The organism is Polaromonas aquatica, from assembly GCF_050626995.1.
In the GTDB taxonomy this organism is placed as follows: Bacteria; Pseudomonadota; Gammaproteobacteria; order Burkholderiales; family Burkholderiaceae_C; genus Polaromonas; species Polaromonas aquatica_A.
In genome coordinates this window covers 4,471,723-4,526,514 of sequence record NZ_CP192467.1, presented here as the reverse complement: position 1 = coordinate 4,526,514, position 54,792 = coordinate 4,471,723, and the positions used below count along the sequence as shown (strand labels likewise).

At 61.7% G+C, this 54,792-nt stretch carries 53 protein-coding genes (2 of these 53 cut by a window edge); 24 read left to right on the top strand and 29 right to left on the bottom strand.

Going from position 1 to position 54,792, the window contains the following annotated elements; translation table 11 throughout:
- On the top strand, nt 1-464 hold the 3' portion of the coding sequence (locus tag ACQ4MS_RS21590; RefSeq protein ID WP_431096824.1) for a hypothetical protein. The gene continues 25 nt to the left of window position 1, outside the view; 464 of the gene's 489 nt are visible here — the last part of the coding sequence; its start codon lies off the left edge, out of view; the stop codon is at nt 462-464.
- Between the two features lie 12 nt (nt 465-476).
- Here the strand turns inward: ACQ4MS_RS21590 and ACQ4MS_RS21585 are convergent, their stop codons facing one another.
- Nucleotides 477-1,016, bottom strand: coding sequence for a GNAT family N-acetyltransferase (locus tag ACQ4MS_RS21585; protein WP_431096823.1), 540 nt, complete (start codon nt 1,014-1,016; stop codon nt 477-479).
- Nucleotides 1,017-1,018: 2 nt separating this feature from the next.
- Nucleotides 1,019-1,375, bottom strand: coding sequence for a VOC family protein (locus ACQ4MS_RS21580; RefSeq protein WP_431096822.1), 357 nt, complete (start codon nt 1,373-1,375; stop codon nt 1,019-1,021).
- Between the two features lie 155 nt (nt 1,376-1,530).
- Between ACQ4MS_RS21580 and ACQ4MS_RS21575 the strand changes: the two genes are divergently transcribed.
- From ACQ4MS_RS21575 to ACQ4MS_RS21560, 4 genes are all read left to right on the top strand, one after another.
- A complete protein-coding gene (locus ACQ4MS_RS21575) occupies nt 1,531-2,784 on the top strand; it encodes an MFS transporter (protein ID WP_431096821.1) in 1,254 nt (417 codons plus the stop codon).
- A 99-nt stretch (nt 2,785-2,883) separates the two neighbouring features.
- Nucleotides 2,884-3,807 carry an AAA family ATPase gene (locus tag ACQ4MS_RS21570; RefSeq protein ID WP_431096820.1) on the top strand — a complete coding sequence of 308 codons (924 nt, stop codon included), beginning with the start codon at nt 2,884-2,886 and terminating at the stop codon, nt 3,805-3,807.
- Nucleotides 3,794-6,169: a S8 family serine peptidase gene (locus ACQ4MS_RS21565; protein WP_431096819.1), complete on the top strand. Its 2,376-nt coding sequence runs from the start codon at nt 3,794-3,796 to the stop codon at nt 6,167-6,169. The genes ACQ4MS_RS21570 and ACQ4MS_RS21565 overlap by 14 nt, the downstream gene beginning before the upstream one ends.
- A 408-nt stretch (nt 6,170-6,577) precedes the next feature.
- Complete coding sequence (locus ACQ4MS_RS21560; protein ID WP_431096818.1) at nt 6,578-7,456, top strand: alpha/beta fold hydrolase; 879 nt, start codon at nt 6,578-6,580, stop codon at nt 7,454-7,456.
- A gap of 104 nt (nt 7,457-7,560) precedes the next feature.
- On the opposite strand, the gene ACQ4MS_RS21555 is transcribed toward ACQ4MS_RS21560, so the two are convergent.
- A complete protein-coding gene (locus ACQ4MS_RS21555; protein WP_431096817.1) occupies nt 7,561-8,325 on the bottom strand; it encodes an SDR family NAD(P)-dependent oxidoreductase in 765 nt (254 codons plus the stop codon).
- 156 nt (nt 8,326-8,481) lie between these two features.
- Here ACQ4MS_RS21555 and ACQ4MS_RS21550 point away from each other — a divergent pair, with 156 nt between their 5' ends.
- The gene (locus tag ACQ4MS_RS21550) at nt 8,482-9,375 is read left to right on the top strand and encodes an AraC family transcriptional regulator N-terminal domain-containing protein (RefSeq protein ID WP_431096815.1); all 894 of its coding nucleotides are present in this window, start codon (nt 8,482-8,484) and stop codon (nt 9,373-9,375) included.
- A gap of 58 nt (nt 9,376-9,433) precedes the next feature.
- On the opposite strand, the gene ACQ4MS_RS21545 is transcribed toward ACQ4MS_RS21550, so the two are convergent.
- The 5 genes from ACQ4MS_RS21545 to ACQ4MS_RS21525 form a co-directional block, all read right to left on the bottom strand.
- Nucleotides 9,434-10,534, bottom strand: coding sequence for a virginiamycin B lyase family protein (locus ACQ4MS_RS21545; protein ID WP_431096814.1), 1,101 nt, complete (start codon nt 10,532-10,534; stop codon nt 9,434-9,436).
- Nucleotides 10,535-10,719: 185 nt separating this feature from the next.
- Complete coding sequence (locus tag ACQ4MS_RS21540) at nt 10,720-10,971, bottom strand: DUF3606 domain-containing protein (RefSeq protein ID WP_431096813.1); 252 nt, start codon at nt 10,969-10,971, stop codon at nt 10,720-10,722.
- 115 nt (nt 10,972-11,086) lie between these two features.
- Entirely contained in the window at nt 11,087-11,809 is a 723-nt protein-coding gene (gene msrA / locus ACQ4MS_RS21535; protein WP_431096812.1) for a peptide-methionine (S)-S-oxide reductase MsrA, read from the bottom strand.
- A 2-nt stretch (nt 11,810-11,811) separates the two neighbouring features.
- Entirely contained in the window at nt 11,812-12,318 is a 507-nt protein-coding gene (gene msrB / locus ACQ4MS_RS21530) for a peptide-methionine (R)-S-oxide reductase MsrB (RefSeq protein ID WP_431096811.1), read from the bottom strand.
- A 182-nt stretch (nt 12,319-12,500) separates the two neighbouring features.
- The gene (locus tag ACQ4MS_RS21525) at nt 12,501-12,836 is read right to left on the bottom strand and encodes a hypothetical protein (protein WP_431096809.1); all 336 of its coding nucleotides are present in this window, start codon (nt 12,834-12,836) and stop codon (nt 12,501-12,503) included.
- A gap of 160 nt (nt 12,837-12,996) precedes the next feature.
- Here ACQ4MS_RS21525 and ACQ4MS_RS21520 point away from each other — a divergent pair, with 160 nt between their 5' ends.
- Nucleotides 12,997-15,450, top strand: coding sequence for a penicillin-binding protein 1A (locus tag ACQ4MS_RS21520; protein ID WP_431096807.1), 2,454 nt, complete (start codon nt 12,997-12,999; stop codon nt 15,448-15,450).
- A 110-nt stretch (nt 15,451-15,560) separates the two neighbouring features.
- Here the strand turns inward: ACQ4MS_RS21520 and ACQ4MS_RS21515 are convergent, their stop codons facing one another.
- On the bottom strand, nt 15,561-16,667 hold the full coding sequence (locus ACQ4MS_RS21515) for an ROK family protein (RefSeq protein WP_431096806.1): 1,107 nt from the start codon (nt 16,665-16,667) through the stop codon (nt 15,561-15,563).
- A 312-nt stretch (nt 16,668-16,979) separates the two neighbouring features.
- Nucleotides 16,980-17,210: a CsbD family protein gene (locus tag ACQ4MS_RS21510; RefSeq protein ID WP_431096804.1), complete on the bottom strand. Its 231-nt coding sequence runs from the start codon at nt 17,208-17,210 to the stop codon at nt 16,980-16,982.
- A gap of 238 nt (nt 17,211-17,448) precedes the next feature.
- Here ACQ4MS_RS21510 and ACQ4MS_RS21505 point away from each other — a divergent pair, with 238 nt between their 5' ends.
- Both ACQ4MS_RS21505 and ACQ4MS_RS21500 read left to right on the top strand, forming a co-directional pair.
- A complete protein-coding gene (locus ACQ4MS_RS21505; protein WP_431096803.1) occupies nt 17,449-17,904 on the top strand; it encodes a surface-adhesin E family protein in 456 nt (151 codons plus the stop codon).
- A 153-nt stretch (nt 17,905-18,057) separates the two neighbouring features.
- Entirely contained in the window at nt 18,058-18,708 is a 651-nt protein-coding gene (locus ACQ4MS_RS21500) for an FHA domain-containing protein (protein ID WP_431096802.1), read from the top strand.
- 35 nt (nt 18,709-18,743) lie between these two features.
- On the opposite strand, the gene ACQ4MS_RS21495 is transcribed toward ACQ4MS_RS21500, so the two are convergent.
- Nucleotides 18,744-19,514, bottom strand: coding sequence for a hypothetical protein (locus ACQ4MS_RS21495; protein ID WP_431096801.1), 771 nt, complete (start codon nt 19,512-19,514; stop codon nt 18,744-18,746).
- Between the two features lie 238 nt (nt 19,515-19,752).
- Here ACQ4MS_RS21495 and ACQ4MS_RS21490 point away from each other — a divergent pair, with 238 nt between their 5' ends.
- Nucleotides 19,753-20,112, top strand: a complete 360-nt coding sequence (locus ACQ4MS_RS21490; protein WP_431096800.1) for a translation initiation factor Sui1 — start codon at nt 19,753-19,755, stop codon at nt 20,110-20,112.
- 2 nt (nt 20,113-20,114) lie between these two features.
- A complete protein-coding gene (locus tag ACQ4MS_RS21485; protein ID WP_431096799.1) occupies nt 20,115-20,324 on the top strand; it encodes a DUF3820 family protein in 210 nt (69 codons plus the stop codon).
- Between the two features lie 59 nt (nt 20,325-20,383).
- On the opposite strand, the gene ACQ4MS_RS21480 is transcribed toward ACQ4MS_RS21485, so the two are convergent.
- The gene (locus ACQ4MS_RS21480) at nt 20,384-20,782 is read right to left on the bottom strand and encodes a RidA family protein (protein WP_431096798.1); all 399 of its coding nucleotides are present in this window, start codon (nt 20,780-20,782) and stop codon (nt 20,384-20,386) included.
- Nucleotides 20,783-20,940: 158 nt separating this feature from the next.
- On the opposite strand from ACQ4MS_RS21480, the gene ACQ4MS_RS21475 reads away from it, so the two are divergent.
- The 3 genes from ACQ4MS_RS21475 to ACQ4MS_RS21465 are packed head-to-tail and all read left to right on the top strand — an operon-like array spanning nt 20,941 to nt 23,006.
- Nucleotides 20,941-21,873: a LysR substrate-binding domain-containing protein gene (locus ACQ4MS_RS21475; RefSeq protein WP_431096796.1), complete on the top strand. Its 933-nt coding sequence runs from the start codon at nt 20,941-20,943 to the stop codon at nt 21,871-21,873.
- 54 nt (nt 21,874-21,927) lie between these two features.
- Nucleotides 21,928-22,164 (top strand): hypothetical protein, encoded by a 237-nt coding sequence (locus ACQ4MS_RS21470; RefSeq protein WP_431096795.1) that lies wholly within the window; start codon nt 21,928-21,930, stop codon nt 22,162-22,164.
- Nucleotides 22,165-22,220: 56 nt separating this feature from the next.
- The gene (locus ACQ4MS_RS21465) at nt 22,221-23,006 is read left to right on the top strand and encodes an AAA family ATPase (protein WP_431099642.1); all 786 of its coding nucleotides are present in this window, start codon (nt 22,221-22,223) and stop codon (nt 23,004-23,006) included.
- A gap of 59 nt (nt 23,007-23,065) precedes the next feature.
- On the opposite strand, the gene ACQ4MS_RS21460 is transcribed toward ACQ4MS_RS21465, so the two are convergent.
- A complete protein-coding gene (locus tag ACQ4MS_RS21460; protein ID WP_431096793.1) occupies nt 23,066-23,728 on the bottom strand; it encodes a TetR/AcrR family transcriptional regulator in 663 nt (220 codons plus the stop codon).
- A gap of 167 nt (nt 23,729-23,895) precedes the next feature.
- On the opposite strand from ACQ4MS_RS21460, the gene ACQ4MS_RS21455 reads away from it, so the two are divergent.
- On the top strand, nt 23,896-24,927 hold the full coding sequence (locus tag ACQ4MS_RS21455; RefSeq protein ID WP_431096791.1) for a saccharopine dehydrogenase family protein: 1,032 nt from the start codon (nt 23,896-23,898) through the stop codon (nt 24,925-24,927).
- Between the two features lie 65 nt (nt 24,928-24,992).
- On the opposite strand, the gene ACQ4MS_RS21450 is transcribed toward ACQ4MS_RS21455, so the two are convergent.
- Nucleotides 24,993-27,128 carry an FAD-dependent oxidoreductase gene (locus ACQ4MS_RS21450; protein WP_431096789.1) on the bottom strand — a complete coding sequence of 712 codons (2,136 nt, stop codon included), beginning with the start codon at nt 27,126-27,128 and terminating at the stop codon, nt 24,993-24,995.
- Between the two features lie 319 nt (nt 27,129-27,447).
- On the opposite strand from ACQ4MS_RS21450, the gene ACQ4MS_RS21445 reads away from it, so the two are divergent.
- Nucleotides 27,448-27,702, top strand: coding sequence for a hypothetical protein (locus ACQ4MS_RS21445; RefSeq protein WP_431096788.1), 255 nt, complete (start codon nt 27,448-27,450; stop codon nt 27,700-27,702).
- Between the two features lie 32 nt (nt 27,703-27,734).
- Nucleotides 27,735-28,598, top strand: a complete 864-nt coding sequence (gene xth / locus ACQ4MS_RS21440) for an exodeoxyribonuclease III (RefSeq protein ID WP_431096787.1) — start codon at nt 27,735-27,737, stop codon at nt 28,596-28,598.
- A 67-nt stretch (nt 28,599-28,665) separates the two neighbouring features.
- On the opposite strand, the gene ACQ4MS_RS21435 is transcribed toward xth, so the two are convergent.
- Nucleotides 28,666-29,718, bottom strand: a complete 1,053-nt coding sequence (locus ACQ4MS_RS21435; RefSeq protein WP_431096785.1) for a quinone-dependent dihydroorotate dehydrogenase — start codon at nt 29,716-29,718, stop codon at nt 28,666-28,668.
- 142 nt (nt 29,719-29,860) lie between these two features.
- On the opposite strand from ACQ4MS_RS21435, the gene rpiA reads away from it, so the two are divergent.
- Entirely contained in the window at nt 29,861-30,532 is a 672-nt protein-coding gene (rpiA, locus tag ACQ4MS_RS21430) for a ribose-5-phosphate isomerase RpiA (RefSeq protein ID WP_431099641.1), read from the top strand.
- 92 nt (nt 30,533-30,624) lie between these two features.
- On the opposite strand, the gene ACQ4MS_RS21425 is transcribed toward rpiA, so the two are convergent.
- From ACQ4MS_RS21425 to ACQ4MS_RS21415, 3 genes are all read right to left on the bottom strand, one after another.
- On the bottom strand, nt 30,625-31,293 hold the full coding sequence (locus ACQ4MS_RS21425) for a glutaredoxin family protein (RefSeq protein ID WP_431096784.1): 669 nt from the start codon (nt 31,291-31,293) through the stop codon (nt 30,625-30,627).
- A gap of 45 nt (nt 31,294-31,338) precedes the next feature.
- Complete coding sequence (locus ACQ4MS_RS21420; RefSeq protein ID WP_431096783.1) at nt 31,339-33,411, bottom strand: M3 family metallopeptidase; 2,073 nt, start codon at nt 33,409-33,411, stop codon at nt 31,339-31,341.
- A 120-nt stretch (nt 33,412-33,531) separates the two neighbouring features.
- The gene (locus tag ACQ4MS_RS21415; protein WP_431096782.1) at nt 33,532-34,008 is read right to left on the bottom strand and encodes a YhbY family RNA-binding protein; all 477 of its coding nucleotides are present in this window, start codon (nt 34,006-34,008) and stop codon (nt 33,532-33,534) included.
- A 43-nt stretch (nt 34,009-34,051) separates the two neighbouring features.
- Here ACQ4MS_RS21415 and ACQ4MS_RS21410 point away from each other — a divergent pair, with 43 nt between their 5' ends.
- The 4 genes from ACQ4MS_RS21410 to glmM all read left to right on the top strand — a co-directional run bounded on the left by ACQ4MS_RS21410 (nt 34,052) and on the right by glmM (nt 39,280).
- Nucleotides 34,052-34,810 carry an RlmE family RNA methyltransferase gene (locus ACQ4MS_RS21410; protein ID WP_431096781.1) on the top strand — a complete coding sequence of 253 codons (759 nt, stop codon included), beginning with the start codon at nt 34,052-34,054 and terminating at the stop codon, nt 34,808-34,810.
- Between the two features lie 130 nt (nt 34,811-34,940).
- Entirely contained in the window at nt 34,941-36,863 is a 1,923-nt protein-coding gene (ftsH, locus tag ACQ4MS_RS21405; protein ID WP_431096779.1) for an ATP-dependent zinc metalloprotease FtsH, read from the top strand.
- Nucleotides 36,864-36,965: 102 nt separating this feature from the next.
- Nucleotides 36,966-37,835, top strand: coding sequence for a dihydropteroate synthase (gene folP / locus ACQ4MS_RS21400; RefSeq protein WP_431096778.1), 870 nt, complete (start codon nt 36,966-36,968; stop codon nt 37,833-37,835).
- 113 nt (nt 37,836-37,948) lie between these two features.
- Entirely contained in the window at nt 37,949-39,280 is a 1,332-nt protein-coding gene (gene glmM / locus ACQ4MS_RS21395) for a phosphoglucosamine mutase (protein ID WP_431096776.1), read from the top strand.
- Between the two features lie 117 nt (nt 39,281-39,397).
- On the opposite strand, the gene ACQ4MS_RS21390 is transcribed toward glmM, so the two are convergent.
- From ACQ4MS_RS21390 to ACQ4MS_RS21350, 9 genes are all read right to left on the bottom strand, one after another.
- Nucleotides 39,398-40,003: a DUF6151 family protein gene (locus tag ACQ4MS_RS21390; protein ID WP_431096775.1), complete on the bottom strand. Its 606-nt coding sequence runs from the start codon at nt 40,001-40,003 to the stop codon at nt 39,398-39,400.
- The gene (locus ACQ4MS_RS21385) at nt 40,000-40,437 is read right to left on the bottom strand and encodes a hypothetical protein (protein WP_431096774.1); all 438 of its coding nucleotides are present in this window, start codon (nt 40,435-40,437) and stop codon (nt 40,000-40,002) included. Before ACQ4MS_RS21385 ends, ACQ4MS_RS21390 begins: the two co-directional genes overlap by 4 nt.
- 346 nt (nt 40,438-40,783) lie before the next feature.
- The gene (locus tag ACQ4MS_RS21380; protein WP_431096772.1) at nt 40,784-42,235 is read right to left on the bottom strand and encodes an aldehyde dehydrogenase family protein; all 1,452 of its coding nucleotides are present in this window, start codon (nt 42,233-42,235) and stop codon (nt 40,784-40,786) included.
- A gap of 19 nt (nt 42,236-42,254) precedes the next feature.
- Nucleotides 42,255-43,256 (bottom strand): amidohydrolase family protein, encoded by a 1,002-nt coding sequence (locus tag ACQ4MS_RS21375; protein WP_431096771.1) that lies wholly within the window; start codon nt 43,254-43,256, stop codon nt 42,255-42,257.
- Between the two features lie 42 nt (nt 43,257-43,298).
- A complete protein-coding gene (locus ACQ4MS_RS21370) occupies nt 43,299-44,243 on the bottom strand; it encodes a YncE family protein (RefSeq protein ID WP_431096770.1) in 945 nt (314 codons plus the stop codon).
- A gap of 69 nt (nt 44,244-44,312) precedes the next feature.
- Entirely contained in the window at nt 44,313-45,230 is a 918-nt protein-coding gene (locus tag ACQ4MS_RS21365; protein WP_431096768.1) for a dihydrodipicolinate synthase family protein, read from the bottom strand.
- Between the two features lie 5 nt (nt 45,231-45,235).
- Complete coding sequence (locus ACQ4MS_RS21360; RefSeq protein WP_431096767.1) at nt 45,236-46,408, bottom strand: L-rhamnonate dehydratase; 1,173 nt, start codon at nt 46,406-46,408, stop codon at nt 45,236-45,238.
- Nucleotides 46,409-46,463: 55 nt separating this feature from the next.
- Nucleotides 46,464-47,501: a 4-hydroxythreonine-4-phosphate dehydrogenase PdxA gene (locus tag ACQ4MS_RS21355; protein WP_431096766.1), complete on the bottom strand. Its 1,038-nt coding sequence runs from the start codon at nt 47,499-47,501 to the stop codon at nt 46,464-46,466.
- A 38-nt stretch (nt 47,502-47,539) separates the two neighbouring features.
- Complete coding sequence (locus ACQ4MS_RS21350) at nt 47,540-48,502, bottom strand: Bug family tripartite tricarboxylate transporter substrate binding protein (RefSeq protein ID WP_431096765.1); 963 nt, start codon at nt 48,500-48,502, stop codon at nt 47,540-47,542.
- 124 nt (nt 48,503-48,626) lie between these two features.
- On the opposite strand from ACQ4MS_RS21350, the gene ACQ4MS_RS21345 reads away from it, so the two are divergent.
- Both ACQ4MS_RS21345 and ACQ4MS_RS21340 read left to right on the top strand, forming a co-directional pair.
- Complete coding sequence (locus ACQ4MS_RS21345) at nt 48,627-49,550, top strand: LysR family transcriptional regulator (protein WP_431096764.1); 924 nt, start codon at nt 48,627-48,629, stop codon at nt 49,548-49,550.
- A 220-nt stretch (nt 49,551-49,770) separates the two neighbouring features.
- The gene (locus tag ACQ4MS_RS21340) at nt 49,771-50,268 is read left to right on the top strand and encodes a hemerythrin domain-containing protein (RefSeq protein ID WP_431096762.1); all 498 of its coding nucleotides are present in this window, start codon (nt 49,771-49,773) and stop codon (nt 50,266-50,268) included.
- Nucleotides 50,269-50,304: 36 nt separating this feature from the next.
- On the opposite strand, the gene ACQ4MS_RS21335 is transcribed toward ACQ4MS_RS21340, so the two are convergent.
- Nucleotides 50,305-51,759 carry an efflux transporter outer membrane subunit gene (locus tag ACQ4MS_RS21335; RefSeq protein WP_431096761.1) on the bottom strand — a complete coding sequence of 485 codons (1,455 nt, stop codon included), beginning with the start codon at nt 51,757-51,759 and terminating at the stop codon, nt 50,305-50,307.
- A gap of 11 nt (nt 51,760-51,770) precedes the next feature.
- Nucleotides 51,771-54,792: the 3' portion of an efflux RND transporter permease subunit gene (locus tag ACQ4MS_RS21330; protein WP_431096760.1), read on the bottom strand. Its footprint extends 278 nt past the window's final position; the window shows 3,022 of its 3,300 coding nt (coding positions 279-3,300); its start codon lies beyond the right edge, outside the window; its stop codon occupies nt 51,771-51,773.

Genomic DNA, 54,792 nt, shown 5'->3' with positions numbered 1-54,792 from the left:
TTACAAAACCTGTGCCACCTGGCGGCGGTATGAATGGCGACGCTTACCCCGCGCCACCCCAATTGCATTGGGCTCTGGTGCTGCTGTTTACGCTCCTCACGCTCGGCATTTTCATGATTGTCTGGATGTTCATTCAATCCACCTGGGTGCGCAAAATCAATCCGGCGTCCAATGTGACGACGCAATTCGCCGTTTATCTCGTGCTGGCCATTCTTGGTCAGTTCCTGGTGGAGGGCTCTGACAACCTCGAAGCCGTGGGCCTGGTGGTCATGCTTGCGTCCTACGTGGTGTTCTACTTCGGCGCCTACTCCATGCGCAGGTCCATGCTGGACCACTACAACAGCGTTGAGCCCATGCAGCTCAAGCTTTCAGCGGCTATGGTGTTTCTCTTCAGCATTTTTTATTTTCAATACCACATGACCCGTATTGCGCGGTGGAAAGCCGCCTCGAAGCTGGCGATATAGCAGCCCCCCCGGCTACCGCCAGCGCTCGCACACCATCAGCAACGCCGCCCCGTCCGGCGTCTGCACTTCGCCCACCGCGCGAAACCCGGCCTTTTCATAACAGCGAATCGCTCGCGCATTGCGCGGGTCGGGGTCGGTCTGGATGCGGGTGACCTTCGGGTCGGTAAACAGCTTCGCCACCCAGGCCTTCACCATCGCCGTGCCCAGGCCGCGGCCCAGTTGCGCCGCGTCTGCGATGGACTGGTCAATGCCGCGCACGCCGGGGTCGGTTTCCTCTTCCCACCAGCCGCCGCCTGAACCCATGGCTACATAAGACTGGATGTAGCCAAAAGGCTGGTCGTCGAGCAGTGCAATGTGCGGCTGTACCTGGGTGGTGTCATTGATCCAGGCGCCGTATTCGGCTTCTACCTCTGCCATGGTGGGCGCCGGCCCCCACCACTCCGTCCAGTGGGGCCGCGCCACCCATTCGTGCAGCATGGGCAAGTCGGCCATCTGCAAGGGCCGAAAGCTGAAACGCTGCACCAGGCTGGCTTCTGCATCCGCCTTATCCATGTTCAGTCCTTTGACCAAACAGCCAGTTCATACCCATCCGTGTCTATGAAGTGAAAGCGGCGCCCGCCGGGGAAAGCAAAGATATCCAGCTTGATGGCTCCTCCAGCGGCCACCACGCTTGCACGCGCCGCCTCCAGCTTGTCGGCATACAACACCACCAGCGGCCCGCCGGTGGGCGAGGGTGCCTGTTGCGTGGTGAAGCCGCCCTTCATCGCACCGTCTGAAAACTCGGTGTATTCCGGGCCATAGTCGGTAAAGGTCCAACCAAAGGCCTGGCCGTAGAAGGCCTTGGCCTTGTCCAGGTCGCGGACATTCAGCTCCACGTAGTTGATGCGGCAGTTCTCGGGTGTGTTCGCCATGACGCCTCCAGAAATCAATCTGCCATTTTGCACAGGCAGGCAATGGTTGTAAGGCATACCCGCAGGGCCCGCGCGTGTTTTGCCTGCGCTGCCTACAATCGAAAGAGCGCCGGCCTGTCGCCTGCGGCATCTTGCTTCGGGGCTTCTTTACCTTCATGACTTCTGCCGCCGCGCACAGCGCTTCCCACGCCACCAGCATTTCCCCCGCCGTCCGGCGCTCCATCCTTCTTCTGTCGTTTGGCACCTTTGCCAGCATGGCCGCGCAGCGCATTTGCGACGCCATGCTGCCCGAGCTGTCACGCGTATTTGCCGTCAGCATTGCCCAGGCCGCGCAGGTGGTGTCGGTGTTTGCCATGACGTATGGCGCATCGCAGCTTTTTTACGGACCACTGGGCGACAGGCTGGGCAAGTTTCGTGTCGTCACGTTTGCCACGCTGGGCTGCAGCATCGGCAGCCTGCTGGCCGTGTTTGCGCACAGCCTGGACGCGCTGGTGTTTGCCCGCCTGCTGATGGCGCTGGGCGCAGCGGCGCTGATTCCGCTGGCCATGGCCTGGGTGGGTGACAACGTGCCCGCCGACCAGCTGCAGGAAATGCTCACACGCACCGGCCTGGGCAGCACGCTGGGCATTGTGGGCGGTCAGCTGATTGGCGGACTGTTGACCGATGCCCTGGGCTGGCGCTGGGCCTTTGTTTTCATGACTGTGCTGTTTGCCGTTGTGGGCACGCTGCTGTATGTGGACCTGCGCCGCCAGAAGGCCGCACAGCGCGCACAGACCACAGACCCGGCCGCCGCATCCACCCAGCGTGTGCAGCACACCCACTTCGTCACGCAAGCGCTGGAGATCATCACCGGCCGCTGGTCACGCGTCGTGCTGATCCTGGCGGTGATTGAGGGCGCCGCCGGCTTTGGCGTGCTGGCCATCTGGGCTTCGCACCTGCACCGCTCGCTGGGTTTGTCACTCTCTCTCTCGGGCGCCATCGTGGCGCTGTTCGGCCTCGGCGGCATGGGCTACATGGCCATAGGCCCGCGTTTGATTCGCCGCTTCGGCCAGCCAGGCCTGGTCATCATGGGCGGTGCCGTGGTGGGCGTCAGCGCCCTGGTGTTGGCCTACACCCCGCACTGGGGCCCGGCCATACCCGCCAGTTTGCTTGCGGGCTTTGGCTTCTTCGCTTTTCACAACACCATGCAGGCCAACGCCACGCAGATGACGCCGCATGCGCGCGGCACGGCGGTGTCGCTGTTCTCGTCGTTTTTGTTTCTGGGCCAGTCACTGGGCGTGGTGCTGGCGGCCAGTTTGATTGACCGCATTGGGACCAGCGCGGTGGTGGCGCTGGGTGGGGCGGTGATGGCGGTGGAGGGGGTTTATTTTGCTTGGGTGTTGAGGCGGCGAGACGGTACAGGAGCCTAAGTCACTTTTTCCTACCGTAGGCCTTAAACTGACGAGAGGATTTCAATAACCAAGCTCTGACTGTTTGAGCATCCAATACGTAGTGGAAGAATCGACGCCATGACTACCACCCGAATTCTCGCCAACCTATTTCGCGCCGTTGCCGAGGCTGATGTTCCACTTGCTACTTCTATTGCAAACGATATCTGCAAAGAAGAAGAGAAAAAAGGCCATCATTCTGCTGCAAGACTTCTTAAAGGCGCGCTGCGTGGAAAGAAATACCAGTCAGTACAAAAGACGCCAGAGGTCTTTGATGGGCAGAGCTTTCTGCCCACGGCGTTGGTAAGACTTCATCAACAGATAACCATGGACTCTGTCGTATTGACTCAGCAGGTCAGAAATGAGTTAAACGACGTAATGGCGGAATGGCAATTCAGTGAGTCACTTAAAGACCGCGGTGTCGAGCCTCGTTCAAAATTGTTATTTCATGGCCCCCCAGGGTGTGGGAAGAGCTTGACTGCGCAAGCGCTTGGGAACGCACTTAATCTGCCCGTTTTTATGGTTAGATTTGATGCAGTAATTGGCGCCTTCTTGGGGCAGACTGCGATTCATTTGCGACAACTTTTTCACTTTGCGGAAACTACGCCATGCGTGCTGCTGTTAGATGAGCTTGACGCATTGGGAAAGCGACGAGGCAACCCCTTAGATGTAGGAGAGTTGGACCGCATTGTTATTTCTCTTCTTCAAGAGTTAGAGCACTCTCGTCCAATAGGTATCGTTATAGGCACTACCAACTTGGCGACTCACCTCGATGATGCGCTTTGGCGAAGATTCGATCTCGATATCGAATTTAAGCCTCCTACGAAAGCTGTATTGCAGAATTTTTCAAAAAAAATCGCCGCTGAAAAACATACAAAATTGGGTAGCGTGGTGGTTGAGAAGGCCATGGGAGCCCGTAATTTTGCCGCCGCTGAAAAGGTTGTTCTTGCAGAAGTTCGTCGTCAAGCCTTACTCCCACTAAGAAGAAAAAATGGCAACCAGTAGAGAGGCCGTACCTCGTACCTTCTTCTTGAATGAAGCGCATGAACTTGCGTCTGGTGACAAGTCTGGCGGCGGCCGTATCCCCGACTATGTCGGGATATCGTGGGCTCAGAAAGGGCAGCGTATCGGCGCCAGCATTAATCGAGTGGTTGAGCGCGTACAGGCCTCCCAGGATCCGCTAAAGAATAAGAAATTTTTTGTTATCGCTAACCCCGTGCCTCAGCTAGAGAAGAGGTCGGTTAACAAGAAGAAGGCACCAGAAGGAACTTTTATGGAGCCCACCTCGTATGGAGGGGTTCATGGCCGAGTTTTTGATCGTCTTGGGCTAGATTTATTGCAAGTTACCGCAGATGGAAAGGCGATCGTTCACGGTGATGCAGATCGTTTGAATCAATTACGTACTAGGACGGTGGGGCTAGGTAGTTTGGGTGCCCGAGAGCAGGCACGTTGGGCCACGATCGACATGTTTGACACCATACCTGCGCAGCTTAGAGTGGATGGTGACTGGCTCGCTAGCCTCAGAACAGTGGATTCTGCGGACGTGGTTTTTGAACTTCAGCCTATGCTTAATCGCCTCGAGGCGGATGAGGTTCTACGCGCAATTTCAGAAAAATTCACTAACCCAAATTTGGAACGTCTTACTGGTTCGGGAATCGATTTTTCCGGGCGATTTTGGTTCCGCGGTAAAGCAACCCTGGCATCGATTCGCGCAATCGCGAAAGATTTTTTCTCGGTTCAATCTATTCATTCCCCACTGTTCTCTTTTGCTACTGCTGCAACGCGTTCAATTTCCGCTACCAGTGGCAGACGAACGACGATTCCATCAGCTCCAATAGATCCAAAGCTTTTGCCCTGCGTCGCCTTGGTAGATCTAGGTGTGCCCCGCGATCATATTCAGTTGGCTGATGCTTGTCGCGGAAGGTTTGTTCCGCAAGGTGCGGCAGCACAAACCTTTAACGATCACGCTTCTTTCGTTGCTTCGCGAATTGTGTTTGGCTCGTACCCATCGTCTAGCGCTTTGGAAGATGCGATCCCGACCTGTAGTTTTTATGACGCGGTTGTTGGCGATGGCTACGAGAATCGGGTGAATGATAAAGTTGTTATGGATGCTGTTCGAGGCGTTCGCGGGGCAGCTCCTGACGTTAGGGTTTTTAATCTAAGCATCGGGGACGTCCGCCCCCTTCATGCTTTTCCCGACGTTGAGCAACGCGAAAAGCGATTGTTAATGCAAGATTTAGATAATTTTGCTTTTGCTAATGATGTCTTGGTGGTAGTCGCAGCGGGAAATTCTCAGAATGGTGTGCTACCCGATGCTGAGTATCCCAATCATTCAGAGGATGTTCGATGGGGATTGGGCCCTTGGGCGGCTGGATTCAACACTTTAGTGTGTGGCTCCTATGTAAAAGACATCTCTGCCGCTGGCCTTGTTAAAACTGTAGGGTGGCCAAGTGCGTTTTCAAGAATAGGGCCTGGCTTATGCGATGCTCCTGTTCCTTCATTTGCTGCGGACGGAGGTAACTCTAGCGATGGCTATCAATTTCAGGCCGGGATGGGGGTATGGGGTTTCTCCGGCGCCGGTTTGGCTGAAGATCGTCCTGGTACTTCACATGCCGCACCGATTCTGGCTCGTGAAGCCGCATTAGCGTTTGATACTCTGCAACGGTTTTGCGCCCCTGGATCTAGCCCTTATGCCGTAACTGTGCGTAGCTTTCTTGCTTTGACAGCTAGACAGACCACAACTGACGCCCAAGTGCAGGACCTTGTTAAACGCACTCTGGGATTCGGTGAAGCGAGCGCACAGCGCATTGCCACTCCGTCGAGCGGTTCTGCGGTATTGATATGGCAAGGAGTGATTGAAACTGCCAAGGACGTTGTGCGAGTTCAACTCCCTGTTCCCTCTGATTGGTTGTCGCAAGCGGGTCAACCGATACTTCGAATTTGTATTTGCTCGGACCCGCCAGTTAACGAATCAGCGCAAGCTTTGTGGGCGTGTAGAAAAATCTCCGCTGTGCTACATCCCGGTCCTGAAGCCACTGCGATTCGCGCTACTTCCCACTCACATCCGACTTATCCATTGATTTTTAGAGAATACAAGCTAGCTCGGTACGCTCCTGCAGGAGAACGACCGGCTGAATCCGATATGTGGGTTCTGGAGATTCAGTATGAGGAAATTTTTGACTACCCTGCGGGGATGGATTTTGATCCTAGGCAGAGAGTTTCTTTTTCTGCGGAGTTGATAGATCGTGACCCCTCACCTGTTGATCCCCAACGAGCCTTACAGGCTCTGCCGTTTGCTCTTTCCATGACGAGGCTTTCGGTTGTAGGGAGCGCTTCTCGAAGCCCCGTACTTGTACGCACTCGATAAGTAAAACCTATCGCGGTTCGGTTAGAACTCTGAGCGCAGCGCAGCGCGGCACTTGCCGTGATCTATCGGAAGGCGCCTTAATCAATCGGAAGCACGCGCGAGACTCAGCATGCTAGCAATGGCTCTTGCTTAACTGCAACGGCGCGCAGTCATCGCGCATCATTCCATCTTAACTACGCCACAAACTCCGATCCACCCTCAGGCAACCAGACCTATCCGGGCCGCGCCAATATCTGTTGCGCGCTCGCCGCAGCGCGCTGCATGGTGGTCACCTCAAAATCTCCGTCGCCGAGGCCAAAGCAGTAGCTACCTAAGCCCACGTCCGCCTTGTAAATTGGGAATTTCCCGACACTGGCAGCTATGACTCGATCCAAACAATGATTCCATCATCTCGATGGAGATCCATACATGGAAACGAAACGACTTCGTCTGTCCAGTGGCACCGAGCTGTCGTATTTCACGGCAGGTGAGGCATCCAGGCCCGCCTTGCTGTTGCTGCACGGAACCCCCAATTCATCGCGCATGTTCCGCGAGGTCGCGCCTGCGCTGGCGCGGTCCGTTTATGTCATTGCGCCCGATCTGCCTGGCCACGGCGAGTCTGACGTGCTGCCTGTGGTTTCATTTGCCGCCATCGGGCAGGCGATCTCTGAACTCCTGGACCGGCTTGAGATCGGGCCACGGTTTATTTACCTGCACGATTGGGGAACGCCGGTAGGGCTTCACGTTGCGATGCAGGCGCCCGAGAAAGTCCTCGGCCTCATCATCCAGAACGCCAACGCGCACCGAACGGGGTGGGGGCCGGGATGGGCTGCGCAGCTGGACTACTGGGCGCACCCGAACGCGAAGAATGAGGCTGAGGTCACTGCGCATCTGACCCTTGAGGGCACGCGGGACACGTATATCTCCGGCGTTCCACCGGAGGTGGCTGAACGGATCCCTGCTGAACACTGGGAAGAAGACTGGCGGGTGATGAATCTGCCGGGCCATATGGAGACGCAGCGGGCGCTGATCAAAGACTATAAAAATTACGCCGACCGCTTTGACGCCATCGCGAAGTACCTCGAACGCTGGCAGCCACCTGCGCTGATGGTCTGGGGGCGGCACGATATCTATTTTGATCTGGCCGAGGTGCTGTCATGGATGCGCGCGCTACCGAGGATCGAAGCCCATGTGCTCGACGCCGGCCACCTGCTGCTGGAAACGCATGCGGCCGCGGCGGTGCCGCTGATGCTCGACTTTATAAACCGTTGCCAAAGGAATGCAAAAAAGGAAGGGGATAAAGCGTGACTTCCAAGCTTCGTGCCCTTTCACGCACTCCGAGGCCCAGACGATGTTCTTGCTGTCGACGTGGAGCACATAGGCATGCGGGTCTGCGGTACCAACGAGCCCCCTCAAATCCCCTGACCCCCAGACACCTCAATCCGCTGCGCATTCACCCAGCGGTTGTTTTCGGTCAACAAGCTCGCGATCATGGGGCCTATGTCGTCGGGCAAGCCGGCGCGGCCCAGAGCAGTAATGCCGGCGAAGATTTTGTTGATCTCGGGGTTGTCGCGCACGGCGCCGCCGCCGAAGTCGGTTTCTATCGCGCCCGGCGCCACAGTGTTGACGGCGATGCCGCGTGCGCCAAGTTCCTTGGCCATGTAGCGGGTCAGCACTTCGACCGCGCCTTTGACCGCCGCGTAGGCGGCGTAGCCGGGGTAAGAGGTTCTTGTCAGGCCAGAGGACAGGTTGACGATGCGGCCGCCGTCGGCAATCAGGGGTAGCAGGGTTTGGGTCAGAAAGTAGACGCCCTTGAAGTGCACGTTGACGAGGCCGTCGAATTGCGCTTCGGTCGTGCCGCCTATCAGGGCGTAGTCACCGTGGCCGGCGTTGTTGACGAGGTGGTCGAAAGTGCCCCGCTGCCAGCTGCCCTGCAGCGCGGCACGCAGGCGGTCGGCGAAGGGTGCGAAGGTGGCGACCTTGCCGGTATCCAGCTGCAGGGCCACAGCCTTGCGGCCCAGGGCCTGGATTTCGGCGACAACGGCTTGTGCGTCTTCGGCCCGGCTCTGGTAAGTGATGACGACGTCGCCGCCGCGGCGGGCGATGCTGAGGGCGGTGTTGCGGCCCAGGCCGCGGCTGGCGCCGGTGATCAGGGTGATTTGGGTACTGTTGCTCATGGGCGGGTTCCTTGTCTGGAGGCTTGGTGGATGAGGATTCCAGTGTCCGGCGCGCGGGCCGGCGCGGGTTGCCGGAAGCTCGGTGCTTCTTGCCTGATCCTCCAAATCTGAGTGCCGGGCTGGCCGCAACTGGCCGCCAGCGGTTAGGCTTGCGGCATGAGCACGCTTCCTCTTCTTCTGGATGTTGTTGGCCGCTATGCCGAGGCCCATGCCGACAAGGCGGGCCTGGCACAGACGGCCGTCCCTGGCCTTAGCCTGGTGCGCGCGACTTCACCCAGCGGCCTGGTCCATGCGATATCGCAGCCGCTGGTCAGCCTCTTGTTGCAAGGCAGCAAGCAGGTGGCCATGGGCACACAATCCTTCGCGTTCAGCGCGGGTGAAACCCTGCTGATCACGGCGGACGTGCCGACGGTCAACCAGATCACGCGCGCCAGCCTCGCCCAGCCTTACCTCTCGCTGGTGCTGGAACTGGACCTGGCGGTGATTGCCGACCTGGTGCTGCAGATGAAGGACGGGCCGGCGGCCGACGCTGCGCCGGTGTGGGTGGGCGCCACCGAAACCGAGGTGGCCGATGCGGCGTTGCGGCTGATGCAACTGCTCGATCGCCCGGCGGCCTTGCCGGTGCTGCAGGCGCAACTGGTGCGCGAGATGCACTACTGGCTGCTGGCCGGGCGGCTGGGCGCGGCGATACGGCGGCTGGGCTGGCCGGACGGCCATGCGCAGCGTGTGGCGCGCGCGGTGTCGGTGCTCAGGGCCGACTTTGCGCGGCCCTTGCCGGTGGAACGCCTGGCGGCAGTGGCGGGCATGAGCCCGTCTTCATTTCACCAGCACTTTCGCAGCGTGACCTCGCTGTCGCCGCTGCAGTTCCAGAAGCAGTTGCGGCTGATCGAGGCGAGGCGTTTGATGCTGTCGGAAGGGCTGAGCGCGAGCAGTGCGGCGTTTACGGTGGGCTATGAAAGCGTGCCGCAGTTCACCCGCGAGTACGGGCGCATGTTCGGCTTGCCGCCGGTGCGGGAAACGGGCGCGACGCGCAGCAGGGCAGCGGCCTGAAGATCGCTGCTATGCACCGCGCGCCTGGGGCTTGCCATTGCCGGGTGTTACCGGATGGTCACGCCGTCTTCACCACCGTCACAAACTCCGTTCCACTCTCGGGCAGCCAGACCTCCCCAGGCCGGCCCAATATCTGCCGCACGCTCGCCGCAGGGCGCGGCATGGTGATCATTTCAAACTTCTCCGTGGCCGGGTCAAAGCGCAAGAGGGCGTTGCTGCTCCACTCGGATGCCCAGACGATGTCTTTGTGGTCAACGTACACGGCATAAATATGCGGCTCGGTGCCGGGTGCTTTCCAGGCGCGCCAGCTGCTGGGGCCTGTGCCCAGTGCGGGGTCATGCACCGAGAGGTTGCCGCTGTTCCACTCTGATACCCAGATGCGGCCTTTACTGTCTGACCAGACGCGGCGGGCGCCCTGGCGCGGTGTGGGTGGCTCGACGATGCGTGACTCGCCTGTCTTGCGGTCCAGCTGCGCGATGAAGGACCCGGCCAGCGAGCACCACCACACATCACCCTTGGGTGTGGCGCAGATGCCGTAGGGGCCGCGTCCGCGGGGTGACTCTTTCACGGTCACCGTGCCTGTGCGCACCTCTACCTTGCCGACGTAGCCGTTTTGCCCGGTGAACCAGAGGTTGCCGTCGCCGTCGAAGGCGCAGGTGTTTAGGTTGGCGCGTGGTGTGCCGGTGGGCAGGGGAAATACCTTGACTTCGCGTGAAGGCCAGCTTACGCGGGCTATCGCGTTTTGCCCGCCGTCGGTGAGCCAGGCTGCGCCGTCGGGGCCAGCAATGACGCCGTGGGGCGATGAACCGCTGCCTAAGGCCACGAGCTCTGATTTGCCGGTGCGTGGGTCAAACCAGCCGAGGTGGCCGCTGCGCTGGGCCGAGAACCACACGCCGCCGTCAGGGGCGGGGGCGATGTCGTGAATGCCGGTGAAGGTGGGCGCGTTGAGTGGCCACGACTGCAGGCGGACGGTGCCTGGCGTTTGCGCATGCGTGATGCCCGGCAGGCCCAGGCCAGCCAAACCTGCGAGTGTGGAGAGGGTGGGTGTTGCTGCCAAACCCGGCAAGGCCGCCAGTGCGGTGCGCCGGCTGATCTGTGTTGAACCCGATAACGGGGAGGGATGAAGCGGAGACGGGTGTGCGGGTTTCAGCAATGCCATGGCAAATACCTCCTGCGCATGTGGCTGCGTGCGCTGAACGCGGTGAAGGGTGGTGTCTCTGGCATTTTGGCGGCAATGCGCGCCGCCATCAAGCGCGCTTGAAGTGGCGTTCCACGTGGTGTTTCAAGTGGTGTTTCAAGTGGTGTTTCAAGTGGTGTTTTTAAGTGATGTTTTAAGTGATATTTCTAGGCGGCTCTGTCGTTGCCGCTGTCTTGGCTCACTTCACGCACGCGGTCTGAATTGGTGGTGCTGCGCGCGCCCTTGAGGTGCATCTCTACATTGGTGGCCTTGTCGCCTACGGCAGCGACGGCTTCGCGAAGCTGGTCGTTGGTGACGTCCAGTTTCTTCAGCCACTTTTCGGTGGCGATTTTGTCGTTCAGGTTGATGCGGTCTGGCTCTATGCCGGGCTGCGGATGGGGGTGATTGGTACTAGTCATGGTCGTCTATTCCTTGCTAGCTAAGGTAAAAGACCACATTAGCGCGGTTGACGCTGCTCGCATGTAGGCCATTGCCGACATAGCAGGTGGCGCATGTCCACCTGCTGGCACTCGCTTACTTGCCGGCCTGCGACACCAGCACCGGCTTTTCGCGGTAGACCTCGGGCATCACGGTTTTCAGGTTCGCGATCTTGGGGCGGTCAAACCTTGCGATGTAGGGCTGGTTGGGGTTCAGGGTGGCGTAGTCCTGGTGATAGGCCTCGGCGGGGTAGAAAGCGGCCAGCGGTGTCAGCTGCGTCACGATCTTGTTCGGGAAAACCTTGGCGGCGTCGAGCTGGGCGATGTAGCTTTCAGTCACCTTCTTCTGCTCAGCGTCTTTGTAGAACACAGCGGAGCGGTATTGCGTGCCGCTGTCGGGGCCCTGGCGGTTGAGTGTGGTGGGGTCGTGCGCCACAGAGAAGTAAATCTGCAGCAGCTTGCCGTAGCTGATCTTCTTCGGGTCGTAGGTGATCTGCACGGCTTCGGCGTGGCCGGTGCGGCCGGAGCCGATCTGCCGGTAGGTGGCGGTAGATGCGTCGCCACCGGAATAGCCTGAGACAGCGTTGAGCACGCCTTCGGTGTGCTGGAAGACGGCCTGCACGCCCCAGAAGCAGCCGCCGGCAAACACGGCAGTGGCCGTGCCTGCCTGTGCGGTGGTCGTGGGGACCTTGGCGTCAAGCATGGGTACGGGAAGCTTCACGGCTTTTTCTTCAGCGGCGCGGGCACTGGTGCCCATGCCGCCTGTGAATGCCCAGGCGGCCAGCGCAACTGCGCCCAGGGTGAAAAGGTATTTGGTCATTTTTATGCTGCCTTGAAGTTAAGGGCCACGCCGTTCATGCAGTAGCGCAAGCCGGTGGGTCTGGGGCCGTCGTTGAACACGTGGCCGAGGTGGCCGCCGCAGCGGCGGCACAGCACTTCGGTGCGTTTCATGAAAAGGGTGGTGTCGGTTTCTTCGACCACGGCGTTGTTCATGGCCTGCCAGAAACTGGGCCAGCCGGTGCCGCTGTCAAATTTGGTGGTGGATGAAAACAGCGGCAGCTCGCAACCGGCACAGCTGAAAACGCCGGCGCGCTTTTCCTTGTTGAGCGGGCTGGTGTGGGGCGTCTCGGTGCCGGCCTTGCGCAGCACGCGGTACTGGTCGGGCCGCAGCAGCTTTTGCCATTCGGCGTCGCTGCGGGTGACTTCGTAGCTGCGCGCTGCGGCGTGGGCAGGTGTGGGCGCCAGCAGCCCGCGCAGCCCGGCGGCGGCGCTGGCCATGCCGGCGGAGAGTGCGCCAAGTTTCAGCAGGGAATTTCTGCGGGTCGTCATGCGTGGCCTTTGGTTGTGGGTTGTGGGTTGTTTGGCTTGCCTTGAGGCGATGACGGTTGGTCGGCGTAGGGAGATGGTTCTTACGGCTGAATCCCTGGCGAGTGAAGAAAGTGCTGCGGCGTGGCGCACGGATGAAGGCTGAAGATGCCGCAGGCTGAGAGGTTGGATGGCGCCGTACCTGTTCAGTTCCAGCTAAAGATAAGGGAGAAAGATAAGGGAGAAAGAGAGAGGGCCTGGTGCGCCAAACCCCGGCGGGCTGAAACGGCAGTGGTCAGGAACGCCAGGGCGATGGCGCTATCAATATCATAGCTACTCACGCACATTCTGCTTGGGCTGGAGGCCGATTTGATGCTTGAAAACGGTGTTTTTGGGGCGAAAGTGACACCCGCAACCATCAAAGCGCTTGCCGGGCCAAAAGGCCGGGAGGAGAGTAAAAACTGGAGTAAAAACTGCGAAAAAAAGCGGCAAAACAGGCCCAAACCGCCGCAACTTTGCTCGCAAATCGCTATCAATAACATAGCTGCTCCCGCAGGATTTACCTGGGCTAGAGGCCGATTTGATGCCTGAAAAAGGCCTTTCGAAGGCTGTCAGGGCAAAATTGGCTCCGTAAAGGCGTTTTCCGCTGCGCCACAGTCCTACAGGGCCGTTTACACCCTCCATTTAGACTTGCAGGCAATGATGAAACAGCTCCTGACCCAACTTCGCGACTTTGCGGCCACCATTCCCGGCCGCGTGCGCCACCCCACCAAGCGCGGCGTGCTGCTGACACTGGCGGCCATTCCGGCGCTGGTGGTGCTGTATGTGCTGATCCTGATCCCGTTCACGCCCAGCACCGATGACCTGCTCAAGGCCAAAACGGCCAAGCCGTCGGTGGTGATGTCGTCCGACGGCCAGGTGCTGGCGGTGTTCAAGCGGGCCAACCGCGACTGGGTGAAGCTGGAAGACATGTCGCCCAGCGTGGTGGCCGCGCTGATCGCCACGGAAGACCACCGCTTTTACGACCACCACGGCATGGACTTCAAGCGCACGATATCGGCCGTGCTGCACACCGCCACCGGCAAGACGCAGGGCGGCTCCACCATCACGCAGCAGCTGGCGCGCAACCTCTACCCGGAAGAGATCGGGCGCTCGGTGTCGCTGACGCGCAAGCTGAAGGAAGCCATCACGGCCTTCAAGATAGAAGCGGTCTACTCCAAGGACGAAATCCTGGAGAGCTACCTGAACACCGTGCCTTTTCTGTACAACGCCTACGGCATTGAAATGGCGGCGCGCACCTACTTCGACAAATCCGCCGACGAACTGAACGTGCTGCAAAGCGCCACGCTGGTGGGCATGCTCAAAGGCACCAGCTACTACAACCCGGTGGTGAACCCCGAGCGCGCGCTGCAGCGGCGCAACACGGTGCTGGCACAAATGGTCAAGCACCAGAAGCTGCCTGAAGCCCAGCTGGCCGCGCTGAAGAAGATGCCGCTCAACATCGAGTTTGAGCGCCAGGACGAAGAACTGGGCTCGGCCCCGCACCTGGCGCAGCAACTGCGCCGCTGGCTGATTGAATGGGCCGACCGCAACGACTACAACATTTATGCCGACGGCCTGGTGCTGCGCACCACCATTGATTCGCGCCTGCAGGACATGGCCAACAAGGCGCTGGCCGCGCAGGTGGACCGCCTGCAAAAAACGGTGGCTGTCGACTGGCGCTTCAACTCTGGCTGGAAGGCCAAGAGCGGCCCGGCGCGTGAGCTGGCCCTGGCCTTCATGCGCGACACCGCTGAATACAAGGCTGCGCGCGCCAAGGGGCAGGGGGACGACCAGGTGATCAAGGCGCTGTTGACCGACGCGGAGTTCATGCAAAACCTGAAGGACGAGAAGACGCGCCTGCAAGCCGGCTTCATGGCGCTGGACCCGACCAATGGGCAAGTCAGGGCCTGGGTGGGCAGCCGCGACTTCGCCCGCGACCAGTTCGACCACGTGCAGCAGGCACGGCGCCAGCCGGGCTCGACCTTCAAGCCTTTTGTGTATGGCGCGGCGTTTGAAAACGGCGCCAAGCCGAATGACGCTTTCCTCGACGGCGTGGTGGAGATCCCGCTGGGCAATGGCAACTTCTGGCGGCCGACCGACGGCGGTGGCCCCAGCGGAGAGATGATGTCGCTGCGCCAGGGCTTGATGTTTTCCAAGAACACCATCACCGCGCAGGTGATGCACACAGTAGGCCCGGCCAATGTGGCCAAGCTGGCCAGGGCCATGGGTGTGCGGCAAAGCAAGCTGGAAGAGGTGCCTTCACTCGCGCTGGGCACCAGCCCTGTGACGCTGAAGGAAATGGTGGCGGCTTACGGCACGCTGGCCAATGACGGCCGCTATATCGAACCCATCGTCGTCACCCAGGTAGAAAACCGCGAAGGCAAGGTGGTGGAGGTGTTTGAGCCGAAGCTCGCCGAAACCGTGATGCCGGCCACCGTGGCGCAGACGCTGCTGGACGTGATGCGCGGCGTGATCGACCAGGGCACGGGCGCCGCGATTCGCAGCCGTTACGGCATCCAGGCCGACGTGGCCGGCAAGACCGGCACGACGCAGGGCAACACCGACGGCTGGTTCATCATGATGCACCCGCAGCTGGTGGCCGGCGCGTGGGTGGGCTTTAACGACAACCGCGTGACCATGGCTGACAGCTATGGGCAGGGCGCCCGCAGCGCGCTGCCGATGGTGGGTGAGTTCTTCCAGGGCGCCATCAAGGCGAAAGTGGTGGACGTCAACCTGCGTTTTGCCGCACCGCCAACGTCGGGCGTGACGGAGCAGGACCAGCTGCGCATCGAGGCACTGCTCAATGGCGCCGAGCCGCCGCAGGAGCACCAGCCGGGCCAGCCGGTCCAGTCGGGTGATTCCGGCATGGGAAGCATTTTGAACACTCCGAACACTCCCCCTTCAGAGGGCGGACCGCCCCGCGTGTGGCAGCCGGCGCCGGTGATCAAGTACATCACCGTGAACGGGCCGGGCCCAGAAGGCGCGCCTGGGCCCAACGCGCCCGGTGGTACGCCGGGTGTGGTGCTGCCGCCGCGCGGGCAGCCCGAGGGGACGGTGGAGAACATGCCCACTGTGCCGGGCGTGGTGGTGGGCGCACCCATTGCGCCGCGCTGAGCACGGGTCGGTGCTACTGAATCGATAGCTGCTTGCGCCCAATTTAACTGGGCTACAGGGCTTTTTTCCTTAAATTTTTGCCTGAAAGTTTGCAGGGCGTGCAATGCAGTTCAGGCTTTGCGACGGCCGGTTTTACGCGCCCCGGGGTGCGCGCCGGTGTTGACAAAGCTGGCGTTGCCCAGCCCGGTGCCCACTGTGAGCACGGCCCAGCGTTTAACCCCCTGCATGAAGGGCAGCTCTGACAAGCCCTGCACCACCGCGTCGTTGTGCAGCCGCACCTGTGTGGTGTGGCCGTCCTGGCGTGGCAGCAGTTCGCCCAGGTCGTGCGCCAGGTTAAATCGCGGGCTCTCCCAGTTGCCGGGAAGGTTTTGCGCGCCTGCGGTAATGGAGCCGTCGGCGCAGATCATGCCGGGACAGGCCACGCCGACAAAGGGCGCGAGGGTGATCTTTTTCTTGTGGGCCAGGCGCGTGAGTTTTTGCAGCATGTCCGCGATGCCGCGCACCAGGTGCTCGCGCCGGGTCACGTCGTCGTCGCCGCGGTGGCCCCATTTTTCCAGGCCCGTCACGCGCACGTCCGACAGGTCGGGTGCCTTGTTCAGGCGTGGCCGCACAATGCCGCAGCGCACGTTGGTGCCGCCGATGTCTACCGCCAGGAACCCGCCGTACTGCGTCAGCAGCTCGGGCGGCGCCAGGTGCACCCAGCCGATCAGGCCGCCTTCATCGGGGTTGTGGCGCAAAGTCATTAAATGCACGCGGGCGTTTTGCTGGTAAAGCAATTCAGCCGCGCGGTCGATGGCCAGCTCGCCCACCAGGCTTTGCTGGAAGCCGCCGCCCACCACGATGCGCTGCACGCCGTGCCATGAGGGATGCGCCAGGAAACGGCGCACCACACGCACCAGTTGCCAGGCGTAGTCTTCCGATGCGGCGGAAATCACCGCTGCGGCTTTGCCGTCACGCTTAAGAAGCAGGTCCAGCCGTTTTTTGCTGATGGCGCGCGTGGGTTTGGTGCCCAGTACATCTTCCCCGCTGATCTGGCGAAAGAGACGCCGCCATGTTTGAAGCATCTCGCTGTAGGCGACGCGGCTGACGCTGTCGCCCAAAAAGCGCTCACCGTCGTGCAGCTCCAGGCTGTAGCCGTTGATGGTGACGGCGGGTAGCTTCAGGTTCCCGTGGATCAGGTCATCAGGAAGGGAAACAGGGGAGGCTTTGCGGGGCATGTGGATATAGCGGTGATGGCTGTTGAGTCACCATGGTGCAGCCCTTGCGGCAGCTGGTCTATCAGCCATCGTGCTCCTGAATCCGTCAGCCAAAGGCTTGTCGAGCCTGGGGGCTGCTGGCGCACTTGGACATACTTAGGCATCTTTGGAAACGCGTGGACACTGCTATTACCTTGTTACGCGATGCACCTTGCCAAACACACCGCTCGCCGTCACCCGCACATAAAATCGGCCGGAAGAACCGGCCGATGGAGAGGGGAACAAATAAGAGGGAGGAATGCGGTGGTTTATGCGATGGCTCTTGCGATGGCGTTAAGGCCTGGTCACATTCCGGGGCAGGTCTTTGTTCAAGTCCTTGTCGAGATCTTTTCTCGCGTCTTCGGCATTTTCACGGACATCGCCAGCGGCTTTCTGGGCTTTGCCCTCAAATTCACGGGCGTGGCCTTTGGCTTGCTGCTCCGCGCTGCCAACCACCTTGCCGGTGTGTTCTTGCACTTCACCGGCAACTTCCTTGATCTTGCCTTTGACCTGGTCTTTGTTCATGGATGTACCTTTCAATGGGCATGGAAAATTCCATGCCTCAAGGTAGCCCGGCATTTGGGACCCCATCGAAGGTATGGGGCCCGTACCGGTGTCGGCATGTGCCTACAGCGGTCTTCGCCGCAAGCCTGCGGGCTTTCAGGAAATTTGTGACAAGACGAAACTGGTGTGCGTATTAAACTGAAAAAATTGACGCGAGGCGTGACAGGCGTGGCTGCGTGACGAGAGAAGATTTATATCAATGAAGAAGATCATCGTTTTGCTATTGCTGGTGTGCGCAGGCGCTTCATGGGGAGCACCTGCCACTGCGGCGACCCCGACCAACTGGTTTACCGTGATGGGCGACCCGCTTGACCCGGCGGTCAACACCATCGAGGTAGACCCAACCCCCGTCGCCGCCAACGGCGACATGCGCGCCATGCAGATCCGTGTGAGCCGCTCACTCAACCGCGTCAGCTGGGACGGTGTGCCTTACCGGTCGTATGTTTCCACTGTGCTGTTTGACTGCGCCAACAAGAGCGCCAAGTACGTCACGCTGACGTTTTACGTGCAGCCCCTGTGGAAAGGCGAGGCGTCTAAAACAGCGACTTATCCCAACGATGTGGTGCGCCCCATGGAGTTCCGCGACGTGACGCCCAACCCCACGCAACGCATCATCCGGGCCGCCTGCGAAACCGGAAAAATCACCACCAACTAGCCGCCGTTGTGCGCCGCTGTACGCCGCTTTCGCCGGCCAGTTGCCCGCTTTCATGGCGTGTGTCCGCTTGTGCCTTTGAGGCGCCCCGGCTACGATGGTTTGTCGCTTACGCATGGGGCGTGCGACTGGACTTATCTTGAAGAAGGGTCTCGCATGCCGCAACTCATTGCATCGGTCGAAGGCGTTGAAATCAAGCACGTGTACCTGAAGAGTGACCGCACCACGCTGGGCCGCAGGCCCTACAACGACATCATCTTTGACAACCTGGTGGTCAGCGGCGAGCACTGCGTGTTTGTAATGAAGGGCATCGCGGACGTGTACCTTGAGGACCTGGGCAGTACCAACGGCACTTACCTCAACGGCCACATGGTCAAGTCGCGTGAACTGCTTCACGACAACGACATCATCAACATCGGCAACTTCCGCATCCAGTACCTGGCCACCTCGCAGCAGGAAGAAGAGGCACCGCGCGAACATCAAACCACCGCCATGGCGCTGGACGCGCTGGGCCTGCCCGGCACGACAGGCACGATGCACGCAAGCCTGAAAGTGCTGTCGGGTTCGTCAGCGGGGCTGGAGGTGCCGGTGGTCAAGGCCGTCACCACTTTTGGCCAGCCCGGCGTGGCGGTGGTGTCGATATCGCACAGGCGCGACGGCTATTACGTGGCGCACATGGACGGTGAAAAGCCGTCGACCTGCAACGGCAAACCCATCGGCGTGAAAGCCATTCCGCTGGCCCATCACGACATACTGAACCTGGCCGGGACCGAGATGGAGTTTTTACTGAAGAATGGCGAGGCCTGAAGCAGGAGGCCGAAGAAGGAGGGAAGCAGGCTCGCTCAGATGGTGGAGCTGCTGATGCCGGTGGTGGGATAGCCCATGGCCCTGCGTGAACTCCGCGGCCTGTAGGAAGGCGGCTCGCCGGCCAGGCGCCAGGCAAAGGCCCGGGCCAAGGCCTTCAGCTTGAGGGTGGACTTCAAATGCAGGGGTGTCATGCCGGCCCTGGTCAGGTCTGAAGCATTGTTTGACACGCGTGACAGGCGGCGCTGCTCCAGCGCCGTGGCGGGAGTGCGAGGCATGGCCGCCCGCGGCGTCTTTTTCACCACTGCCTGGGCGGCACCGCCGCCGGTGAACTTTTCACGCAGCAGCGCCGCGTCAGGCCGTCGCTGGCTGTCAATGATCCAGTAAGGGATGCCCGCGCGGCTCAGCAACTCACGCTTGAAGGCATGCTTGCGGTCGGCCATTTCGCCGCGGTCCAACACGTCCACACAGCCCAGCACCGCGCCCCTGTGGTCCGATACCGCGCAGGCAAAGCTCACCGTGCTCAGCAGCACCTGCCAGTGCGCATCGCCGCCGCGGCTGTTGGGTTCAATGAAGCCGGTAAAGGGCACCTTGATCAATACGTGGTGCTCGGGAAAGACCTCCTGAAGCCAGCGCCACACCTGAAGCTCATTTCTGCTGGTGAGGGGCTTGCGGCGCAGGGAATGGTTGCGTGCTACCTTTTTGCGGGCCGACACCACATGCGACAGCCAGCGTTCATAGCCCAGCGCGCCCAGTGCCACGCTGCCCACAAAGATAAAGAAGCCGATCAGAAAAGAGGTGCCCGTCATGAGTGCTGTCCTGGTATTGCTGGTGCCGCTGCCTGGCCTGTTGCTGTGGCCGGAACCGGGTCCGGAGGGCCCGAAAAAGGCCCGGAAGACTGCGCGGCGCAAGCTGAAAAATCCCAGCCGTGTTTATAAGGTACATTTTCATTTTTTCGTGATTTAGTTCACAAAATTTGTGAACGTTCGTACTAAAAGCAATGTCTTGCTCCGGCCCGGGCTGTTTTCCGCCTCTGCCCTCAAACCGATGAAAAAACTCCTCCCCAGCGGCGGCCTTGTGTATTCCACCGACGCGGGACGCATGTGCCCGGGCTGCCGCCAGCCGGTGTCCGCGTGCACCTGCAAACAGCAGGCGGCTCCCAAGGGCGACGGGGTGGTTCGTGTCATGCGTGAAAGCAAGGGCCGCGGCGGCAAAACTGTCACCGTCATCAAAGGCCTGCCGCTGGACGCGCCGGCCCTGGCACAGCTGGGCAAACAGCTCAAGGCCGCCTGCGGTTCGGGCGGCACCGCCAAAGACGGCATCATTGAAGTGCAGGGCGACCATTGCGACACCGTGATGCAGGCCCTGCAAAAACAGGGCTACGCACCCAAGCGGGCGGGTGGCTAGGCATGAAGCCTGAAGACCTCCAGCTGCTGGTGACCCGCGAGATGCCTTTCGGCAAACACAAGGGCACGCTGATCGCCGACCTGCCCGGCAACTACCTCAACTGGTTTGCCCGCGAAGGTTTCCCCAAAGGCGAAATCGGCCGCCTGCTGCAGCTGATGCAGGAGATCGATCACAACGGGCTGAAGCCGCTGCTGGATCCGCTGCGGCGGTAGTCAGGAGCCGTCGGGTCAGCCAGTCGGCAGCTGGCTTTGCGGCCGTCGGAAAATCGGCTTCATTGGGGCTCCGGAAGCTTCGCAATCACTTTGATCTCAAACTGAAAGCCATAGAGCCATGTCACGCCGACACCCGTCAGCGTGGGGTGGGGCGCGTGGCCCCAGTATTCCGGCACCACTTTCCAGGCTGTCTCGAACACCGACTCCGGATCCACCATGAAGACGGTGACATCCACCACGTCGTCAAAGGTGCAGCCTGCGGCCTTGAGGATGGCGTTCAGGTTGTCGAACGCGAGCCGGACCTGCGCCTCGAGATCGGGCTCGGGGGAGCCGTCCTCGCGGCTGCCGACCTGGCCTGAAACGAACAAAAAGCCGTTTGACTTGATCGCTGGCGAATACCGGTTGCGTTCATAGAGGGCCTGGCGCCCTGGCGGAAAAACGACGTCACGCTGTGTCATGGAAGAGTCCTTCATTCATCAATGGGCCGAAGCTGGCCCGGGGTTAACGATGAGAGAACTTTAGAAGGCGGAGCCTTTCGGATAAACAGGCAAGGCTGGCCATCACTGTTCGTAAAATCCAAACAATCGTCAACAGTGTCAACGTATCTGGAGCAGAGATGGACCGTTTCGATGCAATGCAGGCATTCGCCCGCGTAGTGGAGGCAGGCAGCTTCACCAAGGCGGCCGAGACGCTCCATATGAGCAAGACCAGCGTGACGCAACTGGTGCAGCAGCTGGAGGCGCGTTTGCGGGTCAAGCTGCTCAACCGGACCACCCGCAAAGTCAACGTCACGGCCGATGGTGCTGCCTACTATGAGCGCGTGGTGCGCGTCCTGGCTGACGTGGATGATGCGGAGACCAGCCTGTCCGGTGCATCCGCGTCGCCCAGGGGCCGGCTGCGGGTCGATGTGCCCAGCCCGCTGGCCCGCATGATCCTTGTGCCGGCGCTGCCGGCATTTCACGCGCGATACCCGGAGATCCAGCTCGACATGGGCGTCAGCGACCGCATGGTGGACCTGATCGGCGACAACGTGGACTGCGTGGTGCGCGGCGGCGAGCTGACGGATCAGTCGTTGATGGCACGCCGGGTGGGCGACCTGCAGCTGGGGGTGTGCGCCGCGCCGGGCTACCTGGCGCGCGCCGGGACACCCTTGCATCCACGAGAGCTGGAGGACACGCATCACCGCATCGTGGGCTTCCTGTGGGCGCGCACCGGCAAAGCTTTTCCTTACGCCATGCACCGCAAGGGCGAGAGCCTCAAGGTGCAAGGCCGCCACATATTTGCGGTGGACGACGGCAACGCCTACCTCGCGGCCGGGCTGGCAGGCCTGGGCGTCCTCTGGTTGCCGGACTACATGTCAAAGGCGCACGTGGCGGCGGGCGAGCTGGTGCCCCTGTTCGAGGACTGGCGTCTTGACCCCATGCCTTTGTATGTGGCCTTCCCGCCGAACCGGCATGTGAGCGCCAAACTGCGCGTGTTCATCGACTGGATTGCTGAACTGATGGCGCAGCATGCACCTGTCGCTGGCCGATCCGGGGATAAAACATGAAGCCGTCCTGGAAATCCCGTCAGCGATATATTCATTGGATACAAGGAGCTTTTAATGGCCAATCTGCGTGAAGCCCTGGTTCATATGCGCTCGGGACGCTGGAACGAGGCACACACGATCGTGCAAAGTGATGAGTCGCCACTGGCTGCCTGGCTGCACGGGATCCTGCATGTGCAGGAAGGCGACCTGGGAAATGCCGAGTACTGGTACGGCCAGGCCAGGCGGGATTTCAGCCGCCGCGGAACGCTGGATGAAGAGATGGATCGTTTTGAGGCAGAGCTGCCGAAGTAAGCGGAGCGTGATCGGCGTTACACCGACCGTCACCTTAAACTCCGGCGATGTCATCGATCATCTCCAGCCAGTTTGCCAGCCGCGTCACACTGGTGCGCGACAAGGTGGAGTCTTTTTCCGCCTACCCCTTCCACCTGCCGGCCGTTCGTACCCTGGAGCATATTGACCTGCACCCGAAGGTGACTTTTTTTGTGGGCGAGAACGGCTCGGGGAAGTCGACGCTGCTGGAGGCGATTGCGGTTTCGCTGGGGTTCAACGCAGAAGGCGGTACCAAAAATTTCCGCTTCGGCACGCGTGTATCCCATTCGGTGCTGAACGAATACATTCGCGTTGCCAAGGGTTTCAAGCGGCCGAAAACCGGGTTTTTCCTGCGGGCAGAGAGCTTCTTTAATGTGGCGACGGAAATTGAGAACCTGGATGCGGAACCTTCCATGGGGCCGCCTGTGATTACTTTTTATGGTTCGCGCTCTTTGCATGAGCAGTCTCACGGCGAGTCATTTCTGGCGCTGCTCAACCACCGGTTCGGCCCGGAGGGGCTGTACATCCTTGACGAACCGGAAGCGGCCCTGTCGCCGCAACGCCAGCTGGCGGTGTTGTCGCGCATGCATGACCTGCTGCTGGAGCGGTCACAGTTTGTGATCGCGACGCATTCGCCTATCCTGATGGCGTATCCGGACGCCTGGATTTACGCGTGTTCCGAAACCGGCCTGGAACGCATCCCCTACGCCGAGACAGAGCACTACCGGGTTACCCGCGATTTCTTGCAAAACCCGGAGCGCATGCTTCGCCTGCTGCTGGAGCGGAAAGACGAGCCGCTATCCGACGACGACCAGGACTACTGAGCCCGTCGCGGAATGAGGAAAGGCGCTGCGGTGCTGCTGGCCTGCCGGCGGACAGCCCTTCAGCTGCGTTGAGCCGCAGCGATCAAGGCGCGGCCTGCTGCCTCCAGTGAATGCACAGGCCCCTTCTTGCCCAGCAACTGGCCATTCACGTAGGCGCCGTCAATCAGCAGTACCAGCTGGTCGGCCAGGCTGCCTGGTTTGGAGACTCCCATCCTTTTCACCAGCAGGCTGAGGCGCCGGTGCAATTCGATCTTGTTTCGGGTTGCCACGGCGCGGGCAGGGTGGGCCGGGGCCGGGAACTCGGTGGCGACGTTCAGAAACGCGCAGCCGCGGTACTTTGGCCCGGCGATGTGGCGGGTGATCCAGCGCAGGTGCGCAAGGAGTTCTGCCTCCGGATCGTCTTTTTCTTTGGCTGCCACCTGGTCCCAGTCGCGCCAGTATTCCGCGTCTTCCTGCTCGACAAAGGCCACGATGAGATCGTCCTTGGTGGCGAAGTGCCGGTAGAGGCTGGTCTTGGCAACGCCTGAACGTTCGACGACCAGGTCAACCCCGACAGCCCTGACACCCTCCTGGTAGAACAACTCCGCCGCGGTTTCAAGAATGCGTGTCCGGGCTTTGGAGGCCCCGCGTTCTGCCGTTGCCGCGGTTGCCGCGGCGCTTTCAGGCACAGCAGCAGCGGCGGTTGTGATTGCGGTTTTTGTGGGTGCAGCTGGTTTTCTCATTGCGTTCCTTCCATACCGGCAGGTGCGGCAGCCGGTACCTGAAAATTTTTTGCCTGATTTCGCGTGTCATGGTTGACACGCTACAGATCTGTAGTGTAATCTCAAACACAAGAGTACAGATCTGTAGCGTTTTGTTCCAGGCGGCACTCTCTGAAAGGATTGCTCTCATGACATCAAATCAAGCTGTGGCCGTTTATGGCGCCTATGGGCATACCGGACGTTTCGTCGTTGCCGAGCTGCAAAGGCGCGGCTGGACGCCCATCCTTTCGGGACGCGACCCCGAAAAATTGAAGACGCTGGCAGCCCAATATCCAGGCCTTGAAATCCGGCCGGCTTCCGTTGATGAGCCCGCTTCGCTGGACCTCGCGCTGCGGGGCGCCATGGCGGTCATCAACTGCGCGGGGCCGTTTGCCACCACATCCGCGCCCGTCATCGACGCGGCGTTGCGCGCCCGGATCCCTTACCTCGACGTTGCCGCTGAGGTCGAAGCCAACATGGACACCTTCGCGCGCTTTGATGCGCGTGCGCGCCAGGTGGGTACCGTTGTTTTGCACGCCATGGCGTTTTACGGCGGGCTGGGCGACCTGCTGGCAACCACGGCAATGGGCGACTGGACCTCGGCCGACGAAATCAGCATTGCCTATGGGCTGGACAGCTGGCAGCCAACGGCGGGCACGCTGATTGCCGGCCAGGTTTCCCGGCAGCGGCGCGATGGCCGCCGGGTAGTTTTCTCGAACGGGAAAATTCACTATGTGACAGGCGCTGCGCCTGCAGCGGAGTGGACATTTCCTGCCCCGCTGGGCCGGCAGCCGGTCATCTCGGAGTTCACCATGGCGGACACGGTGACCATCTCGCGCCACCTGAAAGTGCCCGAGATCCGCTCTTTCATGACGGCCCGCGCGGTGCAGGACCTGACCGCTCCGAGCTCGCTCGCACCAGTCTCCAGCGACGACAGCGGGCGTTCGTCCCAGACTTTTGTGGTGGAGGTGGTTGCGCGCCGCGGAAGCGAAGAGCGCAGGGCAGTGGCCAGCGGGCGCGACATTTATGCGTTCACCGCGCCGCTTGTGGTTGAAGCGCTTGAGCGGGTGGTGAGTGGCGAAGTCGCGAAAACCGGGGTCTTCACCGCCGGCGAAGCGTTTGACGCACGCGACTTTCTGGCATCACTCAGCCCGGATCATCTGGCGATTGAAATCGACTGACAGGCGATGAAAGTCAAAGGTCACTGAAGGTTACTGAAGCTCGCCGGTATTTGAACCGGCAGGCGTCATACCTTCGCGGCCAACCGCGTCCCCTGGTCAATCGCGCGCTTTGCATCAAGCTCACTTGCTTCGTCGGCGCCGCCGATCAAATGCGTGTTGATGCCCGCCGCACGCAGCGGCTCCAGCAGTTCGCGCAATGGTTCCTGTCCGGCGCACAGCACGATGTTGTCGACTTCCAGCACGGTGCCGTCTTGCCGCTTCTCGCCGAAGGTGATGAAGAGGCTGAGCCCTGTGCCTGCGTCGTTCTCGCCAATGCGTTCATAGTTGACGCCTGAAAGCATTTCGACGTTTTTCATCTTCAGCGCGGCGCGGTGGATCCAGCCGGTGGTCTTGCCCAGGCCTGCGCCCAGCTTGCCGGGCTTGCGCTGCAGCAAGGTAACGTGGCGCGCCGGTGGTGTGGCTTGGGGGCGTACGACGCCGCCGCGCACTTCGCCCGGGTCGGCCACGCCCCATTCGGCGAGCCAGGCCGGCAGGTCGAGCGCTGTGGAATGGCCGGGCGATGTGACGAGGAACTCGGCGATGTCAAAGCCAATACCGCCCGCGCCGATGAGTGCGACACGCTCGCCCACGGGATGGCGGCCGAGCAGCACGTCGATGTAGCTCAGCACTTTGGGGTGGTCTTGCCCGGGAATGCGCGGGTTACGCGGCGTGACGCCGGTGGCCAGCACGACTTCGTCAAACTTTTGCGCAATCAGGTCGGCCGCCGAGACGCGGGTGTTCAGGTGCAGCTTCACGCCGGTGCCGCTGATGCGCTGGCCGAAGTAACGCAGGGTTTCTTCGAACTCTTCCTTGCCGGGTACACGTTTTGCCAGGTTGAACTGGCCGCCGATTTTGTCGGCCGCGTCATACAAATCCACGCTGTGGCCGCGCAGGGCGAGTGTGGTGGCGGCGGCCAGGCCGGCAGGGCCCGCGCCTATAACGGCGACGCGTTTTTTGGCGGGAGCGATGCGGATGACAAGTTCCGTCTCATGCCCGGCGCGCGGATTGACGAGGCAGCTTGCCAGCTTGGCCTGGAAGGCGTGGTCCAGGCAGGCCTGGTTGCAGGCGATGCAGGTGTTGATCTCGTCGCGGCGGCCCTGCGCGGCCTTGTTGACGAACTCCGGATCGGCCAGGAAAGGGCGGGCCATGCTGACCATGTCGGCGCTGCCGTCGGCCAGCACCTGCTCGGCTACTTCGGGCATGTTCAGGCGGTTGCTGGTGACGATGGGGATGGTGATGCCGGCGGCGCGCAGGTCGCCTCGCAACTTCTTGGTGACCCAGGTGAAGGCGCCGCGCGGCACCGAGGTGGCAATCGTCGGCACGCGGGCTTCATGCCAGCCGATGCCGCTGTTGATGAGCGTGGCGCCGGCGGCTTCAACCGCCTTCGCCAGCAGCACGACTTCTTCCCAGCTGCTGCCGCCGGGGATGAGGTCGATCATCGAGAGGCGGTAGATGATGATGAAATCCGGGCCGACGGCTTCGCGCGTGCGGCGCACGATTTCAACAGCCAGGCGCATGCGGTTGGCATAGCTGCCGCCCCATTCGTCGGTGCGCTGGTTGGTGTGGGTGACGAGAAACTGGTTGATGAAGTAGCCTTCGCTGCCCATGATCTCGACGCCGTCGTAGCCGGCATCGCGCGCCAGCATGGCACAGCGGATGAAGGCGCGGATTTGCCGCTCGACACCGCCGGCGCTGAGCTCGCGCGGCGTGAAGGGTGAAATCGGGCTCTGGATGCGCGAGGGCGCAACGCACAGGGGGTGGTAGCCATAGCGGCCGGTGTGCAAAATTTGCAGCGCAATCTTGCCGCCTTCGGCGTGCACGGCGTCGGTGACCTGCTTATGGCGGCGGGCCGCGCCCGAGCTGGCGAGCATGCCGGCAAATGGTTTGGTCCAGCCGGCGATGTTGGGCGCAAAGCCGCCGGTGACCATGAGGCCGACACCGCCCCGCGCGCGCTCGGCAAAGTAGGCAGCCATGGCGGGGAAATGCTTGCGGCCGTCTTCGAGGCCGGTGTGCATGCTGCCCATGAGCACGCGGTTTTTCAGCGTGGTGAAGCCCAGGTCCAGCGGCGCGAGCAGGTGGGGGTAGGGGGAGATGGGGTCCAGGGAAAAAGAAGAAGACGCAAGGGAATGTGGCGTCGTCGCCGAAGTGGGGGTCGCGGCCAAGGCAGGTCTCCTGTCAAAACTGCCTGCATGGTAGTCGCTGCAGGGCCGGCGGCACAGCGCGCCGGGTACTCTAGGGGACAGGCTCTACAAAGGCTTGCCCCCACGGTCGCTCACTTCGTGTAGCTCCCTGCCCCCGGGGGGCCGCTGCGCCTGCGGCCTGGCGAAGCCGGTTCCGCGGCTCATGCTGGCCTGGCCGGCTCGCTTCGCATCGCCTTTTCTGTCGCCCTACCAGGGTATCAGGGCAGCAGGCTTGCGGTGTTGTCTGACACCCGCCCTTAGCCAGCGCTGGTACTTTGAAGCTTCGATTTCTGGAGAACTCATGGCAAAAAGCAACACCAGCCCGACGCACGCCAAGACCGGTGAAGGCGCGACGGTGCCGAATCCGCCCCACAGCGAACCGGACGACGAAGCGGACGGCAACGATGCCAGCACCTTGATTGAAAAGCCGATGAAACCCCTGGCACCCGGGCAGGCAGGCAAGCTCAGGCAGCACAGCTTCCCCGACGGCGGCGGCAGCGGCGGCGCGGAGGCTTTCCGGCGCACTCCCCGGGGCAAGCCTTCGCCGGGTGTTTGACCGGTATTTGACCGGCGTTTGGCCAACACCCGATGAAGCTCGCGACCTTCAACGTCAACGGCATCAAGACGCGGCTACCTCAACTGCTGGACTGGCTCGACAAAGAGGCGCCCAACGTGGTGTGCCTGCAGGAGTTGAAAGCCCTTGACGGCGTGTTTCCTCAGGCCGAGCTGCGGGAGGCGGGCTACAGCGCCTTGTGGAAGGGCCAGCGCTCATGGAACGGTGTGGCGATTCTGTCCCGGGGTGAGGCGCCGGTCGAAATACGCCGTGAACTGCCCGGCGATGCAGCAGACGACCATAGCCGCTACCTGGAAGCCGCGGTGGACGGGATCATTGTGGCCTGCCTGTACCTGCCCAACGGCAACCCGCAACCCGGGCCCAAGTTTGACTACAAGCTGGCCTGGTTTGAGCGCCTGCAGCGGCATGCGCTGGCGCTCTATGGTTCGGGCCACCCGGTTGCACTGGCCGGTGACTTCAACGTGGTGCCGACGGACTTTGATATCTATAACCCCAAGTCCTGGCGCAAGGACGCGCTGTTGCAGCCCGAAAGCCGGGCCGCCTATGAAAAGCTGCTGGCGCAGGGCTGGGTGGACAGCCTGCGGCATTTACACCCGGAGGAACGCATCTACACCTTCTGGGATTACTTCCGTCAGCACTGGCAGCGCAACGCGGGCTTGCGCATCGACCACATCCTGCTGAACACCGAATTGGCGCCGCGGCTGAAGGCCGCCGGGGTGGACAGCTGGGTGCGTGGACAGGATCACGCCAGCGACCATGCCCCGGTGTGGGTGGAACTGGGTGCGGTGCGGAAAGCTGCGGGCGCAGCGAAAAAAGTCGCCAAGGTCAAAGTTGCCAGGCCGCGAGCGGCGGCTGTGCCGCGCAAAAGGGCTCCGTGAGCCAATGCCCTGCCTTACGGATTGGTTGCTATTAATTCAATAGCTGCTTGCGCCGATATCTATTGGGCTAGCGGCTATTTTTGATCGCATTTGCGGCGTTGGTCACCAGCTCAGGGCCTTTGTAGATGAGCCCTGTGTAGATCTGCACGACGTCGGCGCCGGCCCTGATCTTGGAGACGGCGTCCGCGCCGCTCATGATGCCGCCCACCCCGATGATGGGAAAGCCCTTGCCGAGTGCCGCGCGCAGCTGGCCGATGACGCGGTTGCTGGCCTCCAGTACCGGGGCGCCGCTCAGGCCGCCTGCTTCTTCGGCATGGCGCAAGCCTTTTACGGCATCGCGGCTCAAGGTGGTATTGGTGGCGACGACGCCGTCCATGGCGTGGCGCTTGAGCGTGGCGGCGATCACGTCGACCTGGGCTTCATCGAGGTCGGGCGCAATCTTCACAAAAATCGGCACGCGCTTGCCATGCTGCCCCGCCAGGGCCTCGCGGCGTTCGGCGATGCGGCCCAGCAGGGCGTCCAGGGCTTCGTCGCTTTGCAGGGCGCGCAGGTTTTTGGTGTTGGGGCTGGAGATGTTGACGGTGACGTAGTCGGCGTGCGGGTAGACGCCGTCCAGGCAGGTCAGGTAGTCGTCTACGGCATTTTCAATCGGCGTGGCGGCGTTTTTGCCGATGTTCAGGCCCAGCAGCAGGGTGTTTTGCGCGCCTTGTTTGCGGATGCTGGAGCGCTGCACATTGGCCAGGAAAGCGGCCAGCCCTTCATTGTTGAAGCCCAGGCGGTTGATCAGCGCGTTGGCTTCGGTGAGGCGGAACATGCGCGGCTTGGGGTTGCCGGGCTGGCCCAGCGGGGTGACGGTGCCGACTTCGACAAAACCAAAACCCATGGCGGCCAGGCCGTCGATGCAGCGGGCGTTTTTATCGAGCCCTGCGGCCAGACCCACACGGTTCGGGAATTTCAGGCCGGCCAGCTCGATCGGGTCGCTGACCCGGTTGCCGCAATACGCCAGCGCCAGCGGCGTGCCCTGGGTGCGCGCCAGCGAGGTCATGGTCAATTCGTGGGCGGTTTCGGGGTCGAGCCCGAATAAAAACGGGCGGGCCAGGGCGTAGGGGAGCAGGGACATTGGATAATTCGGCTGTTGGCGATGAGGCGATGAACCACCCGGGCAAGCCGGGCATGAGGCCCGATTGTCGCAAAACCGGTTTCAATGCCGCCCAGCCCAAACATCCTTCAACATTTTCACAACCCAAGCCATGACCCAAACGATGACCCAAGACGAACTCAAAACCCTGGTCGGCCAGGCGGCCCTGCACTATGTGGAGGAAGGCAGCATTGTGGGAGTAGGCACCGGCTCGACCGTGAACAAATTCATTGACGCGCTGGCCACCATGAAGGACCGCATCGCCGGTGCGGTGTCGAGCTCTGTCGCCTCAACGGAACGCCTGCAGGCGCTGGGCATCAAGGTGTTTGATGCAACGGAGGTGGACGAACTGGCGGTGTACATCGACGGGGCCGACGAGATCGACAACGCGGGTTATATGGTCAAGGGCGGCGGTGCGGCGCTGACACGCGAAAAAATCGTGGCGGCCCAGTCGCGCAAGTTCGTCTGTATCGTCGACGAGTCCAAGCTGGTGCAGGCGCTGGGCAGCTTCCCCCTGCCGGTCGAGGTGATTCCGATGGCTGCCAAACGCATTGCCCGGCAGTTTGCCGCCATGGGCGGCACGGCCACGCTACGGCTCAAGGACGGCAAACCGCTGGTCACCGACAACGGCCAGCACATCCTGGACGTGACGGGGCTGAAGATTGCTGATCCGCTGGCGTTTGAGTCGCTGGTCAGCCAGTGGCCCGGCGTGGTGACGGTGGGCGTTTTTGCTTTCCAGAAGGCCCATGTGTGCCTGCTGGGTGCGCCGGGCGGGGTGAAAACGCTGGTTTTTTAACGCGGTGATTCAAGGCCGCCGGGGTTCGGACCTGTGGCCCAGAACGCAAAACGCCGGGCTGTACCCGGCGTTTTGCGTTGTTCAGGGCTGCTTCAGAACTTGATGCCGGCAGGATTGCTGACGCTTGGCGGAGGTGCGGCTGGGGCAGCCTGCGCACGGGGCGCCGGGCTTGCCGCAGGAGTGGCCGCTGCAGCCGGCTTGCTCACCACAACCAGGGGCGTCGCCGCAGCATTTCGATAACTGGCCGGCAAGGTCGATGTGCCCGGATAGCCCGCCGCGTTCAGGAACTGCGTCCACTCTGCCTCAGAAAACCCCTTGAGCTGCTGGCTGCCGATGGTTGCGAAGGGCAGGGATGTCTCGCCGCTGATCCGTTGCAAAGCCTCGATATCTTCATTGGTATTGACAGTTTTTTCGCTGAAGGGAATGCCGCGGCTCGTCAACATGGCACGGGCAGAGCCGCAGGGGCCACATTTGTCGCTGGTATACAGGGTGACGGGGTATTTGCTGGCGATTTGCCGTAGCTCGAAAGGAAGACCGGCGGAGGATGCCCCGCCACCTGCCCCGGCGTTGGCTGCGCTAACTTTGCCGCCGCTTGCCGCTGGCGGCGGCTGGTCGGAGAACGTCACCTTGCCGTCCGGCCCAACAATGCGGTAGACCGGCTGCGCGTGCGAAGGCAGCGCCATAAAAATAAGGCTTCCGCCCAGCAGCAGCATGGCCAGCAGGGCATTGGGTGAAAAGGACCTAACAGCGTTTGATTTCATGGTTTCCTCGGTCAGTCTTGAACTTGAATTGGCTTTGCCCAGGCTTCAGGCCATACCCTGGTGGCGCATCAGCGCGTCCAGCGTTGGTTCGCGGCCCCGGAAAGCCTTGAATGATTCCATGGCCGGACGGCTGCCGCCTGCTTCCAGGATAGCTTGCCGGTATTTTCGGCCTGTTTCTACATTAACGGTGCCCGTCCCGGTGCCGGTATCAGTGTTTGTACCTGAATTACCGGCCGCAGGAAGGGCGGATTCTTCAAAAGCGGCATAAGCGTCGGCGGACAGGACTTCGGCCCACTTGTAGCTGTAATACCCGGCCGCATAGCCGCCCGAAAAAATGTGGCTGAATGTATGGGCGGTACGGCTGTAGGCTGGCGCGGCAATGACCGCGACTTCCCGGCGCACCTCGTTCAGGAGGTCCATCAGGTCGTCGGCCGGGTTGTGAGCGGTGTGCAGCAGCATGTCGAACAGCGAGAACTCGACCTGGCGCAGTGTCTGCATGCCGCTCTGGAAGTTCTTGGCGGCCAGCATCTTGTCGAATAGCGCGCGCGGTAGCGGGGCGCCGGTGTCCACGTGGGAAGTCATGTGCTTGAGCACGTCCCACTCCCAGCAAAAGTTTTCCATGAACTGGCTGGGCAACTCGACGGCGTCCCACTCGACACCACTGATACCCGAAACGTCCCGCTCGTTGACCTGGGTGAGCATGTGGTGCAGCCCATGGCCGAATTCGTGGAACAGTGTGGTCACGTCGTCGTGCGTCAGCAGGGCCGGTTTGCCACCCACGCCTTCCGCAAAATTGCAGACAAGGTGCGCGACGGGGGTCTGCAGCTTGCCGTTGTCGGGGCGCAGCCAGCGGGTGCGAACGTCGTCCATCCAGGCACCGCCGCGTTTGCCGGTACGGGCGGGTTGATCGAGGTAAAACTGGCCCACAAGCTGGCCGTTGCGCTCAATGCGGAAGAATTCGACGCCGGGTTTCCACACGGGCGCCGTGTCTTTTTGGATGGCGACTTCAAACAGGGTTTCCACAATCCTGAAGAGGCCGGCGAGTACCTTGGGGGCGGTGAAGTACTGTTTGACTTCCTGTTCACTGAAGGCGTAGCGCGCTTCCTTGAGCTTTTCACCGATGTAGGCGTAGTCCCAGGCTTGCGGGTCGGGCAGGCCGAGCTGGCTGGCGGCAAAGGCGCGCAGGTCGGCGACGTCTTTTTCGGCGTAAGGGCGGGCCCGCCGGGCAAGGTCGCGCAGGAATGTGATGACCTCATCGGGGGATTTGGCCATCTTGGCGACCACCGAGACTTCACCGAAATTACGGTAACCCAGCAGCCGGGCTTCCTCAAGGCGCAGCGCCAGGATCTCTTTCATGATGGCGCTGTTGTCGAATTTGCTGAATTCCGGCACTGCCTGGTCGCTGGCGCGCGTGGTGTAGGCCTTGTAGAGGGTCTCGCGCAGTTTGCTGCTTTTGGCGAACTGCATGACGGGCAGGTAGCTTGGCATTTTCAGGCTGAGGCGATAGCCCGTCTTGCCTTCGGACTGGGCCTGGTTGCGCGCTGTTTCAAGCACGTCGGCAGGGATGCCCTCGACCTCGGCTTCTGACGCGTAGTAGGAAAAGGCGTCGGTCGCGTCCAGGGCGTTTTCACTGAATTTCTGGCTCAGTTCGGCCTGGCGTTCCTGGATTTCGGCGAAGCGGTCCCGGTCTGCGCCTTTCAGCTCTGCGCCCGACAGCACAAAATTGCGAATGGCGTTTTTGTGTGCCTGGCGTTGCTCGGCATTGAGGGTGGCCACGTCGATGGCCTTGTATTTGGCGTAGAGACGTTCGTCGGCGCCCAGGCGGGTCCAGAACTCTGTCACGCGTGGCAGGGCGGCGTTGTAGGCGGCGCGCAGCTCGGGCGTGTCGGCCACGCTGTTGAGGTGGCTGACTGCACCCCAGGCCCGGCCCAGATTCTCGGTTGCGACGTCCAGCACACGGGCAATGCCGGTCCAGGTGGCCGGGAAATCCGCAGCCGTGACGGTTTCAAGTGCGGAATCCGCCTTGGCCATCAACTCGTCAATGGCAGGGCCCACATGCTCGGGCTGGATTCGGTCAAACAGCGGAAGGTCGGAAAAATCGAGGAGGGGATTGGTCATGACATGTAGCTGTGGGCGAAAGTCTCGAATCTAAAGGCTTGGAAGCCGTGCGGCCAGAAGAATGTCGCTATTGAAGCGATTGTCCCGGGCCGCCTGTGGTTACCCGGGGCAGGAAGCGACTCAGCCTTGTGCGCTTTTCTTGAGGCTTTTCAGCTGGGGTTTTTTGGCGCGTTTGACGGTGCCGCCGGGCGTGAGGCGCTGATTGCCCAGCACGCGCAGGGTTTTGACTTCGGGGCGCTGACCATAGCGGGAGCTGTTTTTCAGGACCTTGACATCGCGGGGGCCGGGCATGCGGTCCTCGTTGACCTTCTTTTCCTTTTCCGGCATGGGACGCCACAGCACCAGCAGCTTGCCGATGTGCTGGATGGGAGCGGCGTTGAGTTCATCCGCCAGGGTCTGGAAAATCGCTTCGCGGCCGGCGCGGTCGTCGGACTGAACCCGCACCTTGATGAGGCCGTGCGCGTTCAGGGCTGCGTCGATTTCTCTCTTGACGGCAGCGGTCAGGCCATCAGAGCCGATCATCACCACTGCGTTCAGGTGATGGGCATCTGCGCGGTGATCCTTGCGCTGGGCGGGGGTAAGTTGTATTTGAGCCATAGGCCCAATTATCGGGGGAGTCGGGAGGAGGACAATAGACCCCATGAAAGTAAATGCCAAGACCGACTTCAAGCCCGGTACCCAGACCGATGCGAAAGCCGCCGCCAAAGCCGTATCGAAAGCCAGCGCGAAAGGAAAAAAAGTCAACAAGGCGTGGCTGCACGACCACATCAACGATCCCTACGTCAAGCTTGCCCAGAAAGAGGGGTACCGGGCGCGCGCTGCTTACAAATTGAAGGAAATTGATGAGACCTTCGGCCTGATCCGGCCGGGCGACTGTGTGGTCGACCTGGGCAGCACGCCCGGTGCCTGGAGCCAGTATGTGCGCCGCAAGCTGTCGCCCACAGGCGCGGCAGCGGGGGAGCTCAACGGCCGCATCATCGGGCTGGACCTGCTGCCTATGGAGCCGATCGAGGGAGTCACCTTTATCCAGGGCGACTTTCGGGAGGCGGAAGTGCTGGAGAAGCTGGAGCAAACCCTGTTTACTCCCGAGGGCCAGATCCGGGTGGATCTTGTGATCTCCGACATGGCACCCAACCTGTCGGGGATTGAGTCGGCCGACGCGGCCCGGATTGCCCACCTGATCGAGCTGGCCGTGGAGTTTGCCCAAAACCGGATGAAACCGGACGGCACATTGGTGGTGAAGCTTTTTCACGGCAGCGGATACGACCAGCTCGTGAAGCTTTTCAAGGATACCTTCAAGACGGTGAAACCCCTGAAACCCAAGGCCTCGCGCCCGGGATCGTCCGAGATTTTCCTGATTGGCCGGGGGCTTAAAAGGCGTGCCGAGGCTGCACAATGAGGGCGATGCGGTGGCAAAAATCACCTAAACCCGCTTCAATCCAGGGGCTGGCAGGGGATTACGCGGTTTTTGCCCTTGAAACGCCTAAAATCAGGCGCATGTGACTTTTGTTCTTATACCGGAGTAGTCCTTGAACAATCAGTGGTTTTCCAAAATTGCAATCTGGCTGGTTATCGCCATGGTGCTGTTTACCGTATTCAAGCAATTTGATCCACGCGGCGGCGCCGGCTCCAACTACCTGGGTTACTCCGAGTTCCTGGAAGAAGTGCGCGGCAAACGCATCAAGCAGGCCACCATCGCCGAAGGCCAGGGCGGCACCGAGATCGCGGCCACCACTGTGGACGACCGCAAGGTTCGCACCACCGCCACCTACCTTGATCGCGGACTGGTCGGCGACCTGATCGCCAATGACGTGAAGTTTGACGTCAAGCCCCGTGAAGAAACCTCCCTGCTCACGTCCCTGCTGATCAGCTGGGGACCCATGCTGCTGCTGATCGGCGTGTGGATTTATTTCATGCGGCAGATGCAGGGCGGCGGCAAGGGCGGGGCCTTCAGCTTTGGCAAATCCAAAGCGCGCCTGCTCGACGAGTCCACCAATCCGGTGACTTTTGCCGATGTGGCGGGCTGCGACGAGGCCAAGGAAGAAGTCAAGGAAGTCGTCGATTTCCTGAAAGACCCTGCCAAATTCCAGAAACTGGGCGGCCGTATTCCACGCGGCCTGCTGCTGGTGGGCCCTCCGGGCACGGGTAAAACGCTGCTGGCCAAGAGCATTGCCGGCGAAGCCAAGGTTCCGTTTTTCTCGATTTCCGGCTCCGATTTCGTTGAAATGTTTGTCGGCGTGGGCGCATCGCGTGTGCGTGACATGTTCGACAACGCCAAGAAAAATGCCCCCTGCATCATCTTCATCGATGAAATTGATGCGGTTGGCCGCCAGCGCGGTGCCGGTTTGGGCGGTGGCAACGATGAACGCGAGCAGACCCTGAACCAGATGCTGGTCGAGATGGACGGCTTTGAAACCAATGTCGGCGTGATCGTGGTGGCAGCCACCAACCGTCCCGACATCCTGGACGCCGCCTTGCTGCGCCCCGGTCGTTTTGACCGCCAGGTCTATGTGACGCTGCCGGACATCCGCGGCCGCGAACAAATCCTGAATGTGCACATGCGCAAGGTCCCGCTCGGCCAGGACGTGAGCCCAGGCGTCATTGCCCGCGGTACGCCTGGCATGTCGGGTGCCGATCTGGCTAACCTGTGCAATGAAGCCGCCTTGATGGCCGCGCGCCGCAACGCGCGCACCGTTGAGATGCAGGACTTCGAAAAAGCCAAGGACAAGATCCTGATGGGCCCCGAGCGCAAGAGCATGGTGATGCCCGAAGAAGAGCGCCGCAATACGGCTTATCACGAGTCCGGCCACGCCCTGATCGGCAAGATGTTGCCCAAGTGCGACCCGGTCCACAAAGTCACCATCATCCCGCGTGGCCGTGCTCTGGGTGTCACCATGAGCCTGCCCGCGCAAGACCGCTACAGCTATGACCGCGAATACATGCTGAGCCAGATCAGCATGCTGTTTGGTGGCCGTATTGCTGAAGAAGTTTTCATGAACCAGATGACCACGGGCGCGAGCAACGACTTTGAACGCGCGACGGCGCTGGCCCGCGACATGGTCACCCGTTACGGCATGACCGAGGCCTTGGGTCCCATGGTGTACGCCGAAAACGAAGGTGAAGTGTTTTTGGGGCGTTCTGTCACCAAGACCAATAACATGAGCGAGTCGACCCTGCAAAAGGTCGATGCCGAGGTGCGCCGCATCATCGACCAGCAGTACGCCCAGGCGCGCAAGCTGATCGAGGACAACCAGGACAAGATGCATGCCATGGCCAAGGCCTTGCTTGAATGGGAAACCATTGACGGCGACCAGCTGGATGACATCATGGCCGGCAAGGAGCCACGCCCGCCGAAGGACTGGACGCCGCGCAATTCCTCGGTGGGTGGCGGAAGTGGCCCTAGCGGCGGGACGCCTGCAGTGAGTACCGATCCTGCGCCAACGGTTGCTTGAAAAAGCCCGCTGAAAAACTCAATGACTGCCACGCAGTCGCCATAACCGGGGCCAGTCCCCGGTTTTTTTATTTCCTGTTGCAGCGTTTTTGAGGATGACCCCATGATCTGGCAAACCTCCCGCTTTCAAATAGATCTCTCACGGCCCCGTGTCATGGGGATCGTCAACGTCACGCCTGATTCGTTTTCAGACGGCGGCAAGTATTTCACGCAGGACGGCAGCTTCTCAAGCGTATTTGGGCATTGCGACAAGCTGCTGCGCGACGGCGCCGACATGCTGGACATAGGCGGCGAATCCACCCGCCCCGGGGCGCCGCCTGTGCCGCTGGAGGAAGAGCTCGCGCGCGTGTTACCGGTGGTGCGCCATGCGGTCAAACTCGGAGTGCCGCTTTCGATAGACACCTACAAGCCTGAGGTGATGCAGGCAGTGCTTGAGCTGGGCGCCGACGTCATCAACGACATCTGGGCCCTGCGCAAGCCGGGTGCTGCCGAAGTCGTGGCGGCGCATCCCAACTGCGGCATCTGCCTGATGCACATGCACCGGGAACCCCAGACCATGCAGGTAGCGCCCATGGAGGGTGATGTGGTGCCGCAGGTGCTGGCCTTCCTTGAAGCAGCCGCTGCGGACCTGCTGTCAGCTGGTGTCCACAAGTCCCGCATCGTGCTCGACGTGGGCGTGGGATTCGGCAAAACCGTGGCGCAAAACTTCGCGCTGCTGGCGCGCCAGCAGGCGTTCCTGGCCGCCGGCTACCCGCTGCTGGCGGCCTGGTCGCGCAAGTCTTCCCTGGCCGCCGTCACCGCCACTTCGCTGGCCGCCGTGGCCCAGCTCGACGTGGCCGACCGCATGGTGCCCAGCGTCGCTGCGGCTCTGCTCGCCGTGGACCGTGGTGCCCGCATTGTGCGCGTGCATGACGTGAAAGAAACGGTCCAGGCGCTCAAAGTCTGGACCGCCGCACGCCAGGAACCCGCTTAGACCGTAAGCAGATTCCACGGCTTTGACCGACACGAGAGCAGGGCCGCGCGACCTAAAATAGCGCCACATTTCCAGAACTACAAACCTACAAGCTCCACAGGGGACATAAGTTCATGACCAGAAAATACTTCGGCACCGATGGCATTCGCGGCACGGTAGGGCAACCGCCCATCACGCCCGATTTTGTTTTGCGCCTGGCGCATGCCGTGGGCCGCGTGCTGCGAAAAACCGAGTCTCGCCCCACAGTGTTGATCGGCAAGGACACCCGTATCTCGGGCTACATGCTTGAAAGCGCGCTGGAGTCGGGGTTTAACTCCGCCGGTGTCGACGTGGTGTTGCTCGGGCCCCTGCCTACGCCGGGCGTGGCCTACCTCACGCGGGCGCAGCGCGCCAGCCTGGGTGTGGTCATCAGCGCCAGCCACAATGCTTACCCGGACAACGGCATCAAATTCTTCAGCGCCCAGGGGACCAAGCTGGACGATGCCTGGGAACTCGCCGTGGAGGCTGCCCTCGACGAGCCGCCAGTGTGGGCCAATTCCGCCACCCTGGGCAAGGCCCGCCGCCTCGACGACGCCGCAGGCCGTTATATCGAATTTTGCAAAAGCACCTTTGCCAATGACCTCACGCTCAGGGGGTTGAAGATTGTGGTCGACGGCGCCCACGGTGCGGCCTATCACATTGCGCCGATGGTGTTTCATGAACTGGGCGCTGAAGTCATTTCCATCGGTTGCGCACCCGATGGTTTGAACATCAACCACGAAGTCGGTGCGACGCACCCCGAAGCGCTGATCGCCAAGGTCAAGGCCAGCAAAGCGGACTACGGCATTGCGCTGGACGGCGACGCCGACCGGCTGCAGATCGTGGACGCCGAAGGCCGGCTTTTCAACGGCGACGAAGTGTTGTACCTGATGGTCAACGAGCGGCTGGCGCGCGGCGAGAAAGTACCCGGCACTGTGGGCACCCTGATGACCAATATGGCCGTGGAAGTAGCGTTAAAGGCCAAGGGTGTCGAATTTGTACGCGCCAAAGTCGGGGACCGCTACGTGCTCGAGGAACTCGAAAAACGCGGCTGGCTGCTGGGCGGTGAGGGCTCCGGTCACTTGCTGGCACTCGACAAGCACACCACCGGTGACGGCCTCATCAGCGCCTTGCAGGTGCTTCAGGCTTGCGTGCGCAGCGGCAGGACCATTGCCCAGCTGCTCAGCGAGGTTGTGCTGTTCCCGCAGACCCTTATCAATGTGCGCCTCAAGCCCGGCCAGGACTGGAAGGCCAGCAAGCAGCTAGCCGACATGACCAAAATCGTTGAAGGCGAACTGGGTGACACTGGCCGCATCCTGATTCGCCCCAGCGGCACCGAGCCGTTATTGCGAGTGATGGTTGAAGCGCGCGACGCGGCACAGGCGAAAAGCTGTGCTGAGCGTGTGGCAGATACGGTGCGGACTTGACAAATTTTAAAAGAAAAGTTGCTGTATCCCTTTAGAAATGAGCGCAAGAAGCTATTAAATCTATAGCGCCCATAGCGCCCATAGCGCCATAGCGTCTACCGCAAGCCACCAAACGAATCACGAGGCCCCGACAGCCTGCATCAGGCGGGTCCGTTCGTCCGGCGTGAGTATTCTTGGCACTACGCATGGTGTCCCTTCATCGGCGTTGAAGAAGGGGGTGATCTTGTAGCCACCATTGAGCCTGGTTCGTATCAGCATCGCCATGAATCGGAGAATGGACACTGTAGTGCTGACGGCCCTGGGTTCGACTTTGCCCTTGGCGCTGTTCGTACAAAGCCGCATGCGCACCGGGCCGAAGGCACCGTTCAGGCTGGCCGATGGATCACGCAGGCAGTTGTGCAGCAGGCCGACATGCGAAACCTTGAAGTCGCGGGACGTGTTGCCAACCGGTGTGTTGCAGCAGCTCGCGTACCAACGCAGCATCCCCCTGCTGCTCAACGACATGCAGGTGAGTACTTCAGTGCCCTGGGTGAAGGTGACATGCCGGGGCAGCGTGGCTATCACATCCGATCCGCCCATCTCATCCAGAATCTCGCCCGGCCTGCCCAGGAAGTGTGCAAAGGCCTGGCAGTCTTTGCAGTAGCAGACGCCCCGGCATACGGTTTCAGGATGGCTGACGTAGCCTCGCAGGGTGCCGCATTGGCAGCGCAGTGGGTGGTTCATGGCTGTGACGACTCCCTCGCTTTGTGGCGGAATACATGCAAGGTCAACAGCCATAGCACCACTGGCAACAGCAGCGCAGCAGCAACCACTTCCGAAAGAATGCTGACATTGGCGATCAGGGGGTGAAACTCGATGGGAGCCAATGCATAGTGGCCCAAACCGTCAAAGCCCATCGCGGCGTATACGGCCATCAGCAACAAGCCTGTAGCGACGAACTTCTTGCGCATGAACAGCAGGCCAACCACACCAACCGACGTGATGCCAGCCCACACTGCATAGACCTGCGCGCGGGTCAGCCAGACGGGCAGGTTGGGGTATTCGCAGATGAACTCGGCGTTGTGGCTGAAGTGGCCGAGGCTGGTGAGGAAGTAGGCCGCCGTCAGGATGAGAAGTGACTTTGGCAGGTGGCGGTGGAAGTGATGGAGGGCGTGCATTTCATCAGGAGCTTACCTGACAAGAAGGAAGAGGGCCACGCAATACACCAAGGCCGGAGCTGCAAGCGACAGCTTTAACAAGCGGCGTTTTCCGAAAGGCAGGGACGCCAGGCTCAGCAAAGAACCCAGGCAGGCCAGCCACCAGCCTAAAAGTGCGCCGCCAAACATGGCGGTAGCGCTTTGGCTGAATCCGGGTCCTACGGTTGGCCGTGGTGAGTCGGCAACTGAAAACTCGCGTTGTAGCCGTCGATGAAGACAAGAGTTGCCAGCATTGCGCAGACAAGGGAAGCCCAGGCCAGAACGATGGGAAATCTATGCACCTCCGGGGCTCTGTGTCATTCCGATCTCAAGCCAGCGTATACGCCGTCTTCACCGTCGTGAAAAACTCCTGCGCATACTTGCCCTGCTCGCGCGGACCGTAGCTCGAGCCCTTGCGGCCGCCGAAGGGGACGTGGTAATCGACGCCTGCCGTCGGCAGGTTGACCATGACCATGCCGGCCTGGCTGTGGCGCTTGAAATGCGTGGCGTATTTGAGGCTGGTGGTGGCGATGCCGGCCGACAGGCCGAAAGGCGTGTCATTCGCTGTGGCCAGTGCGGCTTCGTAGTCCTTCACGCGGATGATGCTGGCCACTGGGCCGAAAATTTCTTCGCGGTTGATGCGCATGCCGGCGGTACTTTCGCTGAAAAGTGCCGGGGTCATGAAGTAGCCTTCGGCGCCGCTGCCGGTGTGGCAGCGTACGCGGTCACCGCCGAATGACAGTGTTGCGCCTTCCTGCTGACCGATGGCGATGTAGCTTAGATCCTGCTCCAGTTGGGCTTGTGAAGAAACCGGGCCAATATCCGTCCCGGCCGTCAGGGCGTCGCCCACCTTGATGCGGGCCATGCGTTCCTGCAGCGCCTTGACGAAAGCAGGGTAAATGCCTTCGGTCACGATGAGGCGGCTTGACGCCGTGCAGCGCTGTCCGGTGGAATAAAAAGCGCTTTGTGCGCTGAGTTCCACGGCCTGGGTGAGGTCAGCGTCGTCCAGGATGACCTGCGGGTTCTTGCCGCCCATTTCCAGCTGCACCTTCTTGAGGTTCTTCGCGCAGGTCTCTGCAATGCGGCTGCCCACACCGACCGAGCCGGTAAAGCTGATGGCATTGACACCCGGATGGTTGACCAGCGCATCGCCGATGACGCGGCCGGGGCCCATCACCAGGTTGAACACGCCAGCGGGGATTCCTGAACGCGAGATGATCTCGGCTAGTGCCCAGGCGCTGCCCGGCACCAGATCGGCTGGCTTCAGGACCACGCAGTTGCCGAAGGCCAGCGCCGGCGCGACCTTCCAGGCCGGAATGGCGATCGGGAAGTTCCACGGCGTGATCAGACCGACGACGCCCACGGGTTCGCGCGTGATTTCCACCCCGATGCCGGGGCGCACCGAAGGAATCGTCTCGCCCGACAGGCGCAGGCATTCGCCGGCAAAAAATTTGAAAATATGGCCCGCGCGCGTGGCTTCGCCTATGCCTTCGGCTTTGGTCTTGCCTTCCTCGCGGGAGAGCAGGGTGCCCAACTCTTCACGGCGTGCGAGGATCTCGGTGCCAATTTTGTCGAGTGCATCCGAGCGGGCCTGGATACCCGAAGTCGACCAGGCGGGAAACGCCGCCTGAGCAGCCTGCACGGCCGCGTCCAGGCCGGCTGCATCGGCTTGCGTGTACTCGCCAATCACGTCAGCAAGGTTGCTGGGGTTCAGGTTGGGGCTGTAGCTGTTGCCGGCAAGCCATTGGCCGGCGATGAGGTTGTCGTGTTTGGTGGTCATGAGGTGGCTCCAGAAGAAGTCAGGGTTGATCAGGGGCGAGAGGGCGCACGGGTTGCGGGATTACCGCAGGCGGCGTCACATCAATCGCATAGAAACGCAGGGCGTTATCGCACATCATCGCATGTTGCTGGTTTGCCGGCAGGTAGCCCAGCATGCCGGCCACACTGCCAACCAGGTCCGGATAGTTTATGCGCAGGCCCGCCACCGGAAAGTTGCTGGCGAACATGCAGCGCTGCCAGCCAAAAATGGCGACTGTTTCCCGAACGATGCGTGCGTTTTCGTGCCAATCCCAAGGCTGGCCGCGCAGGCCAAACTCGGAAAGCTTGACGTGCACATTTTCCTGCCGGGCCAGTGTTTCCATCCAGCCGCGCCAGCGTCTAAGGCCTTCTTCGCTGCGGTCCCAGGCAAAGCCGTGGTGGTTCAGGGCGATGGGCACTTTCGGAAACATCGCTGCCACGGTAGCCGCCTCGGGCAGGTGCCAGGCGGGCACGCGTAAATCCCACCGCAGGCCATATTTCTCCAGCAATGAGAAGCCGCGCAGCCAGTCTTCGTGTTGCATGGTGCCGGCTTGCCCTTTGACGCTTTGGTCCGCTGCGGCAGATGTGACGGGCTTGCTGCGGATGCCGCGCACCAGCGGAAACTGCGACTGCGCAAGCAGGCACTCCTCGCTGTCAGGCCGATCAAACCAGGCGTGCGCCAAGATGGCGTTCGGGAACCCGTGCCTGGCGTGAACCTCATGCAACCATGCGGTTTCGGCAACCTGCTCCAGGCGGCTGCGTTCGGCTTCTACATGCACGGTTGCCACCACGTCGCAGGGCTCCACGGTGGCACGGTAGTCGGCCGCCAGGAAGTCCCGGCAGATCGGCCTGTAGTCGCCCAGAAAAAAGGTTTCGGGATCGTATGCTTCCTGCAGCCAGGGGTAGTGGCCTTTCGACAGGTCCCACAAGTGGTGGTGCGCATCGACGATGGGGCGCCTCACACCTTGCGCAGGTTCAGCGGGCAAAGGAGACGGTGTGCTCATGTTCTTCACGGCGTGGGGAGAGACCACCCAGAGTTCGTTGAATCAATGCCGCCAGACATAGGACGAGTCGGGCTCGCGCAGCGTCCTGATCTCCTGCTCGAATGCAAAGCTGTCCAGACTGAGGCGGCGTACCGTCTCGTCCTGGAAAGAGATGTAAACCGCCCGGTCCACCGGATGAAACGACAAGGCCAGCGGATTGCTGGGCAAGGCGAAGCAGCGCTGCTCCCGCAAGTCCAGGCCGAATACCGACAGCGAATGCTCGCCCGAGTTGGTGGTGAGCAGCAGGTCCTGCCCTTGCGCGCCCTGGAAGCGGTAGACCCGGTTAGGGTCGCGCCGCGTCTTGCCTGAGGCCACGACTTTCATGCTGGCCGTGTCGACGGCCACGATGGTGTCATCGCCCCGGTTGGCCACGTACAGCAGCGATTCATCCGCCGACAGTACATTGCCTTCAGGCACGGGGCCGGGCATCATCGCGACCGGTGTGAAGGTCGGGTCGTTGGGCTTGATTTTAGTAACTGTGTTCGACAGCAGGTTCAGCGCATAAGCCGTCTGTGCATCTCTCGTCAGGGCAAACAGATGCGTCTTGTAGCCGCCCGAAGACACAGCCAGGTCCGGTACATGCACTTTTGCCGGGTCTGAAAACCGCAGCAACACGTTGTGCGCCTCAGACATCACGAACAGGCGGCCCTTGGCATCCACCGTCAAGCCATGCGGCCGGTAATACGGCCAGAGGCTCAGTGTCGAGACGTGCTCTCGCTTGTCCAGGTCAATGACAAAGACCGAATGCCCACCCATATCCCCCAGATGGCTGGCGGTTTCGATGCCGTAGTGGCCTACGTAAGCGAGCCGGCGCACTGGGTCCACCGTGAACTCGTGCGGAAAGTTGGGCAAGACGATGTGCCCTTCCGCCTGGCCGGTGGCCAGGTCGTAAAAGCTGAAGGTATGGGCGCATTTCTGCACCAGCAAAAGTGTTTCCCGAAGGGGCATGGTGATCCTGAAAATGGGAGAGCCGGAAAGGAAACGGGGAGAGGGAGTGCGCGCAGGCGGAAAGGCCGCCTACTTACCCCAGCGTAGCACCATCGGATCCAGCCGCCGGGCCATATCGAGAAGGCCTTTGCGCACCTCGGGGTGCATGGTGGGAAAGGGGTGGCGCGGAGCCTCGCAGGCGATCACACCGCCTTCTTTCATCAAGGCCTTGGCCGTCAAGATACCGCCCTGGCGGTTTTCGTAGTTGATCAGCGGCAACCACCGCGTGTACTCGGCAATGGCTTCATCCCGTCTGCCGGCCACCCAAGCATCCATGATCCTGCGAATGCCGTCCGGGTAGCCTCCACCCGTCATCGCACCGGTGGCGCCGGCTTCCAGGTCGGGCAGCAGGGTGATGGCTTCTTCGCCGTCCCACGGGCCTTCAATCGCGTCGCCGCCCAGGCGGATCAACTCGCGCAGCTTGGATGCTGCACCCGGCGTTTCGATCTTGAAGTAGGCGACATTGCGGATCTCTTTGGCCATGCGCGCCAGGAAGGTTGCCGACAGCGTCGTACCGCTGACAGGCGCGTCCTGGATCATGATGGGAATGTCGATGGCGGCCGACAGCGTGGCGAAGAATTCGTAGATCTTTTCTTCGATGGCGCGGATCGTGGCGCCGTGATACGGCGGCATCACCATGACCATTGCCGCGCCGAGTTCTTGCGCGCGGCGGCTGCGTTCGGCGCACACCCGGGTGCCGAAGTGCGTGGTCGTCACGATCACCGGCACGCGGCCTGCCACGTGCTTGAGGATGGTGGCGGTGAGAACCTCGCGCTCATCATCGGACAGCACAAACTGCTCCGAAAAATTAGCCAGGATGCACAGGCCCGTAGAGCCCGCATCGATCATGAAGTCAACGCAGCGCTTCTGGCTTTCCAGGTCGAGCTCGCCCGCATCGGTGAAGGTGGTGGGTACCACCGGGAACACGCCGGAGTATCTTGCTTTCATGCGGGTCACTCGACGATGTTGAAGTCTTTGAGAAACTCCGTCTTCATCGTCAGACCCAGGCCGGGCTTGTTGTCGTCGAGCTGCAGGAAACCGTTCTCGGCCACCGGCTCGCCGTCAAAGATGTAATAGAAGAGCTCATTGCCGACTTCCACGTCGAACATCGGGAAGTACTCGCTCATGGGCGAGGCGAGGGTGCTCATGGTCAGGTGGTAGTTGTGCATCTGTCCGGCGTGCGGGATCACCGGCACGCTGTAGGCCTCGCACAGCGCATTGATCTTGTGCGCCGCCGTGATGCCGCCCACGCGGTTGGTGTCGTACTGCACGACCGACACGGCTTTTTTGTCGAGCAGTTGCTTGAAGCCGTAAAGGCTGAACTCATGCTCGCCTCCAGAAATCGGGATGCTGGTGAGCTGGTTGAGCTCCGCGTAACCGTCAATGTCGTCGGCAATCACAGGTTCTTCCACCCAGCGCGGCTGGAATTTCTCGAGCTTGGGCAGCATGCGTTTGGCGTACTCCAGATTCCAGCCCATGTAGCACTCCATCATCAGGTCATTGTCATAGCCGATGACTTCGCGGATTGCTTCGACGGCTTTCAGGTTTTCGGAAACGCCCTTGGTGCCGTGCGCCGGGCCGTAGCCGAAGCGCGACTTGAACATGGTGAAGCCCTGGTCAAGATACTTCTGCGCTTCGTCCTGCATCGCCTTGATGTCGGTGCGGTAGAGCTTGGAGTAGTAGCAGGGGATTTTTTCCTTGGTGCGACCGCCCAGCAGCTTGAAGACCGGCTTGTTCACCGACTTGCCCAAAATGTCCCAGATCGCCAGGTCCACCGCTGAGATCGCGGCCATGGTCACGCCCTTGCGGCCCCAGGCGTGGGTGCTGCGGTACATGCGTTGCCACAGGTATTCATAATCCCAGGGGTCCTGGCCCAGCACCAGCGGTGTGAGGTACTGGTCGATGATGGCTTTGGCGATGTGCGGCGCCAGCGCGACATTGCCCAGGCCGATGATGCCGTCGTCGGTTTCAATCTCGACCACTGTCCATGAGTGAAAGCGGAATGTGCTCATCGACTCTGTCTTGGAGTAAACGAGGTCCATGGCGTTGGAGCAGAAGTTGCCTTGGGGCGGAACGGTCTTGCCCTTCCATTCGAACACGCGTGCGCGGACTGATTTGATTTTCATGCTGGGTCCTGTCGATGAAGAAAAGAAAAAGGGAAGAGAAAAGAAGGGGAAGGAGTCAGGCGGCCGGCTTTAGCCGCGCAGCACCCATGCGCTGGGCAATTTTGAAAGCATTGAAGGTGGCGTTGACGTCGGCCATACCTTTGCCGGCAATGTCATAAGCCGTACCGTGGGCCGGCGTAGTGATGGGCACCGGCAAGCCACCCTGCACCGTCACGCCCTTGCTGAAGCCCATGAGCTTGATCGCGATCTGGCCCTGGTCGTGGTACATGGTGACGATGGCTTGGTACTGGCCGTCCCGCGCCTTCAAGAAGATGGTGTCCGCCGGGAAGGGGCCGTCTACCGGCACGCCGCTGGCGCGCAGTGCTGCCACGGCCGGTTCGATGATGTCGATTTCTTCGCTCCCGCAGACTCCCCCGTCGCCGCCGTGTGGGTTGAAGGCTGCCACCGCCACGCGGGGAGTGATGTTGCCGCTGGCCTTCAGGGATGTGTAGATCAACCGGGTGGCATCCATGATGCGTTCCTTGCTGAGCATGGCAGCAGCATCCTTGAGTGGGATGTGCGAGGACACACGCGCCGTCCACAACTCGCCCAGGGTGTTGAACTCGCAGAAATAGCCGGTAACGCCCAGGTATTCGGCAAAGTGGTGCAGTTCGTCCTCGTGCTTGAGGCCGCCCAGCTTCATCGCCTGCTTGTTCAGCGGGGCGAAGCAGATGGCATCGACCTCGCCGCGTTTGGCGCCGTCCATACAGAGGTCGAGTACCTGCAGCACCGCGGTGCCGCAAGCAGCCTGCGCCTGGCTGCGCTGCACCTGCGCCTGCTGAATCGTGTCGGTGGCCAGGAAGGCCGGCAGACGGGTGTCGGCGCGGCCGCGCACTTCGGCCAGGCTGGTCACGGCTTGCATCACGACTGCTTGTTTGGCCGTGGCCTGGCCTTGCTGCCAGAGCCAGGCGTCGCCGACCAGCACGATGTTGGCCTCCGCCGTGATGCCGGGCTGGCTCAGCAGCCGGGCAATCAGCTCGGGACCTATGCCCGCCGCGTCGCCCAGGGTGAGGGCGACCACGGGCTTGTGTGCGGGCGTTGGCGTGTTGCTCATGACATCAGTCCATTCAGAGAAGTCAAATTTTTTTGGGCTCAGTCGAGCTTGATGTTTTTCTTGGCGATCAGCTCGCCATAGCGCTTGTTCTCGTCGTTATGAAATTGGGAAAACTGCACTTGCGTCATTGGCGTCAGGTCCGCACCGATGGCACCCAGGCGGGCTTGCGTTTCGGGCATGGCCAGCACCTTGGTGACTTCTGCGTAGACACGCTCCTGCACCGCCTTGGGTGTGGCGGCCGGCATGTAGACACCGTACCAGGCGCTCATCTCGACGCCCTTGAGGCCGGCTTCGGCCATGGTCGGCACGTTGGGCAGTTGCGCGTTGCGTTTGGCGCTGGCCACGGCGAGGGCCTTGATGCGGTTGTTCTTGATCTGGCCGATCACCGAAGGCATGGTGTCAAAACTCAATTGCACCTGGCCGCCGACCAGGTCGATCAGCGCCGGGCCGCTGCCGCGGTAAGGGATGTGTGTGATGAAAACGCCTGCCTGGTCCTTGAAGAGCTCCGCCGCGATGTGCTGCGTGCTGCCCGAGCCGCTGGTGGCGTAGTTGAGCTGGCCGGGTTTTGACTTGGCCAGCTTGATCAGCGACTGCACCGAATCGACCGGCAGGGCGTTGTTGACGACCAGCACATTGGGTACCGCGCCGACAAAGACCACGGGCACCAGGTCCTTGTTGTTGTCGTAACCCAGCTTGAGCAGGTGCGGCGCGATGGCATGCGCGGTCGAAACACCCATCAGCAGGGTGTGGCCATCATTGGATTTGGCCGTCACGTCGGCCGCCAGCGTGTTGGATGCGCCGGGGCGGTTTTCCACCACCACAGGCTGCTTGAGCAGCGGCCCGAGCCGGTCCGCTACGGCGCGCGCCATGGCGTCAGTGCCGCCGCCGGGGGCGGACCCCACCAGGATGCGCACGGGCTTGGCCGGCCAGTCCTGGGCAAACAGGGGCGCGTGAGCTGCCAGTGTGCAAGCCGCGGCAAGCAGGGCAGGCAAATATTTCATCGTTGTCTCCGTCATAGTTATGAATCGATGCCTGCATGGTAGGGAGAACGACAGTTAACGTAAATTGAAAATCCATGATTATTTGATAATCTATGGTTATCAATTGAATTCACTCCAACGTGCCATGCCCACAGCCTCCCTGATTCCCCAGCTGCTCAACCGCCTGCGCATGCGCCAGGTCGCCCTCATCCTGGCCGTGGGGGAGCACGGCACTTTGCGCAAAGCCTCCGCGGAATTGGGAATGACGCAGCCGGCCGCCACCAAAATGATCCAGGAGCTGGAGTCGGCGCTGGGCCAGCGCCTGTTCGAGCGGGTGGGGCGCGGACAGAAGCTCACGCCGGCCGGCACCAGCGTGCTGCGTTATTTCCGGGGCATGCGCGGTTCAGTCGAGTCCATGACGCGAGAACTGGCCGAGCTGCAGCTGGGCAGTTCAGGGCGAGTGTCTGTCGGCAGCATCATGGCGCCATCCCCCAACCTGCTGACGCACGCGATCATTACGCTGAAAAAAACCTACCCGCTGCTGTCGGTCGATGTCATGCTGGACACCAGCGACCGGCTGTTTGAGCTGCTGCGCGAAGGCGTGCTCGATGTCGCCATCGGGCGCATCCGCGACGAGCACCGGGCCGACTACACCTTCACCCCGCTTGAAAACGAGGCGCTGGCCGTGGTGGCGGGCGTGCACCATCCGCTGGGGCAGAAGAAGGTGGTGAAGTTTGCCAGCCTGCTGGACTATCCGTGGATATTGCAGCCCAAAGGCAGCCCGATGCGCGAGGTGCTGGAGCAGGAATTTCGCATGCTGCAGGCGCCTACGCCCAAGGGCCTGATCGAAACCGCGTCCATCCTCACGACGACCAACCTGATCGCCGAAACCGACATGGTCGGTGTCATGCCGCAGTCGATTGCCGACAACTACGCGCGGCACGGCCTGCTGAAGGTCTTGCCCTGCCTGATCCAGCACAAGATGGAGGCGTTCGGCTCCATCATTCGCAAGGACAGGCCACTCAGCGATGCGGCGCGGTTTTTCCTGGCGGCGCTGCACCGGAAATAGCCGCCGGAGGCAGATGGAAGTTCTGCAGGGAAATCCTGGAATTTCGAGGCTGGTAGGTCAGATGAATTGCGGCCGCCACGAAACACGGCGCCAACGCCTGCGAGAACAGCAATTGAAACTAGCGTGTGTGGCGGTGAATGAACGCGCCATGACCTGGATCAAGCTTTTGCGTCGTGCCATTGCTTACGCTTGGCGTATTGCCAATATTGGAAGCACACACATGCCGAATCTTCAATGGTCAGACGCCCTCGTGCTCGGACTCCCCCTGATGGATGACACACACCGGGAGTTTGTCGAGTTGCTTGCGCAGGCAGAAAACGCGGATGATGATGTATTGCAGGGCCACTGGCGGGCGCTGGTGGACCACACCGATGAGCACTTCAGCCGCGAAGATCGGTGGATGCTGGACACACGGTTTTCATCCTCCAATTGCCACACCGTACAGCACAAGGTGGTGCTGCAGGTCATGCGGGAAGGCTTGCTATTGGCCCAAGCCGGAGATTTCGCGTCTTTGCGCCATATGGCAAGGGAACTCGCGCTGTGGTTTCCGCAGCATGCACAAACGATGGATGCCGCGCTGGCGCTGCATCTGCGCGGTATTGGCTACGACCCCCTGACGGGTGTGGTGAGCATGCCGCAAGCCTTGCCCAGGGACGCCATCCACGGTTGCGGTGGCCTGAGCTGTTCCGGTGGCCAGGCACTTGAGCACACCGCATAAACACGGCATGCCTTTAGGGCCGCGGCGTAAGGCAATTTATTGCCCCGTTTGCCAGCCGCCGCCCAGTGACTGGATCAGTGCCACCGCCGTGGTCTGCCGGTCGGCCATGGCCTGGACCAGTGCGCGGCGCGCGCTCAGCGCGGTAGCCTGGGCGGTGATGACTTCGGTGTAACCCACCTGGCCGCTGCGGTAGCGGTTGAGCACCTGCTGCTCGACCTGGTCGGCGGCTTGCGACGCCTGGCGGCGCAGTTCCTGCTGGGTCAGCAGCACGCGCGTGGCCGACAACTGGTCTTCGACGTCCTGGAAGGCTGCCAGCACGGCCTGGCGGTAACGTGCCACCGCCTGCTGGTGGGATGCCTCGGCGCCCTCCACGCGGGCGCCGGTGGCCCCGGCGTTGAAGAGCACCTGCGCGGCCGAAATGCCGATGGACCACACGCTGCTGGAGGCCTTGAACAGGTCTGCCACCCGGCTGGCACCCTGGCCAGCCGAAGCGCTCAGGGACAGGCTGGGGTAGTAGGCGCTTTTGGCGATGCCGATCTGTTCGTTGGCCGAGGCCACACGGCGTTCGGCGGCGGCGATGTCGGGGCGGCGCTGCAGCAGCTCGGACGGTATGCCCACCGGGACGTCCGGCACCGAAGGGTTCCAGGCCAAGGGGGCGATCGAGAAATTACCAGGCGCTTCGCCAACCAGCACGGCGATGGCGTGCTCCAGCTGGGCGCGCTGCCGGACCAGGCCGGCGGCGTCGGCCTGCGCGTTGGCCAGCTGTGTCTGGGCCTGCAGCACATCGGTTTTGGCGGCGATACCGGCGGTGTAGCGGTTCTGGGTAATTTCCAGCGCGCGTTGGTAACCGTCAATCGTGTCTTTCAGCAGCACCTTTTGCGCGTCTGTCTGGCGCAGGGACAAATAGTTGGTCGCCAGTTCACCCTGTGCCGACAGTCTGGCCGCGGCCAGGTCGGCGGCGCTGGCCTGTTCGCTGGCTTTGGCGCCGTCCACGGTGCGGCCCAGGCGGCCCCATACATCGGGCTCCCAGCTGCCGCCAATGCTGAGCTGGTAGTTGTTGCTGGCGCGCCGGCCGGCAGTGGTACTTGTTGTGCTGCTGAGGCTGTTGCCGCTGCTGCCTGAACGGGTGGCCCCGCCATCGAGCGAGACGGTGGGAAACAGGGACGCGCGCTGCTCACGCACCAGCGCGCGCGCCTGGGCATAGGCCGCGACGGCCGCCGCCACGTTCTGGTTGGACACCTCCACGCGCGATGCCAGCTGGTCCAGCACAGGATCCTTGAACAGCGACCACCACGGGCCGCGCTCCAGCGTATCGGCAGGTACTGCGGGCACCCAGCCTTCCGCCTCCTTGAAAGCGCTGACATCAACGGTCGCCGGGCGTTGGTAGTCGGGCCCGACTGCGCAGCCGCCGATGGCAAGTACCAGCGCAACGCACAGCAGGCGCAGCTGAAAGTGTGAACGGTGTGCAGGCCGGTTGAAATTGAGTTTCATGACGTCGTCAATCATTGCAGTTGGAGCGGGGCACCAGCTGGCGGTGCATGGGTCTCGTCAGGGTGGCGGCTGAGCTGGCGCTCCGAGGGGCCGCGCCGGCGCAGCTTGTCCATCAGCACATAGACGACCGGAGTGGTGAGCAACGTCAAAACCTGGCTGGCGATCAGTCCGCCGATGATGGCGATGCCCAGTGGCCGTCGCAGCTCGGCCCCTTCACCAAAGCCCACCGCCAGCGGCAACGCGCCCAGGATTGCGGCGAGCGTGGTCATGAGGATGGGGCGAAAGCGCAGCAAGCAGGCTTCACGCACCGCCTCCACGGCGGAAAGGCCGCGCGCACGTTCGGCTTCCAGCGCGAAGTCGATGATCAAAATGGCATTTTTCTTGACGATGCCGATCAGCAGGAACACGCCGATCAGCGCGATGATGGAAAAATCCAGCTTGAACAGCAGCAGCGCGAGCACCGCGCCTACGCCGGCCGAGGGCAGGGTGGACAGCACCGTGATCGGATGCACCAGGCTTTCGTAGAGGATGCCCAGCACAATGTAGATGACCACCAAGGCCGCCAGGATCAGCAGGGGCTGCTCGTTCTGTGACTGCTGCGCATTCAGCGCCGTGCCGGCAAAACTGCCACGCACGTTGTTGGGCAGCCGGATGTCGGCTTCGGCCTGACGTACGGCCGCCTCGCCATCGCTGAGCGTGCTGCCTTCAGCGAGGTTATAGGAAATCGTGGTGGAAAGTTCACCGTCCTCATGGCTGACTGAAGCCGCCGTGGGGTTTTCGCTGAAGCGCGCTATGGCGGACAGCGGCACCATGGTGGCGGACGCGGTGCTCAGCACCTGGCCACTCGACGAATCGCGCAGGGCGGGGTTCGCCACGCTGGCGGCCGTAGCCACCGTGGTGGCTGCCGACGTGCTGCTTCCGGTGCTGGCCGCCGTTCCAGCTGCGCTGCTACTGCTGCTGCCCGCCGCATTTCTGGCCGGCACATAAATGTCTTTCAGCGACTCGGGACTGCGGGTATAGCGCGGCGCTACTTCCATGATGACGTGGTACTGGTTGAGCTCGGCGTAAATGGTGGCCACCTGACGCTGGCCGAAACCGTTGTACAGCGCGTTGTCCACATCGCGTGAACTGATACCCAGACGCGCTGCGCTTTCCTTGTCCACCGTGACCATGGTTTCCACGCCGTTTTCCTGCTGGTCGGTGTCCACGTCGATCAGGTCGGGCTGCAGCTTCATCTGGTCGGCCAGTCGTGTGGCCCACACGCGCAGGTCGGCCGCGTTGTCGCTTTTCAGGGTGTACTGGTAAGTTGAGTTGGTCTGGCGGCCGCCGCCCCGCAGGTCCTGTACGGTGTTGAGGAAGAGAGTCACCCCGGTGACCTGCGCCAGCTGCGGGCGCAGCCGTGCAATCACGGCCTGGCCGGCCACGTCGCGCTCCCCCACAGGCTTGAGGTTGATGAACATGAAGCCTCCCCCCGCGCGCGAACCGCCGGTAAACCCCACCACGGTGTCCACAGCCGGGTCGGCGCGGATGATGTCCACCAGCTGTTTGAGCTTGGCCTGCAGCGCCTGGAAGGAAATGCTGCGGTCAGCGCGAAGGCCGCCGTTGATCTGCCCGGTGTCCTGCTGGGGGAAGAAGCCTTTGGGCGCCTTCACATACAGGTACACATTGAGTCCGACCACCGCAGCCAGGATCAGCATCACCAGCAGTTTGCTGTGCAGCGCCCAGTCCAGGCTGACTTCATAGCTGCGGTGCACGCGGTTGAAGGCATTTTCAAACCAGCGCGCAACACCCGCGAAGCGGCCGGGCTTGTTGCCGTGGGCATCAGGCTTGAGCAGCCAGGCGCACATCATGGGCGTGGTGGTGAGCGAAATCACGAGGGAAATCATCACCGCCGCTGACAAGGTGACAGCGAACTCGCGGAACAGCCTCCCCACCTGCCCGCCCATGAAGAGAAGGGGAATAAAGACCGCTACCAGCGACAGGCTGATCGACAGCACGGTAAACCCGACCTCGCGTGCGCCCAGCAGCGCGGCCTTGAAGCGGTCCATGCCGGCTTCGATATGCCGGCTGGTGTTTTCCAGTACCACGATGGCGTCGTCCACCACGAAGCCTGTGGCTACGGTGAGCGCCATCAGGCTCAGGTTATTAAGAGAAAAACCCAGCAGGTACATCACACCGAAGGTGCCCAGCAGGGAGACGACGGTGGCCACGGCCGGGATGATGGTGGCACGGGCACTGCGCAAAAAAGCGCTGACCACCAGCACCACCAGCACGATGGAGATCAGCAGGGTCACCTCGATCTCGTGCAGCGATGCGCGTATGGAGTTGGTGCTGTCGGAGGCCACCTGCAACTGCACATCCTGCGGCAGGGCGGCCTGCAGTTCGGGGATCAGGGCGCGTACGCCGTCGACAGTTTCAATCACATTGGCCGCGGGCTGGCGTGTGACCAGCACGATCACGGCGGGTTCACCGTTGAAAAGACCGAGCGTGTTGATGTTCTCCACGCCATCTACCACCTCCGCCACGTCCTGCAAGCGGATGGCGGCATTGTTGCGCCAGGCCACCACAAGGTTGCGGTAGTCAGCGGCCTTGAGCCCGCCGCTGGCGGTGTTCGAGCCCGAATAAATCTGGAAGCGCTGGCCGTTGCCTTCAATCGCGCCCTTGGGCCTGTTGGCGTTGGACGCCTGCAGGGCGGCACGCACGTCTTCCATGGCCACGCCATAGCGGTTGAGTGCAAACGGCAGCAATTCCACGCGCACGGCCGGCAGCGAACCGCCACCGAGTTCCACATCGCCGACACCCGGTACCTGCGCAATTTTTTGTTGCACAAGGTTGGACACCTCGTCATAGATCTGGCCCGGCGAGCGCGTTTTGGAAGTGAGGGCCAGGATGATGACCGGCGCCGAGGCCGGGTTGGCCTTGCGGTAGGTCGGGTTGCTGCGCAAGGTGGCGGGCAGGTCAGCGCGCGAAGCATTGATGGCGGCCTGCACTTCGCGCGCCGCTGCATCGATCTTGCGGTTCAGGTCAAACTGC

Excerpts from the sequence above, each read along its gene's own strand:
- ACQ4MS_RS21585 (WP_431096823.1), bottom strand. The coding sequence starts at position 1,016 with ATGGATAAGGCGGATGCAGAAGCCAGCCTGGTGCAGCGTTTCAGCTTT.
- ACQ4MS_RS21580 (WP_431096822.1), bottom strand. The coding sequence starts at position 1,375 with ATGGCGAACACACCCGAGAACTGCCGCATCAACTACGTGGAGCTGAAT.
- ACQ4MS_RS21575 (WP_431096821.1), top strand. The coding sequence starts at position 1,531 with ATGACTTCTGCCGCCGCGCACAGCGCTTCCCACGCCACCAGCATTTCC.
- ACQ4MS_RS21570 (WP_431096820.1), top strand. The coding sequence starts at position 2,884 with ATGACTACCACCCGAATTCTCGCCAACCTATTTCGCGCCGTTGCCGAG.
- ACQ4MS_RS21565 (WP_431096819.1), top strand. The coding sequence starts at position 3,794 with ATGGCAACCAGTAGAGAGGCCGTACCTCGTACCTTCTTCTTGAATGAA.
- ACQ4MS_RS21560 (WP_431096818.1), top strand. The coding sequence starts at position 6,578 with ATGGAAACGAAACGACTTCGTCTGTCCAGTGGCACCGAGCTGTCGTAT.
- ACQ4MS_RS21555 (WP_431096817.1), bottom strand. The coding sequence starts at position 8,325 with ATGAGCAACAGTACCCAAATCACCCTGATCACCGGCGCCAGCCGCGGC.
- ACQ4MS_RS21550 (WP_431096815.1), top strand. The coding sequence starts at position 8,482 with ATGAGCACGCTTCCTCTTCTTCTGGATGTTGTTGGCCGCTATGCCGAG.
- ACQ4MS_RS21545 (WP_431096814.1), bottom strand. The coding sequence starts at position 10,534 with ATGGCATTGCTGAAACCCGCACACCCGTCTCCGCTTCATCCCTCCCCG.
- ACQ4MS_RS21540 (WP_431096813.1), bottom strand. The coding sequence starts at position 10,971 with ATGACTAGTACCAATCACCCCCATCCGCAGCCCGGCATAGAGCCAGAC.
- msrA (WP_431096812.1), bottom strand. The coding sequence starts at position 11,809 with ATGACCAAATACCTTTTCACCCTGGGCGCAGTTGCGCTGGCCGCCTGG.
- msrB (WP_431096811.1), bottom strand. The coding sequence starts at position 12,318 with ATGACGACCCGCAGAAATTCCCTGCTGAAACTTGGCGCACTCTCCGCC.
- ACQ4MS_RS21525 (WP_431096809.1), bottom strand. The coding sequence starts at position 12,836 with ATGTTATTGATAGCGATTTGCGAGCAAAGTTGCGGCGGTTTGGGCCTG.
- ACQ4MS_RS21520 (WP_431096807.1), top strand. The coding sequence starts at position 12,997 with ATGAAACAGCTCCTGACCCAACTTCGCGACTTTGCGGCCACCATTCCC.
- ACQ4MS_RS21515 (WP_431096806.1), bottom strand. The coding sequence starts at position 16,667 with ATGCCCCGCAAAGCCTCCCCTGTTTCCCTTCCTGATGACCTGATCCAC.
- ACQ4MS_RS21510 (WP_431096804.1), bottom strand. The coding sequence starts at position 17,210 with ATGAACAAAGACCAGGTCAAAGGCAAGATCAAGGAAGTTGCCGGTGAA.
- ACQ4MS_RS21505 (WP_431096803.1), top strand. The coding sequence starts at position 17,449 with ATGAAGAAGATCATCGTTTTGCTATTGCTGGTGTGCGCAGGCGCTTCA.
- ACQ4MS_RS21500 (WP_431096802.1), top strand. The coding sequence starts at position 18,058 with ATGCCGCAACTCATTGCATCGGTCGAAGGCGTTGAAATCAAGCACGTG.
- ACQ4MS_RS21495 (WP_431096801.1), bottom strand. The coding sequence starts at position 19,514 with ATGACGGGCACCTCTTTTCTGATCGGCTTCTTTATCTTTGTGGGCAGC.
- ACQ4MS_RS21490 (WP_431096800.1), top strand. The coding sequence starts at position 19,753 with ATGAAAAAACTCCTCCCCAGCGGCGGCCTTGTGTATTCCACCGACGCG.
- ACQ4MS_RS21485 (WP_431096799.1), top strand. The coding sequence starts at position 20,115 with ATGAAGCCTGAAGACCTCCAGCTGCTGGTGACCCGCGAGATGCCTTTC.
- ACQ4MS_RS21480 (WP_431096798.1), bottom strand. The coding sequence starts at position 20,782 with ATGACACAGCGTGACGTCGTTTTTCCGCCAGGGCGCCAGGCCCTCTAT.
- ACQ4MS_RS21475 (WP_431096796.1), top strand. The coding sequence starts at position 20,941 with ATGGACCGTTTCGATGCAATGCAGGCATTCGCCCGCGTAGTGGAGGCA.
- ACQ4MS_RS21470 (WP_431096795.1), top strand. The coding sequence starts at position 21,928 with ATGGCCAATCTGCGTGAAGCCCTGGTTCATATGCGCTCGGGACGCTGG.
- ACQ4MS_RS21460 (WP_431096793.1), bottom strand. The coding sequence starts at position 23,728 with ATGAGAAAACCAGCTGCACCCACAAAAACCGCAATCACAACCGCCGCT.
- ACQ4MS_RS21455 (WP_431096791.1), top strand. The coding sequence starts at position 23,896 with ATGACATCAAATCAAGCTGTGGCCGTTTATGGCGCCTATGGGCATACC.
- ACQ4MS_RS21445 (WP_431096788.1), top strand. The coding sequence starts at position 27,448 with ATGGCAAAAAGCAACACCAGCCCGACGCACGCCAAGACCGGTGAAGGC.
- xth (WP_431096787.1), top strand. The coding sequence starts at position 27,735 with ATGAAGCTCGCGACCTTCAACGTCAACGGCATCAAGACGCGGCTACCT.
- ACQ4MS_RS21435 (WP_431096785.1), bottom strand. The coding sequence starts at position 29,718 with ATGTCCCTGCTCCCCTACGCCCTGGCCCGCCCGTTTTTATTCGGGCTC.
- rpiA (WP_431099641.1), top strand. The coding sequence starts at position 29,861 with ATGACCCAAGACGAACTCAAAACCCTGGTCGGCCAGGCGGCCCTGCAC.
- ACQ4MS_RS21425 (WP_431096784.1), bottom strand. The coding sequence starts at position 31,293 with ATGAAATCAAACGCTGTTAGGTCCTTTTCACCCAATGCCCTGCTGGCC.
- ACQ4MS_RS21420 (WP_431096783.1), bottom strand. The coding sequence starts at position 33,411 with ATGACCAATCCCCTCCTCGATTTTTCCGACCTTCCGCTGTTTGACCGA.
- ACQ4MS_RS21415 (WP_431096782.1), bottom strand. The coding sequence starts at position 34,008 with ATGGCTCAAATACAACTTACCCCCGCCCAGCGCAAGGATCACCGCGCA.
- ACQ4MS_RS21410 (WP_431096781.1), top strand. The coding sequence starts at position 34,052 with ATGAAAGTAAATGCCAAGACCGACTTCAAGCCCGGTACCCAGACCGAT.
- folP (WP_431096778.1), top strand. The coding sequence starts at position 36,966 with ATGATCTGGCAAACCTCCCGCTTTCAAATAGATCTCTCACGGCCCCGT.
- glmM (WP_431096776.1), top strand. The coding sequence starts at position 37,949 with ATGACCAGAAAATACTTCGGCACCGATGGCATTCGCGGCACGGTAGGG.
- ACQ4MS_RS21390 (WP_431096775.1), bottom strand. The coding sequence starts at position 40,003 with ATGAACCACCCACTGCGCTGCCAATGCGGCACCCTGCGAGGCTACGTC.
- ACQ4MS_RS21385 (WP_431096774.1), bottom strand. The coding sequence starts at position 40,437 with ATGCACGCCCTCCATCACTTCCACCGCCACCTGCCAAAGTCACTTCTC.
- ACQ4MS_RS21380 (WP_431096772.1), bottom strand. The coding sequence starts at position 42,235 with ATGACCACCAAACACGACAACCTCATCGCCGGCCAATGGCTTGCCGGC.
- ACQ4MS_RS21375 (WP_431096771.1), bottom strand. The coding sequence starts at position 43,256 with ATGAGCACACCGTCTCCTTTGCCCGCTGAACCTGCGCAAGGTGTGAGG.
- ACQ4MS_RS21370 (WP_431096770.1), bottom strand. The coding sequence starts at position 44,243 with ATGCCCCTTCGGGAAACACTTTTGCTGGTGCAGAAATGCGCCCATACC.
- ACQ4MS_RS21365 (WP_431096768.1), bottom strand. The coding sequence starts at position 45,230 with ATGAAAGCAAGATACTCCGGCGTGTTCCCGGTGGTACCCACCACCTTC.
- ACQ4MS_RS21360 (WP_431096767.1), bottom strand. The coding sequence starts at position 46,408 with ATGAAAATCAAATCAGTCCGCGCACGCGTGTTCGAATGGAAGGGCAAG.
- ACQ4MS_RS21355 (WP_431096766.1), bottom strand. The coding sequence starts at position 47,501 with ATGAGCAACACGCCAACGCCCGCACACAAGCCCGTGGTCGCCCTCACC.
- ACQ4MS_RS21350 (WP_431096765.1), bottom strand. The coding sequence starts at position 48,502 with ATGAAATATTTGCCTGCCCTGCTTGCCGCGGCTTGCACACTGGCAGCT.
- ACQ4MS_RS21345 (WP_431096764.1), top strand. The coding sequence starts at position 48,627 with ATGCCCACAGCCTCCCTGATTCCCCAGCTGCTCAACCGCCTGCGCATG.
- ACQ4MS_RS21340 (WP_431096762.1), top strand. The coding sequence starts at position 49,771 with ATGCCGAATCTTCAATGGTCAGACGCCCTCGTGCTCGGACTCCCCCTG.
- ACQ4MS_RS21335 (WP_431096761.1), bottom strand. The coding sequence starts at position 51,759 with ATGAAACTCAATTTCAACCGGCCTGCACACCGTTCACACTTTCAGCTG.